This is a genomic window from uncultured Martelella sp. (assembly GCF_963677965.2).
In the GTDB taxonomy this organism is placed as follows: domain Bacteria; phylum Pseudomonadota; class Alphaproteobacteria; order Rhizobiales; family Rhizobiaceae; genus Martelella; species Martelella mangrovi.
Map to the genome: position 1 here is coordinate 287,324 of NZ_OY782683.2, position 57,671 is coordinate 344,994.

The 57,671-nt window shown below is 60.9% G+C and carries 43 protein-coding genes and 1 pseudogene (2 of these 44 running past the window's edge); 16 read left to right on the plus strand and 28 right to left on the minus strand.

What is annotated here, in order from left to right:
- The 6 genes and pseudogenes from ACHZCU_RS22320 to ACHZCU_RS22345 all read right to left on the minus strand — a co-directional run.
- Window positions 1-681, minus strand: partial view of an ABC transporter permease gene (locus ACHZCU_RS22320; protein ID WP_319520506.1) — the 5' portion only. It extends 327 nt beyond the left edge of the window; 681 of the gene's 1,008 nt are visible here — the first part of the coding sequence; it begins with the start codon at window positions 679-681; its stop codon lies beyond the left edge, outside the window.
- Entirely contained in the window at window positions 678-1,487 is an 810-nt protein-coding gene (locus ACHZCU_RS22325; RefSeq protein WP_319520507.1) for an ATP-binding cassette domain-containing protein, read from the minus strand. The genes ACHZCU_RS22320 and ACHZCU_RS22325 overlap by 4 nt, the downstream gene beginning before the upstream one ends.
- Window positions 1,484-2,437: a substrate-binding domain-containing protein gene (locus ACHZCU_RS22330; protein ID WP_394706168.1), complete on the minus strand. Its 954-nt coding sequence runs from the start codon at window positions 2,435-2,437 to the stop codon at window positions 1,484-1,486. Before ACHZCU_RS22330 ends, ACHZCU_RS22325 begins: the two co-directional genes overlap by 4 nt.
- Before the next feature lie 20 nt (window positions 2,438-2,457).
- Window positions 2,458-3,492, minus strand: a complete 1,035-nt coding sequence (locus tag ACHZCU_RS22335; protein ID WP_319520508.1) for a LacI family DNA-binding transcriptional regulator — start codon at window positions 3,490-3,492, stop codon at window positions 2,458-2,460.
- A gap of 149 nt (window positions 3,493-3,641) precedes the next feature.
- Window positions 3,642-3,773, minus strand: a pseudogene (locus ACHZCU_RS22340) (IS5/IS1182 family transposase); the annotation flags it as partial.
- A 95-nt stretch (window positions 3,774-3,868) separates the two neighbouring features.
- The gene (locus ACHZCU_RS22345; protein ID WP_319520509.1) at window positions 3,869-10,753 is read right to left on the minus strand and encodes an autotransporter outer membrane beta-barrel domain-containing protein; all 6,885 of its coding nucleotides are present in this window, start codon (window positions 10,751-10,753) and stop codon (window positions 3,869-3,871) included.
- Window positions 10,754-11,215: 462 nt separating this feature from the next.
- Between ACHZCU_RS22345 and ACHZCU_RS22350 the strand changes: the two genes are divergently transcribed.
- Window positions 11,216-12,337 carry a TIGR03032 family protein gene (locus tag ACHZCU_RS22350; protein WP_394706180.1) on the plus strand — a complete coding sequence of 374 codons (1,122 nt, stop codon included), beginning with the start codon at window positions 11,216-11,218 and terminating at the stop codon, window positions 12,335-12,337.
- Between the two features lie 63 nt (window positions 12,338-12,400).
- Here the strand turns inward: ACHZCU_RS22350 and ACHZCU_RS22355 are convergent, their stop codons facing one another.
- From ACHZCU_RS22355 to ACHZCU_RS22410, 12 genes are all read right to left on the minus strand, one after another.
- Window positions 12,401-13,483 (minus strand): sn-glycerol-3-phosphate ABC transporter ATP-binding protein UgpC, encoded by a 1,083-nt coding sequence (locus tag ACHZCU_RS22355; RefSeq protein WP_319520511.1) that lies wholly within the window; start codon window positions 13,481-13,483, stop codon window positions 12,401-12,403.
- On the minus strand, window positions 13,476-15,740 hold the full coding sequence (locus tag ACHZCU_RS22360; protein WP_319520512.1) for a glycoside hydrolase family 2 TIM barrel-domain containing protein: 2,265 nt from the start codon (window positions 15,738-15,740) through the stop codon (window positions 13,476-13,478). The genes ACHZCU_RS22355 and ACHZCU_RS22360 overlap by 8 nt, the downstream gene beginning before the upstream one ends.
- 10 nt (window positions 15,741-15,750) lie before the next feature.
- A complete protein-coding gene (locus ACHZCU_RS22365; protein WP_319520513.1) occupies window positions 15,751-16,575 on the minus strand; it encodes a carbohydrate ABC transporter permease in 825 nt (274 codons plus the stop codon).
- On the minus strand, window positions 16,572-17,468 hold the full coding sequence (locus ACHZCU_RS22370) for a sugar ABC transporter permease (RefSeq protein ID WP_319520514.1): 897 nt from the start codon (window positions 17,466-17,468) through the stop codon (window positions 16,572-16,574). The genes ACHZCU_RS22365 and ACHZCU_RS22370 overlap by 4 nt, the downstream gene beginning before the upstream one ends.
- Before the next feature lie 128 nt (window positions 17,469-17,596).
- Window positions 17,597-18,868, minus strand: a complete 1,272-nt coding sequence (locus ACHZCU_RS22375; RefSeq protein WP_319520515.1) for a sugar ABC transporter substrate-binding protein — start codon at window positions 18,866-18,868, stop codon at window positions 17,597-17,599.
- Window positions 18,869-18,988: 120 nt separating this feature from the next.
- On the minus strand, window positions 18,989-20,056 hold the full coding sequence (locus ACHZCU_RS22380) for a LacI family DNA-binding transcriptional regulator (protein ID WP_319520516.1): 1,068 nt from the start codon (window positions 20,054-20,056) through the stop codon (window positions 18,989-18,991).
- Window positions 20,057-20,488: 432 nt separating this feature from the next.
- Window positions 20,489-22,660 carry an alpha-glucuronidase family glycosyl hydrolase gene (locus ACHZCU_RS22385; RefSeq protein ID WP_319520517.1) on the minus strand — a complete coding sequence of 724 codons (2,172 nt, stop codon included), beginning with the start codon at window positions 22,658-22,660 and terminating at the stop codon, window positions 20,489-20,491.
- A gap of 155 nt (window positions 22,661-22,815) precedes the next feature.
- Window positions 22,816-24,483 carry a glycoside hydrolase family 43 protein gene (locus ACHZCU_RS22390; protein WP_394706169.1) on the minus strand — a complete coding sequence of 556 codons (1,668 nt, stop codon included), beginning with the start codon at window positions 24,481-24,483 and terminating at the stop codon, window positions 22,816-22,818.
- A 32-nt stretch (window positions 24,484-24,515) separates the two neighbouring features.
- Window positions 24,516-25,598 carry a sn-glycerol-3-phosphate ABC transporter ATP-binding protein UgpC gene (locus ACHZCU_RS22395; protein ID WP_319520518.1) on the minus strand — a complete coding sequence of 361 codons (1,083 nt, stop codon included), beginning with the start codon at window positions 25,596-25,598 and terminating at the stop codon, window positions 24,516-24,518.
- Between the two features lie 14 nt (window positions 25,599-25,612).
- Window positions 25,613-26,701, minus strand: a complete 1,089-nt coding sequence (locus ACHZCU_RS22400) for a carbohydrate ABC transporter permease (protein WP_394706170.1) — start codon at window positions 26,699-26,701, stop codon at window positions 25,613-25,615.
- Window positions 26,698-27,660, minus strand: coding sequence for a sugar ABC transporter permease (locus tag ACHZCU_RS22405; RefSeq protein WP_319520746.1), 963 nt, complete (start codon window positions 27,658-27,660; stop codon window positions 26,698-26,700). The genes ACHZCU_RS22400 and ACHZCU_RS22405 overlap by 4 nt, the downstream gene beginning before the upstream one ends.
- A 113-nt stretch (window positions 27,661-27,773) precedes the next feature.
- Window positions 27,774-29,036, minus strand: a complete 1,263-nt coding sequence (locus ACHZCU_RS22410; RefSeq protein WP_319520520.1) for an ABC transporter substrate-binding protein — start codon at window positions 29,034-29,036, stop codon at window positions 27,774-27,776.
- Window positions 29,037-29,534: 498 nt separating this feature from the next.
- Between ACHZCU_RS22410 and ACHZCU_RS22415 the strand changes: the two genes are divergently transcribed.
- The gene (locus ACHZCU_RS22415) at window positions 29,535-30,227 is read left to right on the plus strand and encodes a GntR family transcriptional regulator (RefSeq protein ID WP_319520521.1); all 693 of its coding nucleotides are present in this window, start codon (window positions 29,535-29,537) and stop codon (window positions 30,225-30,227) included.
- A gap of 348 nt (window positions 30,228-30,575) precedes the next feature.
- On the opposite strand, the gene ACHZCU_RS22420 is transcribed toward ACHZCU_RS22415, so the two are convergent.
- Together ACHZCU_RS22420 and ACHZCU_RS22425 are read right to left on the minus strand one after the other, a co-directional pair.
- The gene (locus ACHZCU_RS22420) at window positions 30,576-30,920 is read right to left on the minus strand and encodes a hypothetical protein (protein ID WP_319520522.1); all 345 of its coding nucleotides are present in this window, start codon (window positions 30,918-30,920) and stop codon (window positions 30,576-30,578) included.
- Window positions 30,921-31,007: 87 nt separating this feature from the next.
- A complete protein-coding gene (locus tag ACHZCU_RS22425) occupies window positions 31,008-31,631 on the minus strand; it encodes a TetR/AcrR family transcriptional regulator (protein WP_319520523.1) in 624 nt (207 codons plus the stop codon).
- A gap of 260 nt (window positions 31,632-31,891) precedes the next feature.
- On the opposite strand from ACHZCU_RS22425, the gene ACHZCU_RS22430 reads away from it, so the two are divergent.
- A complete protein-coding gene (locus ACHZCU_RS22430) occupies window positions 31,892-32,656 on the plus strand; it encodes an SDR family NAD(P)-dependent oxidoreductase (protein WP_319520524.1) in 765 nt (254 codons plus the stop codon).
- A gap of 82 nt (window positions 32,657-32,738) precedes the next feature.
- Here ACHZCU_RS22430 and ACHZCU_RS22435 read toward each other — a convergent pair whose 3' ends face one another.
- The 7 genes from ACHZCU_RS22435 to ACHZCU_RS22465 form a co-directional block, all read right to left on the minus strand.
- The gene (locus tag ACHZCU_RS22435; RefSeq protein ID WP_319520525.1) at window positions 32,739-33,242 is read right to left on the minus strand and encodes an acetone carboxylase subunit gamma; all 504 of its coding nucleotides are present in this window, start codon (window positions 33,240-33,242) and stop codon (window positions 32,739-32,741) included.
- A gap of 61 nt (window positions 33,243-33,303) precedes the next feature.
- Window positions 33,304-35,613 (minus strand): hydantoinase B/oxoprolinase family protein, encoded by a 2,310-nt coding sequence (locus tag ACHZCU_RS22440; RefSeq protein WP_319520526.1) that lies wholly within the window; start codon window positions 35,611-35,613, stop codon window positions 33,304-33,306.
- 22 nt (window positions 35,614-35,635) lie between these two features.
- The gene (locus ACHZCU_RS22445) at window positions 35,636-37,780 is read right to left on the minus strand and encodes a hydantoinase/oxoprolinase family protein (RefSeq protein ID WP_319520747.1); all 2,145 of its coding nucleotides are present in this window, start codon (window positions 37,778-37,780) and stop codon (window positions 35,636-35,638) included.
- A 137-nt stretch (window positions 37,781-37,917) separates the two neighbouring features.
- On the minus strand, window positions 37,918-39,711 hold the full coding sequence (locus ACHZCU_RS22450; protein ID WP_319520527.1) for a sigma 54-interacting transcriptional regulator: 1,794 nt from the start codon (window positions 39,709-39,711) through the stop codon (window positions 37,918-37,920).
- A gap of 472 nt (window positions 39,712-40,183) precedes the next feature.
- Window positions 40,184-42,247, minus strand: a complete 2,064-nt coding sequence (gene ptsP, locus ACHZCU_RS22455) for a phosphoenolpyruvate--protein phosphotransferase (protein WP_319520528.1) — start codon at window positions 42,245-42,247, stop codon at window positions 40,184-40,186.
- 87 nt (window positions 42,248-42,334) lie between these two features.
- Window positions 42,335-42,742 carry a PTS glucose/sucrose transporter subunit IIB gene (locus ACHZCU_RS22460; RefSeq protein ID WP_319520529.1) on the minus strand — a complete coding sequence of 136 codons (408 nt, stop codon included), beginning with the start codon at window positions 42,740-42,742 and terminating at the stop codon, window positions 42,335-42,337.
- Window positions 42,743-42,792: 50 nt separating this feature from the next.
- Entirely contained in the window at window positions 42,793-43,782 is a 990-nt protein-coding gene (locus tag ACHZCU_RS22465; RefSeq protein WP_319520530.1) for a PRD domain-containing protein, read from the minus strand.
- Window positions 43,783-44,484: 702 nt separating this feature from the next.
- On the opposite strand from ACHZCU_RS22465, the gene ACHZCU_RS22470 reads away from it, so the two are divergent.
- From ACHZCU_RS22470 to ACHZCU_RS22500, 7 genes are all read left to right on the plus strand, one after another.
- Window positions 44,485-46,434, plus strand: a complete 1,950-nt coding sequence (locus ACHZCU_RS22470) for a beta-glucoside-specific PTS transporter subunit IIABC (protein WP_319520531.1) — start codon at window positions 44,485-44,487, stop codon at window positions 46,432-46,434.
- A gap of 12 nt (window positions 46,435-46,446) precedes the next feature.
- Complete coding sequence (locus ACHZCU_RS22475) at window positions 46,447-47,862, plus strand: glycoside hydrolase family 1 protein (protein WP_319520532.1); 1,416 nt, start codon at window positions 46,447-46,449, stop codon at window positions 47,860-47,862.
- A 211-nt stretch (window positions 47,863-48,073) separates the two neighbouring features.
- Window positions 48,074-49,114, plus strand: coding sequence for a Gfo/Idh/MocA family oxidoreductase (locus ACHZCU_RS22480; RefSeq protein WP_319520533.1), 1,041 nt, complete (start codon window positions 48,074-48,076; stop codon window positions 49,112-49,114).
- Window positions 49,111-50,109 carry a Gfo/Idh/MocA family oxidoreductase gene (locus tag ACHZCU_RS22485; protein ID WP_319520534.1) on the plus strand — a complete coding sequence of 333 codons (999 nt, stop codon included), beginning with the start codon at window positions 49,111-49,113 and terminating at the stop codon, window positions 50,107-50,109. Before ACHZCU_RS22480 ends, ACHZCU_RS22485 begins: the two co-directional genes overlap by 4 nt.
- A 1-nt stretch (window position 50,110) precedes the next feature.
- The gene (locus ACHZCU_RS22490) at window positions 50,111-51,124 is read left to right on the plus strand and encodes a Gfo/Idh/MocA family oxidoreductase (RefSeq protein ID WP_319520535.1); all 1,014 of its coding nucleotides are present in this window, start codon (window positions 50,111-50,113) and stop codon (window positions 51,122-51,124) included.
- Window positions 51,121-51,933, plus strand: a complete 813-nt coding sequence (locus ACHZCU_RS22495) for an HAD family hydrolase (RefSeq protein ID WP_319520536.1) — start codon at window positions 51,121-51,123, stop codon at window positions 51,931-51,933. Before ACHZCU_RS22490 ends, ACHZCU_RS22495 begins: the two co-directional genes overlap by 4 nt.
- 37 nt (window positions 51,934-51,970) lie before the next feature.
- Window positions 51,971-52,996: a Gfo/Idh/MocA family oxidoreductase gene (locus ACHZCU_RS22500; RefSeq protein ID WP_319520537.1), complete on the plus strand. Its 1,026-nt coding sequence runs from the start codon at window positions 51,971-51,973 to the stop codon at window positions 52,994-52,996.
- Between the two features lie 28 nt (window positions 52,997-53,024).
- Here ACHZCU_RS22500 and ACHZCU_RS22505 read toward each other — a convergent pair whose 3' ends face one another.
- A complete protein-coding gene (locus tag ACHZCU_RS22505) occupies window positions 53,025-53,768 on the minus strand; it encodes a GntR family transcriptional regulator (protein ID WP_319520538.1) in 744 nt (247 codons plus the stop codon).
- A 237-nt stretch (window positions 53,769-54,005) separates the two neighbouring features.
- Between ACHZCU_RS22505 and ACHZCU_RS22510 the strand changes: the two genes are divergently transcribed.
- The 6 genes in view from ACHZCU_RS22510 to ACHZCU_RS22535 are tightly spaced (at most 2 nt apart) and all read left to right on the plus strand, a layout consistent with a single transcriptional unit that may run on beyond the window.
- Window positions 54,006-54,899, plus strand: coding sequence for a carbohydrate kinase family protein (locus tag ACHZCU_RS22510; protein ID WP_319520539.1), 894 nt, complete (start codon window positions 54,006-54,008; stop codon window positions 54,897-54,899).
- Window positions 54,896-55,738: a BtpA/SgcQ family protein gene (locus ACHZCU_RS22515; RefSeq protein ID WP_319520540.1), complete on the plus strand. Its 843-nt coding sequence runs from the start codon at window positions 54,896-54,898 to the stop codon at window positions 55,736-55,738. Before ACHZCU_RS22510 ends, ACHZCU_RS22515 begins: the two co-directional genes overlap by 4 nt.
- A 2-nt stretch (window positions 55,739-55,740) precedes the next feature.
- Window positions 55,741-56,529: a hypothetical protein gene (locus ACHZCU_RS22520; RefSeq protein WP_319520541.1), complete on the plus strand. Its 789-nt coding sequence runs from the start codon at window positions 55,741-55,743 to the stop codon at window positions 56,527-56,529.
- On the plus strand, window positions 56,522-56,854 hold the full coding sequence (locus tag ACHZCU_RS22525; protein ID WP_319520542.1) for a hypothetical protein: 333 nt from the start codon (window positions 56,522-56,524) through the stop codon (window positions 56,852-56,854). The genes ACHZCU_RS22520 and ACHZCU_RS22525 overlap by 8 nt, the downstream gene beginning before the upstream one ends.
- A complete protein-coding gene (locus ACHZCU_RS22530) occupies window positions 56,851-57,609 on the plus strand; it encodes an ATP-binding cassette domain-containing protein (protein ID WP_319520543.1) in 759 nt (252 codons plus the stop codon). Before ACHZCU_RS22525 ends, ACHZCU_RS22530 begins: the two co-directional genes overlap by 4 nt.
- Window positions 57,609-57,671 carry the 5' end (the start) of an ABC transporter permease gene (locus ACHZCU_RS22535; RefSeq protein ID WP_319520544.1) on the plus strand. 972 nt of this gene lie beyond the right edge of the window, so the window shows 63 of its 1,035 coding nt (coding positions 1-63); the start codon lies at window positions 57,609-57,611; its stop codon lies beyond the right edge, outside the window. The genes ACHZCU_RS22530 and ACHZCU_RS22535 overlap by 1 nt, the downstream gene beginning before the upstream one ends.

Here is a 57,671-nt window from a genome sequence, read left to right on the forward strand (position 1 = left end):
GAGGACATAAACCGACATCAGCACGAATTTGGCCGGCATGCCGACGCGGCGGGCGGCTTCCAGATTGGAACCGACGGCAACGACCTGGCGGCCGTAACGGGTCTTGGCGATGACGACATAGCCGAGGATGGCGACGACCACCGCCACAATGGCGGGGAAGGGGATGCCGAAGAGCTCACCACGGCCGAGGAACAGGAAGCCATCGACGCCACGGATCGGGATCGAATAGCCCTTGGTCAGGTAAAGCGCGATGCCGCGGAAGATCGACAGGCCGGCGAGCGTAACGATAAAGGCGGGAATGCCCTGATAGGACACGAACCAGCCCTGAAACAGACCGATCAGTGCGCCAAGCGCCAGCATCGCGACGATGGCCAGCGGCCACGGCATGCCGGCGGCAATGATCATGGCGACCACGGCGTTGATCACGGCGATGATCGATCCGGCGGAAAGGTCGATACCACCGGTGACGATGACGAAGGTCATCGCAACGGCGACGACCAGAATAGGGGCTGCCTGACGCACGACGTTGAGCAGATTGCCGGCGGTCAGAAACGTATCGGTCGTGGCCGAAAAGAACACGACACAGACGATGAAAAAGAAGGCGATGGAGAGAACCTGCGCATTTTCGCCGAGGAAATCGGCGAGCGGCGAGCCCTTTGCGCGTTCAGTGTAGGCGCTCAATGTTTTTCTCCCCCGACGATAAGCTGAACGAGGTCTTCAAGGCTGGTGTCTCCGATCATGCGTTCGGCCACCTTGGTGCCTTCATACATGACGGCAATGCGGTCGCAGACGCGGAACAGGTCCTGCAGCCGGTGGGTAATCAGCACGACGGAAACGCCCTTGGCCTTGACCCGGTTGATGAGGTGCAGAACGGCTTCGACTTCGGCCACGGCAAGCGCGGAGGTCGGCTCGTCCATGATCAGCACTTTCGGCTGGAAGGATGCCGCGCGCGCAATGGCAATCGCCTGCCGCTGACCGCCGGAGAGTTTTTCCACCTTGGCGGAAAGCCGGGGAATGCGGATTTCCAGCGCCTCAAGCATGCGGGCGGCTTCCTCGGCCATTTTCTTGCGGTCGAGAAACAGGCCGCTGGAGATTTCGCGCCCCAGGAACAGATTGCCGACGACGTCGATATGGTCGCACAGGCTCAGATCCTGGAACACCATCTCGATATTGCGGTTTCGCGCATCGGCGGGACCGGTCAGCTCCACCGCTTCGCCGCCAATCCTGATTGTGCCGCCATCGGGAATATAGGTGCCCGAGATGATCTTGGTGAGCGTCGATTTGCCCGCCGCATTGTCGCCGACCAGTCCGAGGCATTCACCGGGATATAGATCGAGATCGACACCGCGCAAGGCCTGATGCGAGCCAAAGGTTTTCGTGATGCCGTGGAGAGAGACGGCGGGTTCTCTTGCGGGCTGTTCGGGCGAGCGAAGGGGAATATCCCCTTCGCCGCCGTCAGCACCGGTCTGGTGAAGATCGGATGTCATTTAAAGATAGCGCGGTATGGTTCAACATTGGTTTCGTCGACGATGGTGACGGGAACCGAGATCGAGGCCTCGACGCTGTCGCCATTGGAAATGTCGTTGAGTGCTTCGACGGCAGCCGCGCCCATCAGGGACGGGTCCTGCTGGATGACGGCAACGAGGAAACCGTCATCGATGGCGTTGATCGCCTGCGCCGTCAGGTCCCAGCCGAAGATCTTGATGTCGTCCTGCTTGCCCTGGCTTTCGACAGCGGCAATTGCGCCCATCAGGGCCGGTTCGCCGGTTGCGTAGATCGCGGTGAGGTCGGGGTTGGCGGTGATCAGGTTTTCAGCCGCCGTCAGGGCGTTGTCCTGAATATTCTGGCCGTCGACAACACCGACGACCTCGATGCCGTCAACGCCGGCAATCTTGTCTTCAAAGCCCTGTTCACGCACGTTCTGAATATAGGAATTCAGCGCGCCGACGACGCCGACCTTTGCCGTGCCGTCCATATTGGCGTTGACGTAGTCGAGGAAGTAAGCGCCGATATCGCCGCCGGCCTTGGCATTGTCGACACCGATCTGCGCCTTCTGCGGGCCGTCCGGCAGGATGGCGTCGATGGCGACAACCGGAATGCCGGCGTCGTCGGCCTGCTCGACGGCGGGCATGATGCCATTGACATCGATGGCGACGACAGCAAGGCCGTCAACGCCTTCCTGGATATAGGTTTCGACCGCGTTGTTCTGCATCGCCGGGTCGTTGTTGGCGTTGTAGATCTGCAGTTCGACGCCGAGTTCGGCCGCCTTTTCCTCGGCGCCACGATTGATGTCGTTGAAGAACAGGGCCTGCTGGTTGATCTGGACAAGCGCGAAGGTCTTGTCGGCGGCATTGGCAGCGGTGGAAAGCGCGCCGGCCATCACGCTGGCGGCAAGCGCCGTCGAAAGCAGAGTCCTGCGGGAAAATCTCGGTAACATCAGTTCATCCTCTGGTTTGGTTATGAACGTCGCTTTTTTTCGATCGCCGGCGGCGCGACGGAACTCCGCACGACGATTTCAACGGGCAGCAATTCTTGCCTCTCAAGGGGGGCGGACTGCTGCCAATCGGTTTGAAGGAGAAGCGAAAGCGAACGCGCCCCGATGGCGCGGACCGGCTGACGCACGGCGGTCAAGGGCGGCGTGAACAGATGCAGCGGCCCGACATCATCGAAGCCCACGACAGACACGCGGTCGGGAATGCTCACGCCTTCGGAATAAAGCACCTCGATCAGGCCGATGGCGATTTCGTCCGAGCTTGCGAAAATGGCAGTGGCCGGCAGCTTTTCGTCCAGAAAACGACGCGCGGCGTGGCGGCCGGCTGAAACCGTGTACTCGCCGCGATAGCGCTTGATTTCAGCCTCTTCGCCGAACCGTTCTCGCAGCCCCTGCTCAAGCCCCGCATAACGGCGCGTGGTGGAAATCATCTCGTCCGGACCGCCGACAAACACCACCTTCTTGTGGCCGAACTCGGCGAGATGTTTTCCGGCAAGGTAGCCGCCCTGGTGATTGTCGCAGAAAAGCTTGGGCACCATGGCGCCCGGCACATCTTCATCGACGATGACGACCTTGCCGGTGCGGTTGATCAGGCCCGCAAGCTCTCCGTCATCCGGGTGGTTGGTGACGAAGATCAGCCCGTCGACATGGTGGTGCTCGATCAGGCCGAGATATTTCATCTCGCGCCCCGGCCGGTTGAGCGTCGCGTTGAGCGAGACGGCAAGGCCCAGCTTGTCCGCCTCCTCCTCGATCGCCGCCACCAGCATGGCAAAGAACGGGTTGGCGATGTCGGGGATGACCAGCCCGATCATGTCGGACCGGCCGCGGCTGAGACGCCGCGCATGCGGGTTCGGCACGTAACCGAGGTCGCGAATGGCGTTCTCGATGCGGGTACGGGTCTCATCCGGCAGCACCAGCGAGCCATTCAGCAGACGCGAAATCGTCGCCACGGAAACCCCCGCAGCCTTCGCCACATCTTTCAGGCTTGGTGCCTTCGCCATCTCATTCGCCCTCACGCAACCGTTTCCCGGCCGTCTTTCAGAATCTGTAAAGCGATTTACTAAACCGCTTTACAAAAAGATTACAAAGTTCCCTTTTTGTCAATGCAGTTTTTTCGGAAGGGCTGAGGGGGCAGTCTCTTGGTGCTTAATCAGATGCGCATTGAGAAGAGCTTTATGGCGGCGAGACAGTTGTCTGCGCGCTTGTCATAGCGTGTTGCGATACCGCGCGTTTCCTGGAGGCGGTTGAAGAACGGCTTTACCAGATTTCGATAGCGATACAGAAACGGACTGAAAGCAAAGTTCTTCCTGTGCCGCGGCCGCCAGCTACGGATATAGACAGCAGACAACAGAATTTATCCGCTTTGCCATGCCCCCATCAGAACCTGTAGCCGAAGCGCAGTGAGCCGACATGGGATTGGTATGCGTCGGCGAATGATCCTTCATACTGAATTCGGAACTGCGTGCCCTGCCGCTTGGCGAGATCGAGGCCGAGGGTGACGTGGCCGACGGTGTCGGCAATCGGTGTGAAGGTCGAGAAACTGTCCATTGAGGATATGCCTGCAAGCCGTGCGGTCGTTTCCCATTCGTCGTTCGACAGGAACGAGACGCTGACATCGCCATAAAGCCGCGCCGGCCTGTCTTCGAGGAAGGGCAGACGCGCGCCGAACTCGATCCCCGGTGTGACCCCGAACACGGTGTCGGAATTGCCGTCGACCTTCAGATTGAGCGCGCCGGCGCCGGTTTCGTCATACCCGTATTGCTGCATGTTGACGACATCGAAATCAACCCTCGGCCGCATGTAGTATTCATCGCTGAGGGCGAACTCGTATGAAGCGCGCGCACGTGCGAAATACATGGCCGAATCCGGCGATCCCTTGGCTGTCGCGTTCAACGTGTCGAGATTGATGAAGCGGGTGGAATCTCCCCAGTTATAACCGGCTCCGCCGACGATACCGAACAGCCACGGGCCGACTTCCTTCTTCAGCGAGACGGCGCCGGTCAGGGATTGCTGCTCGAGTTTTTCGGTTCCGGCGTCATTGCGGAACCGGTCATTCTCGAAGGTCATCCCGCTTCCCAAAAACCAGCCGTCGCCGAGCGCTTTCTGGCCACCGACCTGCAGGCCGCCGCCCGATTTCCTGTAGCCCATGGCGTCGCCGACCATGTCTTGCTCGGCGCTGCTTCCATAAAGACGGCCCCAGCTGCACGAACCTTCGTCCATCATCACGCCAGTTACTGCAAAGGCCGGGCAGGACAGAACGTTGTTGGCCGCCGCTATCGCCGCGGAGGGCGATTCAGCCAGGGGGGCCGATGTCGCCCCGGAGGTGAGCACCAGCAACATGTCGGAGAAGGTCTCCGGTGTCGATTGATGAAACGCACCGAACACCTGGCCAAGCGAAACCTCGTCGTCGCCAAATGCGACCTCTGTTGCGCTTCCGTCCGCGAGCGTATCCCAGACCTGCTGCATCGCCGTCGTCACCTCGGTGGCATTGCGGCCGAGTGAGACCCCGGTATCGGCGAAATTGGCGTTTGCGACGGAAAAGCCCGCCCAGCCATCGGATGACGTGCTGACATCGGTAAAGTCGAATATCAGCGACGAAAGCACGCTGATGTCGGAGCTATCCGTTCCCTTCACCTGCAGAAATTCGGCCCGGGTATTCGGCAACAGGGCGATGCCGTTGACATCGACCCCCCAGGTGCCGCCAAAATCGCCCGAGACCAGGAGGGCATCCGCCATGCCGTTTTCCATGTCGACATCGAGCCCGGTGATCAAGCCACCCTTGCTTGCGTCCGCTGTGCGCCAGCTGTTTTTCGTCGCCCGGCTATAATATTCGAAATCCGAGAAAGTCGGCGCAATCCCGGCGGTTGCAGCATCATACACACTGCCGGCGGCGGATGTGCCGATACCGACCAGATCGCCCGAAAACACGGTTCTTTGGATCGCCCCTTCGCCGCCGATATCGATCGCGCCGGCGTTGAGCACGGTATCGAGCCCGGCAATGGCACCTGTGGTGAACGTGCCGGTTCCGGTGTTGAGCATCAGGCTGCTGCCGGCGGGAACGGCGGTCGAAAGACTGACAACACCATCGGCGCTCGCGGATGCCGTCGAGGCGAAATCTTTCGCATAGGTCTGCTTGCCGGCTTTCGATGTCACGACATTGCCGGTGATGGTTCCGTCATTCTTGAGATAGAAACTTCCGCTGCCGGCGGACGCGCCGTGGATGGCGCCGCCGTTTTCATCCGAATTGGTGGACCCGCTGATCGAACCCGATGCGCCGACCGTGACGGTGATGCTTCTGTTGAGCGTCTGCGCCCAGATGCCCCAGGCATGCTCGTCCGCGACCTTGACCGAGCCGTCGACAGTGACGTCCACAAACCCTGAAAGCGAGGCGCTGTTTCGATAGAGTGACCCGGCATAAACCTTGCCGTTCTTCTGCCAGATGCCGCCCGAACCCGCGAGCGCCTGAGCGATGATACCGTGGGCATAGGCACCGGTGGTGGAGATCGAGGAATTCGAGTCCACGCTGATATTGACGCCCTGCGATGCGCCGGCCGAACTAGTGTTGTAGGCGTATGTGGTGTCGCTCGAGGAGACGTAATAGGTACTGATCTTGCCCGAGGAGAGATCGGCAGCAAAGCCGCCGCCACCGCCGATCGCCTGGGCAACGATGCCGACAGCGCCGTCGCCGGAGGTCTGGATCGAACTGCTTTCGAGCGAGACATTCGCAGCGTCGGTTACTCCGGAATACTGGTTCTGCGCAAAAGTTACCGAAGAGATGCTGGGGCTGGACGCGGCGATGAAGCCGCCGCCGCCGGCAATCGACTGGGCGACGATGCCGATTGCGCGTTTGCCGCTGGTGGTGATCGCGCCCTTGCTCGTGACCGTGACTGTGCCGCTGTCGAGGGAACCGATACTGCTCCCCACCGCCTCGGCGCCCAACACGATGTCCAGCACATCCGAGACCGTGTCGTCGTTTGCAGCGGTGTCCGTGCCGAACGCGGTGATCGCGATACCGCCGCCACCGCCGGCCGACTGCGCCATGATGCCGTTCGAATTGTCGCCTGTGGTGACGATCTTCTCGCCGCTCAGAAGCTCGACCGTGACATCGCCGCCGGTATTGGTGGAATTGTCCGCTGTCGTGTAGGAGCCGATCGTCACAGTGGACGATGATGGTGCATAGCCGCTGAAGGTGGCAATGCCGCCGCCGCCGCCAACCGACTGGGCAATCACGCCCATGGACGAAAAACCGCTCGTGTAGGTGTCTGCGGCATAGATGTTGACCTTGCCGCCATTGCCGGTTGTGCCTGCCGTATCACGGGCGCCAAGCGAAAGGTCGACGTCGACGCTGAGATCGAGATCCTTGATGACGGTACTCAACGTTGCGGCATTCTGGTTGGAGGACACCGCAACCGAGCCGCCGCCCGCGCCGATCGACTGCGCCACGACGCCATGGGAAACGTTGCCGTCGGTCTTGGTGGTGCCAAAGGAAAAGTCGGTCTGCCCCTGATCCGGCAGGCCGACGATCACCGTACCACCATCGCCGCCGTCACCGCCGACCGTGCCGAGCGTGGCGGAAAGCTTGGTGTCGATGTCGGCACTCGCCTTGAGCGCCAGCTTGGCGCTTTCCCATTTCTTGAGTTCCTTCTCGATCTCGAAGGAATGCGATATGGAGCTGGTGCCCGAACCGCCGGTACCACCGCCACCGCCGATCGATTGCACCAGAAGGCCATCGGAGGCGTCGCCGGTCGTGACGATCTTTCCGGCGTTCCAGGCATAGGCCGCGCCGCCATTGCCGCCCGCGCCGCCCGTGCCGCCGAAACCAAGGGACAGGGCGTTTGAAGCGTCAATATCGCCGCTGCCGCCGCCACCCGTACCGCCCCCGCCGCCGATCGACTGGACAACGAGTGCGTTCGAATTGCTACCGGACGTGCTGATCGAGCCGGAGGATGACAGGCCGCCCTTGGCCAGGCCGCCATCGCCCGCCGTCGCGCCGCTGCCGCCGAGCGTAAAGCCGGCGCTGAATTTTGTATCGCCGAAGGTGCTGAGCGAATTGCTTTCTCCGGTTCCGCCGGAGCCGCCACCACCGCCGATCGACTGCATCAGCATGCCATAGGCGAAATCGCCGGTGGTCGTAATCGAGCCGAGGTTGTGGGCATAAGCCTCCCCGCCTTTTCCGCCATCGCCGCCCGACCCGCCGACGGAGACGTCGATCGCAAGCGATACTGCCTCTCCTTCGAGATCCACCGTACCATCGCTGAGTTTGTCTGCGAGCGCCTGCAGCGATGTGGTTCCGGAAGAGGCGGTAGAATCGCCGCCGGAGCCACCGCCGCCGCCGATTGATTGCACAACCAGCGCCGATGCGCCGTCGCCAGCCGTGCTGACCGACGCGCCGTCTTCAACCCGGGCCTCGGCCGTGCCGCCATCACCACCGGATCCGCCGGTCCCGCCATGCGATATGGAAACCGCAAGGGAATAGCTTCCGCCTTCCTCATTATCGGGTATGCCGGCGGCGATCGCCTTTGCCGTCGAACCGCCGCCATCGCCGCCGCCGCCGCCGATCGACTGCGCCAGCACGCCGACAGAATCGGCACCTGTCGTCTTGACCGTTTCACCGATATGTCCATCGACGCTGCCGCCCTTGCCGCCATCCCCGCCACCGCCGCCGGTGGCAATGGAGAGTGAGAAGTCTGGACCGCCCGACGTGGCTTTCGCCGCGCCGCCCGACCCGCCGCCACCGCCGATCGACTGCAGCAGAATGGCCGTGGCATGATAACCGGTCGTGGAAATGGTGCTGCTGTCTTCCCGCGTCAGCGTCACGGTTCCGCCATCGCCGCCGCCGCCGCCCTGACCGCCAATGGCCACGGATACCAGGATCCCGGTGGACGACGCCTTGCCGCCCGTGCCCCCGCCGCCGCCGATCGACTGGGCGATGATCGCACTGGCATAGTCACCGGTGGTGCCGATGGTGCCGGGACTGGTTACGGTGATTGTTCCGCCGTCGCCGCCATTGCCGCCCTTGCCCCCAATCGCGGACAGGAAACCGTAACCGTTCTGGCCGATACCGCCGCCGCCGCCGACAGACTGCGCGACGATGCCGTGCGCCTCCGCCCCGGATGTCGTGATCACGCCTGAATTGGTGACATAGACCCCGCCGCCGGCAGAGCCGTCCGTTCCGTCATCGCCGGAACCGCCGAGAATGCCCGTTGCACCGGAGCCGATTGCAATACCGCCGCCGCCGCCGATTGACTGGGCCAGGATGCCGATACCGCCGGTCAGTGCCGTGTCTCCGACACTGAGCACGTCGGTGCTCGTGGTGCCGCCATGCGTGGTGATGTTGGCGTTGTTGGTCACCGTCACCGTCGAGCCGCCGGCTTTGCTCGAACCGGAGCCGACCGTCTGGGAGGCGGCTGTCTTGAGGAAACCGTTGCTGTCTGTCGCAAGCTTTGCCGTTGCATTGAGGACGCCGCCGCCGCCGCCGATCGACTGGGCGATGATGCCATGCGAGGAGGTGCCATAGGTAGCGATGTTGCCTTTGTTGGTCACCGTGACGCTGTCGCTGCCGGTCGATGCATCGTTGACATCGCCCCAGACGATGTCTCCGTCACCATCATAGCTGTAAATGCCGTAACCGAAGGCCGCCGCCGCCGACTGCGCGACAATGCCGTGCGAATAGGCGCCCTTGGTCGTGATCGTAAAATCACTGGTCACGGAAACCGTGCCGGCGGACCCCGCATTGCCGTAGGTGGAATCGTCTATGGTGGACTTGCCCGCGCCGCCAAGCGACTGGGCGACGATACCGCTGGCGTTGTCACCGCTGGTGACGATCTTCCCGCCGCCGGAAAGTCCGACCGTCACGCTGCCGCCATCGCCGCCCTTGTAGCTCGACAGATAGGTGTAGAACGCGCCGACGTCGGCCGGGCTGGCACCGCCGGCGCTTTGTGCCAGAACAGCAGGGGAATCGTCGCCCGAGGTGGTGATCAGCGCGCTTGTGGTTGCCGTTACTGTAATCGCAACGTCGCCGCCATTGCCGCCGCTGTAATAATTGTAATATTCGCTCCCGGCTGCATAGACATTGATGCCCTGGCCACCGATGCTGACGGCCGCCAGCGCCGCGCCGGTCGCGCGCGTGACCGTCTCCGAATTGATCTTGCCCGAAGACACCGTGGAAATGGTGCCGGAAAAGGCGTTGGAGGCGGAGCCGACATCAAGGTCGACGCTGCCGCCGTCACCACCCCCGCCACCCTCGAATTGTGTGGTCTCCATATCGTAGGAGATCTGGTAGGCGTAATTATAGAAGCGGCTTTTCGCGCGCGGCGAATTGCCGCCGTAAGACGCTGCAAGCACGGCCGGACCCGAAGTGGTGGCCGCGACATCGCCATAAACCTTGACGGAGACAGTGCCGCCTTTCCCGGCGGCAGACTTGAAAGGATAACCCGGTACAGGACCGCTCGACGTTCCGCCCTGGCTGATGGCCACGATACCCGATGTTGCTCCGGACACATCGCCGGAAGAAACGATCGTCACCGCTCCGCCAACACCGCCCTTATAAGCCCGAAGTCCGTCGCCCGCCCGCGAAAGCGCATAAATGCCGCCGCCGACTGTGCTGGTGATGGTGCCGGTATTCGTGATCGTGATGTTGCCGCCATCACCGCCACTGCCGATCACACCGCCATTCTCGGTCGCGTACCAGGTACCGCTGCCGAGCGACACGACCGAAATGCCGTTCGTCTGTGTCTCGCTCTGATGGTAGAGATATTTGCTATCGGTGCTCGTCGAGATCAGGCTCGAGGTTGCAGCACTGGCGGTCACATCGATATCGGCGCTGTTGGTCAGCGAGATATTCAGGCCCGGCTGACCGTGCGGGCTACGGTGGAAGTATGCGTAATAGTAGTTCTGGTTTTTCTTATAGTAACCGAACTTATAGGTCTGAAGGTTCTGATAGGCGGCATAGGCCCCGCCATACGCATATTGCGGCGACGTTAGCGTGGAGCTCGACGAAATCGTGCAGGTGAACGTCGTTGACGCGACCGCATCGGTATTGTTGACGACGGAACTCGTGGAGGAGGGGTCGCAGCTTGCCGCAGCATAGGCCCGCGTATAGCCGCGGGAATAAAACGGGACCGGCAATCCGGCCAGTGTTCCGGCAAGAGCCGTCGACTGGAACAACAGCGAGGTGGTGACCCATCTGATCCGCGATTTCCGCAATGCTGCTGCATGACCCTGGCCGCCTTTCGGCAAGGCTTTCTTGTTCTTCTTGACCAATTTTCGTCCCCTGCTCATGCCCCCGGCCATGCAATGGCAAAGTCTACTTGTCCGAGGTCAATTTTACCGACTATAGCGTCACGCGCGCGCGGCCATCAGACTATTTCTGGTGATTGCGTTTTTTTCAGCATTTTATCGGAGTACTACTTGTATATAGCGCAACTGTGCCCGCCTATTGCCAATGTGATGGAGGCGCTGTGCGGTGGCATTGATGGATGAAGAGGCACGCGATGCGCCGGGGGAGGCGTCGCAAAAACCGGAGGATTTCGGTGTGGGCGTTTCCCAAACGCGTGCCTGCGAAAATCAATCGAACGACCGATCACGAACCTGCCGGCTTCCGAATTGGGAGAAGGACGTGCAGAGAACATTTCAAGTGCCGAGCGACAAAGAGCGAATGACATGACTGAAGAAGGCCCGAATGATGCCGCCGGACGTTCCGGCAAACCCGTCGCCAGCCGGGAGATGCCTGCGCCGGCCGATGCACCTGCCGCGTCCGCTGACGCCGCGGAGCTTCAGACCAGCATCACCTGTTCGCGCGGATTTTCGCAATGGCTTGCCCTGCATGGCTGCTCGCTCGCCTTTACCTCCTACCAGACAGGTCAGCTCTTTCTGGTCGGCGTGCTTCCGAATGGCGCCTTGTCGATCCACCAGCGCAATTTCGTGCGCGCGATGGGGCTTATCGGCGATGCGCAACGGCTGCTTCTGGCGGGCCTCGCCCAGATCTGGCGGTTCGAAAACGTGCTCGGCCCGGACGAACGCGCCAATGAGAATTTCGATAAACTCTACGTGCCGCGCCGGGGGCAGACGGTTTCGGATCTCGACGTTCATGAACTCGGCATCGACACGGCCGGCCGGCTGCTGTTCGTCAACACGAAGTACTCATGTCTGGCCACCGACAGTGTCGCCCATTCCTTCAAGCCGGTCTGGCGCCCGTCCTTCATCTCGAAACTCGCGCCGGAAGACCGCTGCCACCTGAACGGTCTGGCCATGGAAAACGGCGTTCCCCGCTTTGTCACCGCGGTCTCGACCACCGATATCGTCGATGGCTGGCGCAACGAGCGGCGCGACGGCGGGGTCGTGGTCGATGTCGAGACCGACGAAATTGTCGCCGAGGGGCTTTCGATGCCGCATTCGCCCAGGCTTCATAACGGTGCGCTCTGGTTTCTCGATTCCGGCAATGGCTATCTCACGCGGCTCGACCTTGAAAGCAGGATGCGAGAGCGCGTCACCTTCTGCCCCGGTTTCCTGCGCGGGCTGTCCTTCCACGATGGCCACGCTATCGTTGGCCTGTCGCTGGCGCGCCGCGAAGGCGTGTTCTCGGGCCTCAACCTGCAGGACGAACTCGACAAGCGCCGGGCGGACGCCTGGTGCGGCCTGCAGGTCATCAACACGGCAAATGGCGATATCGTCGAATGGCTACGGCTGGAAGGCGGCATCAAGGAGCTTTTCGACGTGCGTGTGCTGCCCGGCGTGCGCTGCCCGATGGCGCTGCCGACCTTCGGCCCGGAGCTCGCAAGCTTCATCACCATCGAAGCCCCCGACAAACCGCTTGCCGAGCGCGGCTGGCACCGGCCCGCACAATAGAAACGGACGCTCCTCGCCCTGCAGCATCCTACCGGCCGGCTTTGGGCCTTTTGCGAACTATCATCACACCGCCAGCCGGTTTCCGGCCTCGTCGAAAAGGTGAATGTCGTTTCTGTCGAAGGTCACCTGAATGGTCGTTCCGGACTTCAGCATGTGCTGGCCGGAGAGCACTGCCAGTATGTCTTCACCGTGACTGGCTGTGGCATAGACAACGGTTTCCGCGCCGAGTGCCTCAACCAGCTTGATGGTGATTTCAATGCTTGCGGCGTCTGTTTCCGCCAGACGAATGTTTTGCGGGCGGACGCCGACCGTGACCTTGGTTCCGGTGCTGACGGAAGCGGGCAAGGCAATGCCCGGCAGTGTCTCGCCGAGCAGGTTGAGGGCCGGAGTGCCATCATCACCGGCAATGACGGTGGCGGGCAGGAAGTTCATTGACGGCGAGCCGATGAAACCGGCCACGAATGTATTCGCCGGTTCGTTGTAGAGTTCGAGCGGCGTTCCGATCTGCTCCACCTTTCCCTGCCGCAGCACCACGATGCGGTCTGCCAGCGTCATCGCCTCGACCTGATCGTGAGTCACATAGATCATCGTCGTTTTCAGCCGGTCATGCAGGGCCGAAAGCTCGGCGCGCATGTGCACCCTCAGTTCCGCATCGAGGTTTGAAAGCGGTTCATCGAACAGGAACACATCCGGGTGGCGCACGATCGCGCGGCCGATGGCGACGCGCTGACGCTGACCGCCGGAAAGCGCCTTGGGCTTGCGGTCCAGCAGCGCGTCAAGCTCGAGCATCCGCGCCGCCTCGTCGACGCGGCTTTCGATTTCGCGCTTGTCCATGCCGGCAAAACGCAGGGCAAACCCCATGTTTTCCTTTACCGTCATATGCGGGTAGAGCGCATAGGTCTGAAACACCATGGCGATGCCGCGCTTGGCCGGGTCCTCGTCGGTCATGTCTGTACCGCCGATGGCAAGCTTGCCGGCGGAAACATCTTCAAGCCCTGCAATCATGCGCAGGAGCGTTGATTTTCCGCAGCCGGACGGACCGACAAAGACGACGAACTCGCCGGATGCGACATTCAGATCCACACCCTTGATGACTTCGATATTGCCGAACGTCTTGCGAATGCCGGAAAGCGAAACATCAGCCATCGGTCCGTGCTCCCTCAACAGAAAATGTAACGCTCTGGTCCTCAAAACCATGGGCGCGAACCCGAAGCGTCAGGTCTGCGGCCTCGTCCCCCGCCTCGATATAGAGACCGGCCGTGCCGCCCCTGAAGCTCAGGCAATCCGGTCCGACGATACGGCCCGGTCCGTCAAGAAAGAGATGCACCGGCTCATCGAAGAAGGGCAGAATGTTGCCGCCCTGGTCGCGGACCCGCAGGATCACGCGAACGCAGTCCTTCTCGCCGGCGTAGAGCCTTGTCGCATCAGGATCGATTTCCAGCGTCGTCGGAACAGGCCCGGCAGGCAGCTTCATGGTCGTAACGGCTTTGCCATCGAGATAACCGGTCACGGTCCCGTCACGCCAGATACGGCCCCATTCGCCGAATTCCTCTTGCGAGACAGAGCGCAGATCGACAACCACCGGCGGGTGGGCCAGATGCGGATAGGTCGCGCTGTCCGGCTCGATGCGCTTCGGCGCGTCATCGCCAAAGCTCAGTTCCACATAGTCGCAGTTCGTCAGGATGATCAGCGGCAGCACGCCGCCGATATTGCGCTCGCCGCGCGCCCAGAAGGTGACCGGCTGCATGACGACGCCGTTTTTCGGGTCGCCTTGCGAGGCATAGGCATAGGCCGCGAATTTGGGTTCCCGGTACATGTCCATCACGCCGTGGTAGCAGATGCGGTCGCCGGAGCCGAAATCCTCATGCGTGTTGTAGTCGAACATGCACCAGCCGGTTCCGCCGGCAATCGCCGGATCGCCGGCAATGGCGTTGAGCATCTGCAGATGCCGGGTCACATGTTCGGCCTGCCGCTGTTCCTGATCGAACCGCTTCGTCGGGTACATATGGCCGCAATATTCGGTGATCATGTAGGGCACATCGTGCGAAAGCCCGGTGACGCGCTTCTGTTCGCGGCGGAATTCGCGTCCGGCATTGCGGCCGGGCTGTTCTTCATCGCCAAGGATGAAATCGTTCATGGTGTAGACGTCTTCCAGCAGCTCGCTGTCTTCGATACAGCGCACGCCGCCGGTCGGGCGCGTCGCGTCAAGTTCATGCGCCAGCCGGTTGGTCTCGGTGTAGAAATCATGGTCATCGGCAGATTCGTTGATCCGCACGCCCCAGATGATGATCGACGGATGGTTCCAGTCGCGGGTGATCATCCGCCGGACATTCTCGATCGATTCCTGCTTCCAGATGTCCGGGCCCATATGCTGCCAGCCGGGAATTTCCTCGAAAACAAGCAGCCCGATTTCATCGCAGCGATTGAGGAAATAGGTCGACTGCGGATAGTGCGAGGTGCGCACGATGTTGCAGGCAAGCTCGTGTTTCAGAATATCGGCGTCTTTTTCCTGGCCGCGCCTGCCCATGGCATAGCCGAGATGCGGCCAGCTCTGATGGCGGTTGAGGCCGCGCAGTTTGAGCGGCCGGCCGTTGAGGCGAAAGCCATCGGTTTGAAACGAAACCGTACGGAAGCCGAAGCGGGTCTCGCATGTATCCGTGCCCGCATCCGTTTCCAGCGTCAGCGCAAGCGTGTAGAGCGCGGGATCGTCGATCTCCCAGAGCCTGATGTCCTCCAGGTCCTGCAGCTCGATCAGTGCTTCGGGGCCGGTGACCGTGACTTTCGCCACGGCAAGCACATCGCCCTCGGCATCGGTCAGCTTTGCATGCAGCACGCCGTTTTGCGCCTTCGCCATGTCACCGGTCAGAAACACCCGCGCCGATACGGATTTTTTCTCCGAAAGCGCATCCGGCGTCTCGACCTTGACGTTGTCGATCGCGACCGGCGTGGTGACTTTCAGCCAGACGTCGCGGTAAAGGCCTGCATAGCAGAGATAGTCGATCTGCCCGCCGAAGGGCGGAATTTCCGGGTTTTCCGAACCGTCAATGTGTACGGTCAGCAGGTTTTCGTCGCGGCCCAGATGCGCGGTCATATCGATCTCGAATGGCGTATAGCCATCCCTGTGATGGGCGATCTGTTCACCGTTCAGATAGACTTTTGCGTCGGCCATCGCGGCATCGAAGACCAGCGAAACCCGCTTGCCCTCAAACGCGGGCTGCCAGGCAAGTACTTTCTGATAGGTGAACGCCTTCTGATAACGCCGCTCATCGAAATAGTTATAGGGCAGTTCGACTGCCGTATGCGGCAAGCGCACGGTTTCACCGGTTTGCAGGGCCTGAAGCGCGCTGGCATCGAAGCCCTCACGGAAAGTCCAGCCTGCATTGAAATTTTCGATCTGGCGCATTGTCGTCATCCTATTTGACCGAGCCAAGCATGCCCTGGACGAACTGGCGCTGCATGGCGAAGAAAATGAAAAGTGTGGGAAGCGTGGCAAGAATGGTGCCGATCATCACCGTGCCGTAATCCGGATAATAGGCGGATGCGAGCGACGACACCACGAGCGTGATCGTCTTGGTCTCGTTCGACTGCAGAATGATCAGCGGCCACAGGTAATTGTTCCAGTTGAGCATGAAGACGATGACGAAGGCTGCCGCATAGGTCGAGCGCATCACCGGAACATAGATGAACAGGAAAATCTGCCATTCCTTCAGGCCGTCGACCTTGGCCGCGTCTCTCAGCTCCGATGGAAAGGCTTTCGATGCCTGCCGGAAATAAAAGATCACGAACGCCCAGGCGATCGTCGGCAGAATAACGGCAAGGTGGGTGTCGATCAGCCCTGCCTTGCCCATCAGCATGAACAGCGGGATCATGATCGCCGCAAACGGCACCATCAGCGTCAGCAGGACAGCCGCATAGATGCGCTCGCGCATTTTCGAGCGGAATATCTCGAAGCCATAGCCCGCCAGCGAGGACACGAACAGGGTCAGAAGTGTGCCGGCAACGGCGATCTTGACCGAGTTCCACATGATCAGCGGCACGTCCACCTGCGTGACGAAGGTGCTGATATTGTCGAGAAGGGCGGCGCCGAAAGACACCTTGCCGGTCACGATGTCTGCCGTGGTGTTGGTTGCGCCGATCACCATCCAGATGAACGGAAACACGGAGATGAAGGCGGCCAGACCGAGTGCCGCATAGATGAGCGTTGCGGCGGTGTAGCGTTTGACAAGGCGCAGGGTCATTTGCGTTCCCTCGCGGCATAGAACTGCAGGAAGGACAGAACGGCGACAATCAGCACGATGACGTAGGAAACCGTTGCCGCATAGCCGAAGTTCGGCATGAAGCGGAAGGTCAGATTGTAGATGTAAAGCGAAAGCGTCAGCGTTGCATTTGCCGGGCCGCCCTTGCCCTCGGTCAGGTTATAGACCTCATCGAAAAGCTGCAGCGTGCCGATGGTCGACGTGATCGTGGTGAACAGGATCACCGGTTTCAGCATCGGAATGGTGATATGCAGAAACCGCCGGAATGCCGGAACGCCGTCAATGCGGGCGGCCTCGTAGATCGATTTGTCGACATTCTGCAAGGCGGCGAGGTAGAAGATCATGTTGTAGCCGGTCCAGCGCCAGGTGATGGCGAGGATGATCAGCACCTTTGCCCAGAACGGATCCGTGAACCAGTGGATCGGCCCGTCGGTGAGCCCGATCATGGTCAGCGTCCGGTTCACGATGCCGTCGACGGCGAACATGCTCTTGAACAGGATGGCATAGGCAACAAGCGAAGAAACGCAGGGCAGGAAGATCGCCGTGCGGAACAGGCCGCGAAATTTCAGGCGCGGATTGTTCAGGGCATTGGCGAGGATCAGCGCCAGCATGATCATGATCGGCACCTGCACGATGAGGAAGGTCATCGTGTTGGTCAGCGCCTGCCAGAAAACCGGATCATGCCAGAGCCGGTCGATGTTCCTAAAGCCGGCAAACTTCATCATCATGCCGCGACCGGAATAAAACGACAGGATCAGCGACCGGATGATCGGGTAGAACATGAAGGTGGCAATCAGGATGAGCGCCGGGCCGACAAACAGCCAGCCGTTAACATCGTAAAAGCGCTTCAGATTGCCGGGTCTTGCTTTTGCCATGGTGAAATCCCGCCAGGGCGCAGCACATGTGGCTACGCCGGAAGATCATGACAGCGGCCGGGCCGCTGTCATTGCACATCAGGGGTGGCGGAGGAAGGTCTGAGCCTTCTCCGCCGCCTGCAGTATTGTTACTGAATCTGGAATTCGGCCTGCTGCTGAATGGCCTGCAGCACCTCGTCGACCGGCTTTCCGTCCACCAGCGACTGAAGGTTGGTCGTCACCGCCGTATCCAGCTCATTGGTGAAGATGCCGTATTCGACCGGCGGGATCTGGTTCAGCCAGTCAGAGAATTTCTGCCAGACCTTCTCGTCGTTGAAGAAAGGATCGGCCTGCTGATAGGCCGCGCCTTCGCGCGCCGCCAGAAGCGAACCGACCGCACCGCGCTCGGTCAGGATCTTCTGATAGAAATCGACATCCTTGGCATAGACCTCGTTCAGGAAGTCGATGGCCTCGTCCTTCACATCCGACGACGACAGGACATACCAGCTGGAGCCACCGAGATTGGAGGCATGGGTGGCGCCGTCAACGCCTTCAAGTGACGGGATCGGCGCAACGCCCCATTTGCCCGCCTGATCTTCTTGCGCCTTGATCGTGCCGGTGATCCACACACCGGTGATCACCGAGGCGACATTGCCGGAAGTGAAGGCATTGACATAATCAGACCACCCGGTCGCCGGATAGATCAGTCCGGCATTGGCGATGTCGGCCTGTGTCTGAAGCGCCTGCTTGAGCGCTGCATTGTCCTCGATATTGAGGCTGCCGTCTTCGTTGAAATACCATTCGCCGGCCGACTGCATCATGATGCGGGTCATGCCGCCATCATTGAGGTCGAGCGTGGTCATCTTGTGGCCGGTCTTTTCCTCGACCTGCTTGCCGATCTCGATGAAACGGTCCCAGGTGATGTCCTGCATGTCTTCCGGGCTGAAGCCGGCCTCATCCAGATAGTCGCGGCGGTAATACAGGCCGGTCACGCCACTGTCGAACGGCATGCCGTAAACCTTGTCGTCGACCGTCATCAGCTTGACCTTGTAGGGTGCAAAACCGGAGTAATCGACAACGTCGCTCATCGGCGCAAAGGCGCCGGGGAAGGACTGAAGGTATTTCTGCGCGCCGTAATCCTCGATCAGGACAATGTCCGGCAGCGCCTGTGTGGTGCCGGAGGCAAGTGCGGTCTGCAGCTTCTGCTCGACGTCGAGCTTGGCGAAATCGACAACGTTGAACGTCGTATCGGGATGTTCGGCAGTGTAAAGCGCACCGGCCTCTTCCATGATCGCGACGTTGAAATTCGGGTCCCAGCACCAGACGGTGATTTCGCCGGCAAAGGCGGTGGTTGCGGTCATGACGCAGGCGCCGGACAAGGCAACGGCCTTCACCCGGTTCAGCACGGAATGCTTATCCATGGTTTCCTCCCAATCGGATTATTGCTCCAGGCGGCTCTCTCCATGCCGCTTTTTTGAAGGTAACGATAAAACGGAAGCGTAAGCAAGAAAATTTTTAGTAAATTTTTTAGACAGCGGCCGTCAGCATGTCTTCGGATGTCGACAACTGTCACGCCAGATCATGGTCGTCGGTATCGTGACCCGCTTGGCATAATCTTCACGTCCGTTGATCCGTTCGATCAGAAGATCGACGGCGGTTTCACCGATGGCTTCACCCGGAATTTTCATGGTCGACAGTGCGGGGTTCAGAAACTGGGCGACTGGAATGTCGTTATAGGATGCGATCGCAATATCGTCCGGTATCGACAATCCCGCTTCCAGCGCCGCGCGCGCCGTGCCGATGGCAATATTGTCATTGGCCGTCAGGATGACATCCGGTCTGATGTCGTGTGAAAGCAGCGCTCTGGCCTGCTCGTAACCCACTTCAAGCTTCAGATTCTGACCGTTGTTGCAGTCATCGTTGAGCGCAATCAGCGCAGGGTTGAACGTGCCATTGGCCTTTTGCCAGTCGACATAGGTGCGGCAGCGTATTTCGCTGTAGGGCTGGCTCGGCTCATCGATCCGGTCATGGGCGCCAATGAACGCGATGCGCTGGTATCCCGCCTGTTGCAGGCCATCCAGAATGGTCCGCGTTGCCGTCCCCAGATCACTGAAAACGCAGTCAAAGTCTTCACGCCTCGGCACAAAGTCGGCGAAGACCGTATGGGCGCTGTGGCTTGCAATGAAGTCGATATCAGCAGAGCGATGCTTGCCGATCACGATCACGCCCGCCATGCTCTCCAGAAGGGCGGCGCTGGCGGCCAGGTCGGCATGAAACACCTTGACGATTTCCGTATCGAACAGGCGGCAACGCCGCTCGATCCCAAGCCGGACGCCGATATAGTATGGGTCGATCAGTTCCTCGTCTGCTTCCAGAAAATGCACCGTCGCCAGTTGCGGCAGGGCGGGCATGCGGGCAGCCGAACGCAGCGGGCCGAGCTTGTGGCGGTTCCGGTTACGCGGCGTTTCGTAATTGAGCGCCTCGGCGGTTTCAATGATGGCTTTTCGCTTCGGTTCCGAAATCGAAAGCGAAGGGTCATAATTCAGCACCCGCGAAACCGTGCCGGATGAAACGCCTACCGCTCTGGCAATTTCGCGTATCGTTACCACGTCTTATCCTCCTCGGCCTTCAACCCGCCTTACCGGCAACAGCCTGTCTCGATCCCGAACGCCGGCTGGCTGCCTGATCGACGGAGCAGCACTCACTCCCGGGACTGCTCTCCCTTACCTGACGCAAACACAGACGTCTTTACCAGAGTCTTATGGCAGTTGTGTCCGGATTAGTAAATTTTTACTAATCAGTGTGGGCAGATTGCCGCAGTTTGCGGATATGGGAGCGGTCGCAGCAGGTGAGCCGGAATGCCTTGCAGCAGAGCCGAGCGGCACATGCAAGACGGTCGGACTTGGACTGTCTGCGCCGCTATTCCGAGGAACTCGACAAGGTTCGCATGGATATGAGCGGCGGCAGCCGCGGCTTTGTCGGGGCGCCGGGAGCGCTGCGAAAATAGGGCGCTCCCGTGCGTCGAATGCCGGGCTCGGAAGCTATGCCGGATTTCCCGGCGCGTGGCAGTGATGGATTTCGCGATAATGGGCAAGTGGGTGTGCGGGTGGCTTGTGGCCTTCCGGCAGCGGACGTTGTGCAACGGCACTGAAATAGGCCAGGCAGGCGTCGCGCCACCATTGCGCTTCGCGATGCTGGATCTCAAGGAATGTGCGGATCTGGGCAAAACGCTGACCATCGACATGGGCGCGCTGTTGGTCCCAGGTGCCGATCATGCGCGCTGTTTCCGCAACGCCTGCGTCATAACGCTCGGCAAGTCCCTGCCACAGCGTCTTGCCTGAGGACAGCGGAAAATCCCAGGAAACGTGGTGGAACCAGAGCAGGTAGCGCTCGTCAAGGGCATGGGGATCGGCAAACAGCGCCTGAACTGCGGGGCTATATTGCGCGATTGCGTTGCTGCCGTCGGCAAGGCGATTAAAGCCGATACCGTCTTTATCGGCGCGGTTATAATAGGTCGGGTTCCATTCCGGTCGGTCCAGCTCGCTGACCCAGGGGCCGGGACCATAGTGATGGCCGGTCGCCACCTGATGATGCAGGCCGAAAGGCATCATGTAGTTGACCAGCGTTTCCGGTGAACGCATCATCATGTCGACAATAGTGCTGACAAAGCCGGGCTCACAGGTGAAGGTCATTTTCACCCAGTCTTCGGCAACGCCGGAGGCTGTCGCATCCGGGTCCCACGCCATACGTCCGAAGACATACCAGTTGGCCTGATTGAAGGTGCCGCCGGTCCAGTCCCGGTCAGTGCCGATATTGGCCACCGCCGCGATCCCGGTGACCGGGTGGGGGAAGGTTTTGCCCTTGACGATTTCGCTGACGGTCGAACCCGGCCCGCGCGCATAGGTGTCGAATTTCAGCACCTCTTCGAAGACAGGGCCGAGATAGGCGAGATGGGTTGCCTGGCCGAGATATTCCTTGGTGATCTGGAACTCCATCACCAGCGGTGTTTTTGTGATCTGGCCGAAGATCGGCGAAAACGGCTCGCGCGGCTGGAAATCGATCGGGCCGTTTTTGACCTGCAGGAGAACGTTGTTCCGGAACGTCCCGTCGAGCGGCTTGAATTCATTGAGCGCTTCCGTCGCCCGGTCGGTTCCGGCATCGGACGCGTAGACGAAGGCGCGCCAGATCAGGATACCGCCATGGGGCGCAAGCGCGTCGGCAAGCATATTGGCGCCGTCGGCATGGCTGCGGTCATAGTCTCCGGGGCCCGGCTGGCCTTCGGAATTGGCCTTGACCAGAAAGCCGCCGAAATCCGGGATCCAGCGATAGACCTCGCTTGCCTTGTCCTTCCACCACGCCTGCACCGCCGGATCGGCAGGGTCCGATGTGGCCGTTTCGCCCAAAGCCAAAGGGGATGCGAAATTCACCGAGAGGAAAACCTTCAGGCCATACGGACGGAAAACATCCGCCAGCCTGGCGGCTTTTGCCAGATAGGCATCCGTCAGAATTTCCGGGGCGGCATTCACATTGTTCAACACCGTGCCGTTGATGCCGATAGACGCATTGGCGCGCGCATAGTCGATATAGCGCCGGTTGACGTAATCGGGCAGCGTCCACCAGTCCCAGATTGAAAACCCGGCATAACCGCGTTCGACAGAGCCATCGAGATTGTCCCAATGATTGAGCAGTCTCAGTTCGACCTTGGGTGCGGAACTGATATCGATCCGCACCGGATCACCGCCTGTCTGGATATGACGCAGAAACGCGAAACAGCCATAAAGCACGCCAATATCGGTGTTGGCGGCAATAGCGGTAACGCGCTTGCCCTCATGGATCAGGCTGCGAACGCGATAGCCTTCCTTGCCGAGGTCCGACAATGACAGGTCGAGGTCCGCGATCACAGGCAGGCTGTCGGGCGTTCCGACAAGGACTGCACCGTCGCTGATCCCGCCGTCCTCGCGAACCGGGACACATTTGACCAGCATTGCGAAAAGCGCCCGCTCCAGTTCGTCACGGGCAACGGTCAGGGTCGGACTTTCGGCGCCGAACACGAAAGCGCGGACACAGTCCTCCACGTCTTTCAGACGCGTTTGCGCAAGCGGCAGATAGCGAAGCCAGAGATCATAGCCGTCTTCATCGACAGCGGCTGCGGCGCAGTGCTGGTTGTTCCTGTCAGCTTCCAGTTTGAGCAGGCGCGATAGCAAGGTGTTCATCAGTTTGTACCGTTGGAACCGGATGACGCGGGCGGAATATCGGCCGCTTTCGGCGTCAGCCCTGTTTCAGGGAGCAAGGCCGTCCTGTCCCCGGCGCTTTGCACCGAAGTCAGGCGGGTTTGCTGTGTTCATAAAGCGCGGTGCGGAGGCTCCGCCTATCCGAGCGTTTCGTAGTCGAACCAGTCGAAATCGGCGGCGTGCCCCTGTCCGCTGATGTCGTAGGCTGCCATGCCGACAAAGGCGCCGGTAAAGTTGTTGCCCTCGCCGACACCGGCTTCGTCAGACAGGATGGTCGCATCCAGAACCGGGCCAATCGTCTGCCAGGCGCCGTCGGAGACCCGCCAGCTGAACTGTAGTGCTGCTTCATCGACCTCTGCGCGAAGCTCCACCGGACCGTCCGGCAGTTTTTGCGGTTCGCCGGAGAAGACCGCCTTGCCGAACGGGAAATCGCCGAGTGTCGACATGATCCGCAGCGCACGGCTCCCGTCGTCTTCCCGGGTCACGCTGAGGAAGTGATACTGGCACTGATTGTACCAGCAGATCAGCCCTGCAAAACTCTGGAAGTCCCTTGGTTCATAATGCATACGCGTGGCGGCGCGGTAGCGGTGCGCCGTCTGCCGCCGTGCAAGAAGCGCCTGCTCGAACATGTTTCCCGGTGACTGCCGGCCGTATATGCGCAACTGCCCCGGACTGGCATCGAGCGAAAACAGCCGGTCCGGCTCGGGACTGCGAAGCCACTGAAAAGCAGAGGGTAATGGTCCGGGGGCAAAGCTGGTCCGCACGGCCGTCTCTTCTGCCGCGGCGGCAACAATGCCCGCCGGCCGTGGCGTATGAAGCGATGTCGGATGCTGGCCGCCTTCGGCGAGATAAAGCCAGCCATCGTCGCGCCACTCCACTTTCTGGATCGCCGTTTCACGACCAAGCGGCGAGCGGCGTTGCAACACGTTTGACCCCGGCAGGTCGCGGCGGATATCGGATTGGCCCGCAGAACCGGTAACCGTGATCGGCCGGGAACACAGATGCACCATGTAGGTTTCGCCGGCGGGTGTGTCGACGATATCGGCATGGCCGCAACGCTGCAAAGGCGCGTCCGGCGCAAAGGCCGTGGTCAGGACATGCTTTTGCGGGTGAACCTCATAGGGGCCAAGCAGATCGCGGGAGCGCGCCAGTGTGACGGCATGGTCATAGCCCGTGCCGCCCTCGGCCGTCATCAGATAGTACCAGCCATCCCGGAAATAGAGATGCGGCGCTTCGGTCAGCTTGCGGTCGGTTCCCTTGAAGATGTTGTGGACGGGACCGGTCAGTTTTTTTTCAGCGACGCTGTATTCCTGCAGGACAATCCCGGCAAACTGATCGCCATGGCCGGTCTGACGATGATCCCAGAGCATGTTGACCAGATATTTCCTGCCATCGGGAGCATGAAACAGGGAAGGGTCGAAGCCGCTGGAATTCAGATAGACGCGTTCGGACCACGGGCCGGTAATGGACGGCGCGGTTGTCACATAGTTCGGCGCGTCCTTGAAGCTGCCGGAAAGCCGTTTGACATCCGTGTAGACCAGCCAGAACAGACCATCCGCATAGGTCAGGCATGGCGCCCAGATGCCGCAGCTGTCGGGGTTGCCGCGCATGTCGAGCAAATCGGCGCGGGCGAGGGGGCGGCTGACCAGCGTCCAGTTTGCCAGATCGCGGGAATGGTGGATCTGCACGCCGGGATACCATTCGAAGGTCGACGTGGCGATGTAGTAGTCTTCGCCGACCCGGCAGATGGACGGATCGGGATTGAAACCCGGCAGAATGGGGTTGGTGATCATGTTTTCGTTCATGGGAACACGGCCTTGCGGTTGGGCGTCACGGGTCATCGGATGGCCTGTTCGTTGGTATCGAAGAGATGCCAGGCGTGCGCCTTGGGCCGCACGACAAGCACATCGCCACGTTGCGTCTTGAACTGGCCGGGCTTGTGCAGCAGGATTTCCGTGCCGTCGGCGAGGGTGCCGTGCAGATAGGTATCGCGGCCATGCTGTTCCGCGACGGAAACGGAAAACTGCCAGCCCTCGCTGTTGTCATCGACGACTTCAAGATCCTCCGGGCGAATACCGAGACTGACGGACTGGCCATCCTGCACCGGCAATCCCTTGCTCGCCAGTGAAATCTTTCCGAGCTTTTCGGATGCAAAGACCAGTTCACTGTCGCCCTTCAGGGCGATCTGACCCTCCAGAAAGTTCATCCGGGGCGAGCCGATAAAGCCGGCGACGAACTTGTTGTCGGGGTGGTTGTAAAGCTCCAGCGGGGCGCCGACCTGCTCGATATTGCCCTTGCGCAGCACCACGATCTTGTCTGCCATGGTCATGGCTTCGATCTGGTCGTGGGTCACGTAGATCATCGTGTTGCCGAGCCGTTCATGCAGGGCGTTGATCTCGAACCGCATGACCACGCGCAACTCGGCATCGAGGTTGGAGAGCGGCTCGTCGAACAGAAAGATTTTCGGCTCACGCACGATCGAGCGGCCGATGGCCACGCGCTGCCGCTGGCCGCCGGAAAGCTGTGTCGGACGGCGGTTCAGCAATTCGTCGATCTGCAGCAATACGGAGGCCGCCTGGATGCGCTTTTCAATTTCGGCTTTCGCCATGCCGATGTTTTCCAGCCCGAAGCTGAGGTTCTGGCGGACCGTCATATGCGGATAGAGCGCATAGGACTGGAACACCATCGACACGCCACGATCGGCCGCCGGCGTGCGGACCACGCTTTTTTCATCGATCAGAATGTCGCCGGTGGTCGCCGTTTCCAGACCGGCGATCATGCGCAACAGGGTGGACTTGCCGCACCCCGACGGGCCGACGAAAACAACGAACTCGCCGTCTTCGATATCGAGATTGACATTGGGAATAACCTCGACGGAACCGAAGGTCTTGTTGAGATTTCTGAGTTTGAGATTAGCCATGGGAGGTAACCTTCTTATTTGACGCCCGACGAAGCGATGCCGGCGGTGATGTAACGCTGCAGGAACAGGAAGGCACAGGCCAGCGGAAGTGCCGTGAGCGTCGTCATTGCAAGCAGCAGATGCCAGACAATGCCGTTTTCGGTCTGGAAGCCGGCAAGGGCGAGCTGCAATGTGTGAACTTCAGGACGGTTGAGAACGATCAGGGGCAGCAGGAAGTCGTTCCAGCGGCTCATCACGGAGAACACAGCCACAACAGCCAGAGCCGGCGTTGCAAGCGGCAACACGATCCGCCAGTAAATCTGCCATTCCGAAGCATGGTCCATGCGGGCCGCTTCCAGAAGCTCGTCGGGAATGGTCAGCATGTACTGGCGCAGCAGGAACACGCCCGTCGGCGTTGCCACCGTCGGCAGAATGACACCCCAGAGATTATTGACCAGCCCGAGTTCCGACACGATCAGATAGGTCGGCACAAGGATCACGGTCGGTGGCACCATCAAGGTTGCGATAATGGCCACCAGCGCGACCGTCGAGCCGGTGAACTTGTATTTCGAAAGCGCAAACGCCGCCATGGAGTTCATGATCAGGGTAATGATCGTCGCCACGACCGTGATAAAGGCGGAGTTGTAGATATTCAGCCAGATATTGCCGCCGGAAGTTTCGAGCAGTTCGCTGTAATTCTCGAAGGCAAGATGAAACTGCCTGACCGGCGTGGCGTCATTGACGTCCACGGTTACCCGGCCTGCTTCCGGATTTGCCGGGTCAACCATCTGCGCCCGGATGCCGATGCGCCTCAGCTGCGCCATCGGCGTGACCGAACCATCCTCCTGCGTCACATTGAAGAGCGGCAGCGGCTCGTCATATCCATCGACCTCGATGGTCTGAACGGTCTGCGGCAGCAGCGTCGGCGGATATTCGGAAAGGTTGGCGGGGGCCTTGAAGGACGAGATCAGCACCCAGAGCACGGGCAGGAGCATGACCACGACACCGAGCAGCAGGTAGCCATAGGTGACATAATCGCCCCAGGTTGCCTTGATGCCTCCCTGCTTGCGGGTCAGGAACGGAATGATACCGCGACGGTTTTGGGAAGAAGCGTTCATGATCATTTCCTGTCTCCCGACAGCTTCATCTGCACCAGTGTGAAGACGAGGAGAGCCGCGCCGAGAAGCAGCGATGCAGCTGCTGCAAGGCCGTAATTGCGCGGCTGCGCGGCAAAGCCCGTTTCATAGATATACTGAACCAGAAGCATGGTCGCAGAACCGGGGCCGCCCCCTGTCAGCACATAGATTTCATCAAAGGTCTGGACCGAACGGATAACCGCGAGAATGAAGACCACCAGCAGAACCGGCTTGAGCATCGGCACTGTGATGCGTGTGAAAACCCGCCACGGCGAGGCCCTGTCCATTTTTGCGGCTTCATAGACATCCTGCGGTATCGACTGCAGGCCGGCCAGGAGAATGATCATGAAGAAGCCCGAATGCGCCCAGACGGTCACGAAGATTGCCCAGAAAAATGCCCAGTTTGAATCTGCCAGCCATGAGTAGCGCTCAAATCCGAACAGCCCCAGAACCCCGTTCAGAATGCCGTTTCTCTGCAGGATCCACTGCCATGTCAGCGCCACGACGACGGGAGAGAGCATGACCGGGAAGAAGAACACGCCCCTGAAGAAGCCGCGCGCCCTGATCTTGCCATTCAGCGCCACGGCGGTGATCAGCGCCACGCCCATCATGAAGACGACCTGCAGCGGCACAAACATGAGCAGGTTGCCAAGCGCGCGCCAGAACAGGTCACGCGAGCAGCTCGAGGGATCGAGATAGTTCTGGCAATCCAGCAGCGTTGCGTAGTTCGCACCGCCGACAAAATGCCGCTCGCTCAGGAACAGATTGTCACTGCCGGTGACCGAATAATAAATATTGATGAAGACCGGCAGCAGCGAGAAGAACAGAACACTCGCCATGTTCGGCGTCAGAAACACCCAGGGCAGCCTTTTGACGCCGATGACCTTCTGAAGCCATTTCCAGAGAGGGTCGACGGCCCGGGCAGGCAATGACGCCACTGTTCCCAGCACGGTCGAAATCGTACCACTTGCCACAATATCACCTTTAGAGATTGGCGCTGACTGAGCATGACGGACAGCATCCGTCACGCTGTTTCAGTATTGACCTTGGCGGGGACCGATCAGTTTTGCGCTGCCGAGATCGCCAGCCGGACGTCCTGATCAATGCGCTCCAGCGCGGTGTCGATATCCATTTCGTTGTTCAGAACCTGGCTGATGCGCGTCGTCATCGAATTCATCATCGCCCGCTCGAAGGTCCAGCCCTGGAAACGATAGGCGGTCGGCGACATCTTCGGGATCTGGTTGATGAAGGTCGAAAGCCCGTTCTGGACCTTCTCGGAGACACCCGGATATTCAATGCCGGATTCAACCATCGACTGCGCGGTGGGAATATTGACGGCTGCCGCGATCATCGTCCGCAGGTTCTCGTCCCGCGCCGCGAAATTGAGGAACTTGCCGACCAGTTCCGGCTCGTCCGTATGTTTGAAGCCGGCAAGAGCTCCACCGCCGGGCATGGCCGAGCAGGCGGCAACGCCGCATGGCGCGTTGATAACTTCCCAGTCGAAGAAATCGCCGACTTCCTCATCAAGGCGTCGCAGCTGCCAGGAGCCGCCATAGTAGAGAACCGTCGTGGCGTTGACGAAATCGGTGAAATTGTCGCGCATGGTCGCGCCGCCGACGGCGCCCCACAGGTCCATCGGCATGGTGCCGTCGCGGTGCCACTCGACGAATTGCTCGATGGCGTTGCGCAGCCCCTCGTCGATAACCGGCATTCCCTCCTCGTCGACAAGCTCTGCGCCGTAGGAAATCGCCATGGCGGCGAAACGATGCCCGGAGCGATCCATCTCGACGGGGAAATCGGTATAGGTTGCTTCGGCGACTTCGTGCGCTGCCGCACCCCAGTCTGCCCAGGTCGCATCGGCACCCGGAAGCGCGACGCCGGCCTGTTCGAACAATGTCTTGTTCACGAAACCGCCGGTCACCGTGATCGAATCCGGCAGGCCGTAAATGGCGTTCGGGTCGGAACCCTCACCGCGCATCCAGTCAAGTACCATACCAAACTGTTTCTCGAAATAGTCCTGATCGACGTAGGGCGTCAGATCCAGATAATACTCGGACATGCCACCAAAATCGGTCACAACGGAGATGTCGGGGCCGCCACCCGACGCGAGCTGTACCGGCAGGCTTTCGGCGACGGACTGATAGCTGACAACCTCAAGATTGATGGTCGTTCCCGGATTTTCCGCTTCAAATGCCTCGATGACCGGCTCGAGAAAATGGTCCAGCGCCTGAACGGTGATTTCCTGAGCGCTTGCGCCCGTTGCAAGGGCAAGGGTCGCAACAGTGGCTGCGAACGCCGTAAGGCGCCGTTTGTGGCAATTCATTATCTAACCTCCCGAAGATTATAACTGACTGACAAGGTCAAGTGATGGAGAAAAACTACCATACAATTTTCCCATGTCAACGATCATGCTCGCCCGTCCTGGGGTCTCGGAATCGTATGTTTATGGGCGATGATTTCGTCATTTTTTCCTTTCTGATCGCGACATCGGAGTATTATTTTTGGAATTCAGGCACATAATTTGTTATTATGCGCTAGTTTTTTGAATATTATAATTTTTTAAATTGATATTTAAATTTGTTATGATGAGATTTGTATTTTAAAATATGTAATGTTTGGATTTTGTATTTAATTTCGATTGTGAGGAGGGTGAGTGTCCGTTTTCAGGCAGAGTCCGCCAACGTCAAAAAAACAACGGTTTGGACTAACGTAACGGCTAAAATCCCCAGAATTGGCTTATTTAGTATGGTAAATTTGAGTCTGGTAGTGGTATGGTTGCCCGTCGGCATTGGAATGGTAATGTTAGGGGATGGCGGAAGACATGACGGAAGCAAACCTTGATTTTCTGGGGCCTGTGGATTTCACCCAGCCCATCGTTCCGCAGGTGCACCGAAAGCTGCGCAACGCCATCATCCGCAACTATCTTGTGCCGGGGCGCCGGGTCTCGGAAGCCGGCGTTGCCGAGGCTCTCAAGGTTTCCCGTCAGCCGGTGCGCGAAACCTTTATCAGGCTGGCGGACCAGGGCATGCTCGATATCCGTCCGAAGAGCGGCAGCAGCGTACCGCAGATTTCGATTTCGAAAGTCGTCCAGATTCAGGCGATTAGGGAAGCGCTTGAGGCTGATATCGCGCGCGCGGCGGCGCGGTTGATGGCAAAACGCCAGATCGACGAACTATACCGCCAACTGGAAGACCAGTCCGCCGAGGAGGCGCGCATACCTTCCAGGTTCATGGAGCTGGATGATCTTTTTCACAAGACGCTGGCCCAGGGCGCGGACCTGCCTTTTGCCTGGAGTGTTATCGAGATGCAGAAGGCGCAGCTTGACCGCGTTCGCTTTCTGGCTCTCAACGAGATGATGTCGAATGCGCTGAAAGAACAGCATGCGTCCATTGTCGAAGCGATCGCCGCCCACAATCCGGATCGCGCCGAAATGGAAATGCGGGCGCATTTGCGGAATGTCCTGCGCGACCTGCCCGTCATCGCCCGCAGAAACAGCAGCTACTTTACCGACTGACCCAGTGCCGCTGCCTGCGACGGGATATCGGCCCTGCTGTTTGGGGCAGGGCGTCAGTCGGAACCGAGGCTGAGCTTGAAAGGCTGAAGGTGCAAGTTGCAGCGGAGGAATGGCAGCCTGAGCGCTGATTTTGAACAAGGTCTGTTGAAGGAAGGCTTTCGGCCTTGAGCCGGAATCCAATAAGGGCCAAGTCCTTGCGCGCAAAGACTCTTTCTGGAGGCGCACAACAAGCGGCCCTGGATACCGGCTCAAGGCCGGTATGACGAAAGAAGCTGGGGCGACTTTGTCAGCAGTCTGAGGAAGGCTTTCGGCCTTCCATGTGCTTTCAACCGGCGTGGCAGCCCGTTGTCAGTAGTTCAGGTCGAAGCTGGGGCAATAGGGCGCGAGCGCTTCGCGGTAATTGCGGCTCGCCGTCTGAAAGGCGCCTGTCGCCATGGGGTGCTGCGGATCTCCCGTCTCGAATTCCTGCGCTTCTTCTGCCACGGCGATCAGATCATCGACGGTCGGCGTCACGTTTGCGGGAAGGGTCGGCTGCACGTCTGCCAATGCGGCAGTGGCCTCGTCGAGCGGTGCCTTGCCAATCATGGAGATTTCCAGCTTTGACATCGCCATGATAACGGCCAGGCATTGGTCCTCGCTCATGCCGTTGTTCGCAGAGGACGTGGTGGCGCCGGCGAGAAGGGCCGTGGACATAATGGCTATCAAAGCATTTCGCCGCATTGCTAATCTCCCTTGAAATACAATAGCATCGGCGGAATTGGCCATGCTCGTGCCTCGATGTCAACAGCCGCGTCGTTCGCGTTCGATCTCCGTGAGATAGGCGGTCAGAACGCGTGGAACCTCCCGCATGTAGTAGGCCAGTTGCTCCGGCTCGAGCACATAGGCGACATGCAGGGTGCCTGCGGCTATCGCATGCAGCATCGCCGCATGGCGCTCCAGTGCCGCCGTCGACAGGTCCGGCAAACGGGCCGCCAGCATGCGCCTGACCTCCTCGATGAAACCCGCTTCTTCTGCCGGCGTGCGCTTGCCGTGCATCAACGGGAAGAAATCGGGGTGTCGCCTTGCGTAGTCGAGATAGGGCGAAATGAGGCGCTGGATCGCAGCGTCGACTGACAGGTTCCGCCAGGTCTCCTCGGGAACGGCATTCAGTTCGGCCTTGATATGCTCGATGCGTGCATTGTGCCGCGCCGCCAGCGCTTCGAGCACGCCGGCCTGATCCGGAAAGAAATGGTAGAGAGAGCCAATCGAGGTCGATGCCCGACGGGCGATGCCGTGCATCGTCAGCGCGGGCAGGCCGTTTTCCGCGATGATCCCGGCTGCTGCGTCAAGGATGGCCTCAACCCGCGCCTGGCCACGCAGCTGCATCGGCGTGCGCGGGGTTCCGCGCGGAGCATCTTCCGACAATGACTTCCCTTCATGCGCCTGAGACAAGAGGCCCTCCTTTACCACATCACAGATCAGACCGATGGCAAATCGATAAACTAGACACTTTTGTCTAATACTATTAGAAGCAGACGAAGGCGTCTAGTTTGAGTGATGTGGACGTCAGATGCGTTGTCGAGAGCGCGAAAGTCAGACTGAAAGCGGTTCCCGAAGCCGGAGCTCTCCAGGATATGCCTTGCCGACCAACGGCCTTCAGGGACCGGGAAAAACAGGAGAAATTCATGGGAAGACTGGACAACAAGGTCGTGTTCATCACCGGAACCGCCGGTGGTCAGGGACGCGCTGCCGCGCTCTTGTTTGCGAAAGAAGGCGCGCATGTCATTGGTTGCGACCTGAAAGAAAAGGAAGCGGCCGAGACGGTTGAAATGGTCCGCGCGCAGGGCGGAAAGATGGACTCTTCCATCGTCAATCTGACCGATTCCGATGCCGTGACGCGCTGGATCGAGGATGGTATCGCAGCCGCCGGGAGGATCGACGTTCTCTACAATAATGCCGGCAATCCGCGGATGAGCCCGTTTGGAGAAATGTCGTGGGAAGACTGGTCCCACACGCTCCGCATGGAACTCGACACCGTGTTTTACGCAACCCGTGCTGCGTGGAACCACTTTGTCGCGCAAGGCGGCGGGAATATCATCAACACGGCTTCGGTGATCGGCCATCGCGGCTATGGCGCAACCGGCCAGGCCGCTCATGCCGCGGCCAAGGGCGGCGTGCTTGCTCTGACACGGCAACTGGCGGCTGAAGGCGCATCGCACAAGATCCGCGTGAATTCGATTTCTCCCGGTACGGTCATGACGCCGGCCCTCGGCGTTCTCACGCAAGAACAGCTCGTCGAGATGAACGACATGCAGCCGATCGGACGAGCCGGCCAGCCCGACGATATCGCAAATTGCGCGCTCTATCTGGCCTCCGACGAGTCGGAGTGGGTCACAGGGGCCGACTTCATCATCGACGGCGGTATCAGCCAGATCCTCTCGACCTCGTGACAGAAAACGGCGCGCAGCTTTCGCTGCGCGCCGCAGACTGCTGACAAAACGCGTCCCGCGTTATTTCTGGCCGGCTTCCCGGTCAGGCGGCGCGCTCCGGCACCTCAAGCCCCAGCCATTCGGTGTAGAAGGCGTCGATGTCCGGTTCGAAGTCGTGGATCACCGGATACCATGGCGTCGGCGCTTCGACGTCGAGCAGATCGCCCGAGATCGGGCAGTAATATTCCCGGATGACCTGCCAGTCGGAGGAGGGCGCCATCAGTTTGGGATAGATTTCCTCCATGTCGGCTGCGGTTTCGCGCACCCGCATCACGGCATGAAGCTTCCAGTTTTCGCGCCAGTCGCAGAACTCGTGGCCGGCATGGGATTTGACCACCCATTTCTTGTCCGATGGCCGCTGGACGATATAGAGCTTCGGCCCCAGCGGCAGGATGATCCGATCATCCCACGGCACCTGTTCCTGCAGGATTTCGATATATTTGACGAAGCGGTCCCCGTCCTTGGGTGTCGACAGCATCGTCTGCAGCGTGTCGCGGTCAATCTTGCCGTCGACCAGGTCTTTGATCTTTGCCTTGGTGTAAGCCATTGTCTTTCTCCTGAATAAAAAGGGGTGCCGCGAAGACAGGCGGGGGCGGCACCCTGCGGGATCATTCCTCGACGAACTGGACGGTTTTCACATCCGGCAGATCGGAAAGATCCATCGAATATTCGCGGCCATAGGAGGGGATCGGCAGATCCGCTTCCAGCAGCTTCCAATCGTCGGGCAGATCCCAGAACTTGCGGAAGCCCTCTTCCCATTTCGGGCCGAGCTTGAAGCTGGCGGCAAACATCTGCTGGACATGGGTGCCCGCATCCTTGGCCAGAATGCGTTCCCGCTCGCCGGCCATCCAGTCGCGGGTCGGCTTCGCCTTTGCCAGCCGATCCTTGCGGATCTTCGCACGCAGGCTTTCCGTTCCGGCCGCATCGGCGGCAAACAGGCCGTCGGCGCCCTTTGTCAGCACCACGCCATAGACGGTCTCGGCGAAGCGTTCGAGCAGGTATCCGCCGTTGACGTCCTCGGCCACGGCCGCAGCGTCACGGTCGAGCGGATCGCCGAAGCCCGGCCCGCCACGCATATAGTTGAGGTAGAGGTCGTAGTCCTTGAACATCTCCTCGGTGGTGATCGCCTGCTTGTCGCGCTTGATGCCGTCGGGATTGACGAGCGCGTCAAAGGTCGGGTGTTCCGGGTCGGCATCGCCGCCGAAGGGGATCGGGTCGCCATTGGCGATCTTTTCCTTCAGCCCGGTGTCATGGGCTGCAAAGCGATAGCCGGATGCCGCCGGATAGCCGCCCATCAGCCCCCAGTCGGAGCTGATATGGCCGTTGCCCATGAAGAACATCGTCCAGTCCTTGGCGTTCCAGACCATGCGCAGCGATTCAAAGCCGCCGCCGCCGCGATACTTGCCCGCACCGCCGGAGCTGGCCTTGACCTGGCGTCCGAGATAGACCAGCGGTTCCGCCAGTTCCCAGATTTCCATGTCGCCCATATCGCCTTCCGGGTTCCAGATGGCGGCGGCATGGCTGATGCCGTCGGCAACCGCCGATGCGCCGACGCCGTTGGCTGCGCATTCGAACGAGTTCACCGCATGAATTTCGTCATACTGGTTGAACCCGCCGCCCTGCAGCCAGTTCGAGGTGTTGGCATTGCCGGCATTGACCTCTTCGAGATAGCCGCGGCCGAAATAGGAACGCGACAGGCCGCGCCACAGCGCCGTCCATGAACTGACGAGGAAGTGCCAGCTATAGGCAAAGGCCACGCGCCGGTCGTCCGGGTTCATCCATGTGCCCTTCGGCAGGCGGAATTCGGTTCCGTAGGCCGCGCCGTCATTGATCATCTCGGTCGGGATCAGCGTCTGCGTCATCATCACCCAGATGCCCGAGGTAAACGACACCGAATGGGCGTTATAGGTATGCCAGCCCCATCGGCTCGAGCCCTCGAAATCGAGACGCCATGTGCCGTCGGGCCGGATCGTCATTTCCGATGGCGTATGCATGATCGTGTCGACCTTGGCGAAATCCGACGGCACCCGCACATCCTCATGCGCATAGGGCACGTCGACAAAGCCGACCTGACGGTAGACGCCGGGAATGGTCATCGCCTTGATGCGGTTCTGTAGGCCGACCCGGCCATGCTCGACCGCCTCATAGGCGAATTTCCAGTAGGACTCGATGCCTTCCTCGGCGATCACTTCCTCGACCAGTTTGCGGATCATGTGGCAACCGGCAACGCGGGTGCGTTCATCCAGCATCCAGTAGCGCGTGGTGCGCACCGCGCGCTGGCTTTCATGCAGCCAGTCGCGTTTCAGCTCGTCGTTTTCGCCGATCTTGCGGCAGGTGACGGAATAGCCGTCGCCGAAGCGCTGCACCTGTCCGGTGGTCATGGAACCCGGGCCGACAGCGCCGGTATCGATGACGTGGGTGACGCCGCCGACCCAGCCGATCAGCTCGCCCTCATGGAAAATCGGGACGATGGTATGGATATCGCAGGGGTGCACGTTTCCGATCAGGGAATCATTGTTGCAGAAGATATCCTTGTCGTTGATGCCCGGATTACCCTCCCAGTCATTCTCGATCATGTATTTGATCGCCGCACCCATGGTGCCGACATGGATGATGATCCCCGTCGAGGTCAGAATGCTGTCGCCGGCGGCATTATAGAGGGTGAAGCACAGTTCGCCCTCCTGTTCCACGATCGGCGAGGCGGCAATCTTCTTGGCTGTTTCGCGGGCATCGACAACGCCGGCGCGCAGGCGCGAGAACAGCTTGTTGTAGAGGATCGGGCTTTCCTTGTGCAGTTCCCTTTCCTTCAGCCCGGCATAATGGCCGCTGGCCTTGGTCTTGGCCATGATCTCGTCGCGGTGCTGTTTCAGCGTCTGGCCGCCGCGAACGATGCCTTTGATTTTGCTTTGCATATTCATTGTAAATCTCCTCCCTTGGCTGTCACACTTCTTTCAGGTGAAACAGCCGGTGGCCGTCGAGCCAGGTTTCGAAACCGTCCGGAACGACAAAGGTCGTGGCGTCGGATTCGATGATGGCGGGACCGGTGACATGATTGCCGGGCGTCAGGCGCTCCATCTGGTAGAGCTGTGCATCGACCCATTTGCCCTTGCGGTAGAATTTGCGGGTGCCCAGCATGGCCTCCTTCGCCGGCGTCGGGCTGCCTTCTTCTTCCTTGGGGATGTTGGGTTTGGGGATCGGAACCGTGCCGCGCATGATTGCCCCGGTGATGGAGTAACCCAGTTCCGGCGAGCGGGCCGAAGCCGCATAGACCCGGCCGTAGGTGTCGTTGAAGACGTCGACAAGCTTGTCCCAGTCCGCCGCGGTCGTGGCGGTATTGATCGGGCTTTCGATCTCCAGATCGTTGAGCTGACCGCGATACTGCATCCTGAAACCGGGCTGCAGCTGCACCTGATCGCGCGAATAGCCGTTCAGCTCGAACTCCTCGAGCACGCGTTCGGCCAGCTCGTGCCAGGCATCGTTAAGCGTTCTGGCTTCGATTTCCTTGGCCTCGTCGTGGGCATTCTCGGCGATGTTGACGTCGAGCGACTTGTCGTAGCGGTATTCGAAATCCGCCGCGGCACAGCCGAAGGCCGAAAAACCCGCTGCCCAGGCCGGAACGATCACATCCTCGAAGCCCAGCCCTTCAGTGTAACCATAGGTGTGGACCGGGCCCGCACCGCCATAGCTGAAGCAGGTGAAGGAGGACGGCGAATAGCCCTTGCCCGAAATCATCGAGCGCAGGTAGTCGCGAAGATCGCTGTCCAGAAGTTCGATGACGCCGGCGGCTGCTTCTTCGACGCTCAGGCCGAGCGGATCGGCAATCTGCTCCTTCATTGCGTCATAGGCGCGCTGCCGGTCGAGCTTGACCTGGCCGCCGAGGAAATTGTCCGGGTTCAGATAGCCGAGAATGACGTGGCAGTCGGAAATCGTCACCGTGTCGATGCCCGACTCCGCCCAGCAGACGCCGACGCGGTAACCCGCCGAATCCGGCCCCAGCTTGATCGCCTTGGTATAGGGGTCGAGCCGGATGAAGGAGCCGGCGCCGGCACCAACCGAATCCAGCCCCACCAGCGGCAGCGACAGCACAAGGCGGGCCATGTCCGGGTCGTTCTGGATGGTCAGTTCGCCCTGGGTGATCAGCGCGACATCGAAGGAGGTTCCGCCGATATCGGAGCAGGCGATGTTCTTGTAGCCCAGCACCTCGCCGAGATATTTGGCGCCGATCACGCCGCCGATGGGACCGGAAACGATGGTGCGCGCCAGTTCCTTGGCCTTCCACGAAATCGTACCGCCATGGGTGGCCATCACCCGGAAATCGAATCTGGAGCCGTTATCCTTGAATTCCGTCGAAATCCTGCGGAGCGTCTGGCGCGACGGCTCGGCGGCGAAAGCCTCGAGGATCGTGGTATTGGTGCGGTGGGTTTCCTTGCGCACCGGATAATAATCGGTCGAGGCGAAAACCGGGATGGTCTTGCCCGCCTTTTCAATCTCCTCGGCCACGATATCGCGGACCCGGCGCTCATGTCCGGGGTTCTTGTAGCTGTGCAGCAGCGAAATCACGATGCCTTCGACATCCTGCGCGATAAGTTCCTTCGCCGCCTGACGCGCGGTTTCCTCACGCAGCGGAATAACCACATCGCCAAACATATCGACGCGCTCCATCACGCCGCGCGTCAGCTGACGCGGCACCAGCGGCTCGTCGTAATAATGAGTGTTGAGATGGATGCGGTCTTCATAGGCCATGCCCAGATAGGCCTGGCAGCCGCGGCCCATGCGGTGAAAATCCTCCATGCCCGCATTGACGATCAGGCCGGTCTTCAGGCCCTTGCGCTGGACCACGCGGTTCAGCATCGCCGTGCCGGAATAGACCCCGGTCTGGATCGAGCCGAGCGCATCCTCAAGCGACAGGCCCCAGTGCTCCAGCCCTTCACGGCTGGATTCGAGCAGGCCGCGCGCTTCGTTGTCGGGCGTCGACTGCGCCTTGCCGACAACGAAATCCCCGTCGGCATCGACGAAGAACGTATCGGTCATCGTTCCGCCCGCATCGATGCCAAGCACCTGCACGGAACGGCTGTTTTTCTCCATTATCGTCACGAAAAACTCCTCCCATTTGTTACGGCCATCCCGAGACGGGAAGGCCACAAACAGGAGGATGCATCTTTTGCCAAAACAGAAAGTGTCCGGTTTTCAGCCATCCGGACAGACAGGTTTCGGACGCCCGGTCAGGTCTTTCGCCGGGTCTCGATGCCGTAGCTGTCAAGCTTGAGGTAAAGCGTGGAGCGGGCAATGCCGAGACGTTTCGCCACCCGCGAAAGATTGCCGTCTTCGGCCTCGAGGGCGTCGAGAATGCCGGCCCGCTCGACATCGCGCAGGGTGTCGCTTCCGTTGCGCCGCGCCGGCTGCCGGAACTCGCGCGGCAATATGCGCTCGTCGATCAGCCCTGTGGGCGACAATGCATCAAGGGCGGCGACGAGATTGCGCATCTCAAGCAGGTTGCCCGGCCATGCATAATTTTTCAGAACACCCACCGCGCCCGGCGAAAACCGCAGTTCCCGCCGTCCGGTTTCGGCGGCGTGGCTCTGGACGAGCTGGCGCAGGAGCGGCGCGATTTCCCCGGCGCGCTCCCGCAGCGGCGTGATCTCAAGCCGCGCGCCCGCGATCCGGTAATAGAGATCGCCGCGGAAATTGTTCCCGCGCATCTCCTCATAGAGCGAGCGTGCCGAAAGCGCGATGATCCGGCCGCCCTGTTCCATGAACTGCTCGACCAGAGTGAGCAGCAGTTTCTGTATGGATGCCGGAACGGCGCCGGGACTGTTGAGACACAGCGTGCCTTTTCCGATGCATTGGTGATCCGAAGCGAAGCAATTGCGCAGGGTTTCCTCGGTCAATTGCGCGCAGTCGAGCATTTCGAACGGTTCGTCAGACTGTTTGCTGGCGTTGTGAATGGCTCTCGCCAGAAAGGACTTTCCGGTCCCGGTTTCGCCTTCGATCAGGATCGAAATTCCGGTTTCGGCAAGCCGCCGGGCTTGAGCGCAAAGCGCGGCCGAGGCTTCTCCCGCACTGGCGATCTGCTCCAGCTCCGTTGCAGTCGATCTGTTCGTCTGGGCGCGCAACCGCGACCGTTTGAGGGCGATCAGGATGCCGATCGGTTCATCCCGGTCGCTGATCACCTCGAAATCGGTGCTCTTCAGGCAATCGGCCAGAACCTCGCCGATCTGCTCGGCAGGCTGGTCGATCAGTGCCGGAAGCCGTTTTCGCAATTGCTCGAGATCGATGTCGTCATCGTAAAACCGGGCAAAATTCTCTGTCGAAAAAACATTGGCGCCGCTGCGATCCATGATCAGCATCGGCCCGCTGCCGCGGCGCAAACGCCGGATATGGGACTGTTCCAGAAGGATTTCCCGTTCATGGCCGAGCATATGAGTCAGCTCGGTTTCCATCTGCAGTGCCAGAGCGGAGGAAAGCGCGACGGCATTGGGCTGCTGAATGCCGCCGGGCCAGGAGATATCGACCACGCCGAGGATACGGCCGGTGCCCGGGTCGGTAATCGGCGTTGCGGCACAGTTCCAGCGCTGGATGGCCTCGCAGAAATGCTCCGCATCCTGAATGAGCGTGGGCGCTCCCAGATGCAGCGCCGTGCCGATGGCATTGGTGCCGATCGCTTCCTCGATCCAGTGGCCGCCGGTATGCAGATGATTTTCCTCGGCCTGAGACAGCGTATGAGGATCGCCGACGGTGTCGATCACCACGCCGGCATCGTCGCTGAGCAGCAGGATGTCGCGCGTTCCGATCAACAGGTTGCCGGCGCGGTTCAGTGCGCTGCGCGCGGCGCGGCCGAGCCGGCGCGCCTGAACCCGGCGGCCTTCCAGCTCATCATCGTTGACGACGGGCGCGCGCGTGCGTCCGGCAACTGAATGCTTGGCCGAACGTTGCCAGCTGGCCAGAATGTCATGGTTCAGGCCGGTGGGCACACGCCCCACGGCCATGAAGTCTTCCCATTCTTTTTTTCTTACCATGCGCTCCATCTTCTCCTCCCGAAAAGACAGGTCGCCAGAGATCTTCACCGGCGGGGTCGCGTGCTCCGATCTTGGCTCCTTCACAAGACAACGAGAACGGATTGCGCGAATGTATCAATTGACAGACTACTTTATTGTCCGATTTTCGGACAGCTTTTTGTCTTTTTTCAATTTTTGACCCGGCGCGGCCATCTAACCCCGACGTTTTAGATTATTGACAAACCTCACAAGTAATCACGGTTTTGCCTCCTTCTCCGCCGTCATTCCGGCCTTGAGCCGGAATCCAGTAAGCGCAAGTCCTTGCGCGCAAAGACTCTTTTTGAAAGTGCAGAGCAAGCGGCCCTGGATACCGGCTCAAGGCCGGGATGACGAAAAAACTTAGGAATAGCTTTGTCAGCAGCCAAAAACGGCGGGCTTCCCTGGAAACCCGCCGTTCAGATTGATCCGGATGCTGTTTGTCAGGCGATTGGCGTTACGCGGTGGCGGGGACCGCATCCAGCGTGCGGACCTGCGCGGCGCTGTCGGCTTTCAGGGCCTTTTCGGCCAGTGCCCGGCATTGTTCCAGCGTCAGCGTTTCCAGAAGTCCCTTGATTTCGGGGATCATGGCCGGGGCGACGGAGAGTTCGGTGACGCCGAGGCCAACCAGGATTGGGGCGGCGACCGGGTCGGAGGCCGCGCCGCCGCAGACGGCGACCGTGCGCCGATACGGGCCTGCGCCTTCCGCCGTCATGCGGATCAAGCCGAGAACGCCGGGATGCAGGGCGTCGACATCCTTGGCGACGGCTGGATTGCCGCGGTCCATGGCCAGCGTGTACTGGGTCAGGTCGTTGGTGCCGATCGAGAAGAAATCGCAGACCCGCGCCAGCTGCGCCGCGGTGACGGCGGCGGCCGGGGTTTCGATCATCGCACCGACCTCGATCGGGGCTTCGCGTCCGAGCTTGCGGCTTTCCTCTTCGACCAGTGCGCGCACTGCCTCGACTTCCGAAACCGAAGCGACCATCGGCACCATGATCCGGGCCACCCCATAGGGTTTCACGCGCAGGATCGCGCGGATCTGGGCATGCAGAAGCTCCGGTTTGGCAAGCCCCACGCGGATGCCGCGCAGGCCCAGAAACGGATTGTCCTCCGCAGGCAGCGGCAGATAGGACATCGGCTTGTCGCCGCCGGCATCGAACAGGCGGATGATCAGCGGCTTGCCACCGAGTTCATCGGCGATGGTCTGATATTCGGCAAGCTGTTCTTCTTCGCTGGGTGCGGTCGCGCGGTCGAGAAACAGGAATTCGGTGCGCAGAAGGCCGCAGCCTTCGGCCCCTTCCGAAACGGCCAGCGTGCCTTCGCCGGAATGGCCGAGATTGGCGAAAACCTCGATCCGGGCGCCATCGGCGAGATAGCAGTCGCGCTTTGCCGCCGCGCGCAGGGTTTCGCGTTTTTCGGCCTGTGCGGCAACCTTGTTCCGGGCTTCGGCAAAGGCCGCATCGTCGGGGTAAACCGTCAGACTTCCGGCCTTGGCGTCGATGATCACCGGCGCACCGTCGGGAATGCGGTCGGCATCGCTGCCGATTGCGACGATGGTGGGAATGCCGAGACCGGCGGCAAGGATTGCAGCATGGGAGGTCGGGCCGCCGTCGCGCATCAGGATGGCCGCGATATGTCCGGCGGAAAGGCCGAGCATTTCGGAGGGGAGGATTTCATCGGCAAGGACGATACTGCCGGCCGGCAGGGCCGCAAGTCCGGGTGCTGCACCCTTGCCCGACAGTTCGGCGATCACCTGTCCGGCGATATCGCGCATGTCGGCTGCCCGTTCGGCCATGCGCGCATCGGCCATGGTGGCGAGCGTTTCCGCCTGTTCCCTGCAGGCCTCGTTCCACGCCCATTCGGCGCTGCGTCCGGCGGCAATGCCGGCTTCCGCCGCCTCGATCAGCGCCGGGTCGTCAACGATATCGCGGTGCGCGGCTGCAACCGGGTTGAGGGGGGAGCCGTCGGCGGAATTGGTCAGGCGGGCGATTACGGCAGCGCGTGCGGATGCCAGCCGTGCGCGTTCGGTTTCTGCGCCGTCACCATCCTTCCGCAGGTCTGCGGTTGCGGAGACGCGGCGCGTCACAGGGCCGGCGGCAAAGCCGCCAACGGCGGAACGGCCGGTCACAACCGCATCGGCGCCGGGTGCAAAGGCAGGCAGGGCGTCGCCCGGCGGCTTGCTTTCAGCCGGCTTGTCTTCCTTCTTTTCCGGCAGTTCCGCTTCCGGCGCGGGGGCATCGGCAATCGGATCGCCAAGGCCGGAAAGCACCAGGTCCATCAGGGTGTCGCCGGTTGCCTCCGCGCCATCGCCTTCGATGTGGATCGCCAGATTGTCGCCGAAATGCGTTCCCAGCCCCATCAGCGCCACCACGCTCTTGGCGTTGACGGTCTTGCCGTTGCAGGAGATGGTGACCGCGCCCTTGTGGGCCTTGGCCGCGTTGGCCAGCATTGCGGCGGGGCGCGCGTGCAATCCGTGTGCGATCTTCAGGGGTACGAGAAGTTCCGTAGCATTGTTGTCCATCTTTATGTCGTCCATTGCTGCATTCAGGGGGCGATCTGCACAATCGCCAGTTCGAAATCACGCGGTTTCAGCCGCTGTCTTGCCGGCCTATTCACGATCCGCCTCAGCGCCCGGTTTCAGGAAACCGCGAATGAGGGCGAGCGTGCGTTTTTTGAAACCGGGCTGACCGATTGCGGCGGCGTCGCGCGCCGGCGGCGGGGTCTGTGGCGCGGGGGCTTCAGGCGCAGGGGCGGGCTCTTGCATGCCGGAGAGTGCGGCCAGCACCGCATCATGAACGTCCGGAACCTGCGGCCCGATCACCAGTTGAAACTGGCCGGCACTTTCGACGACCGACAGGACCAGATCGATATCCAGAAGGGCCGGACGGTCGGCCTTGCTGTCATCCTTCAGATTAAACCTGAGGCGCGTGGCGCAGTGCGTGACGGATTCGACATTGGCCGGACCGCCGATGAGGGCCACGATCTCCCGTGATGATTTGCCGATAGTATCGTTCATGGTTCCGTCCTTTTCCGCGCGCGCCTGTGGCTGGCTGGGCGTGGCTTTCCTTACTCTTTCGGAATGTCGGGATTGCTGAAGGCGCGCCGTGTCATGCGCTGGATATGCAGGGCGATGTAAACCGTCTCGTCTTCGCTGATGGTCCAGTCCATCTTTTCCGTGAGATAGTGTCCGATCCGCTCGGCGCATTCATAGACGCGCGGATCCTCTGCCTTGAATGTCTGGGCCAGCTGGGCAATCAGCGGCGTATAGGTTTCGCCGCTCAGATGGCTGAGAAACAGGTGGCGCAGATGGGTGGCAAAGCGCGCGCTGCCGAGTGAATCGTCGGCGCTGATCTTGATGCCGAATTCGTCCTCGATCATTGCGAGGATATCCCGGATCAGCCGCGCGGTGCGCACGGCGGAACTGAGCTGCCGCGCACCGACCTGCGCATTGACGAAATGCAGCGCCAGCGGCACCACTTCGATATCGGGCAGGCGGACGCCGGTCTGCCGTTCGATCTCGTCGAGCGCCATCATCCCCAGCCGGGCCTCGCGCACATAGAGAAGATGCACTTCCCATTCCAGCGGATTTTCGAACGACTGATGGGAAAGCTGGCGTTTGATCGCCATCGAGATGTGATCGGCCAGTGCGACGACGACATGCCGGTCGAGCTTCAGCCCGACCTTTTCGCCCATGCTCAGGATGGTCTCGGCAATGGCGATGTGGCCGGGCGGGATTTCAGCTATGAGCTGGGCGAAGTTTTCGGGCGTATAGGACGGCTCTGGCACGAAGCGGCGCTGGACGGCCGTCGGGTCGAGTTGATCGCCCGGCCGCACCTGAAATGCCAGGCCGCGTCCCTGCACGACGACCTCGCGACCGGTTTCGTCACGCACCAGCGCAACATTGTTGTTGAATATTTTCAGCACGAGCATCGGCGTCTCCCTCCCGCTCCCGCGCCGGTGTTCCACCACCAGCGCCTTGTTCGTCGGCCCGAAACGGGCATCGCGCTGCCATCTGCCGGTTGGCGCGGAGCGGAGCCTTTCAGGGCGATCTTGCATGTTCTCTCCCGGTTCAACACGCTCATCAGGGCAAAAAAAAACCTGAGACGGCCACAGTAAGCCGAACCCAGGTTTTGCCCGCCCGAAGCGGTTACAATCCATGACCTTCAAATAGGCTCTTATTTTTGTGTTTGCAAGACGTACCTCGCCGCGGAAGGTCGCAGGAAACCGTCGTCTGGTCACAGCCGCAGCACTGCCGGAGCCGATGCCCGGATCATTACCGAACGGTCTGGTGCCTGCCGTTTTTACGGGCCGTTAGCGGCGTTGCGGTGATCCCGCAACACGCCACCGTCCTGCAGCGGACCTTCGTCTGGATATGCGACAATCTGGCGCAGAACGCGCTGTTAGTATGCCTTTTCCGGCGTTGCCATTTCTTCGCCATATTCGGGGTTCTCCGCCCTGATTCAACGGGAGACTTGCCGTCTTTCGTCTCATATCGGCGTGTGCGCAAACGTGGCCTGCAACCGATAGCGCAAGCTGCACAGATCGCCGCTTTGCCCCGATTCACCGTCTTGACTTCCGTACCTCACGGCGCTTAGCGTAAGGGCCACGGTCACGGCGACCGCGATAAAACAGAATGTAATCCGTACGTTTTTACGTCGCGGAGCAGGATCTGAGATTTGACACTGAAACCGGAAGGTCAGGTGTCGCTCAGGTCCTTTTTTTTTGCCTTTTTGCGCCTCAATGGAGGAGGTTTACGCAATGACACAGAAATACGCGCCGCTGGCGCATGAGATTATCGAACTGGTCGGGGGGCCGCAGAACGTCCAGTCCGTCTACCATTGCCAGACGCGTTTGCGTTTTGCCCTGCGCGATGAAGCGGCTGTCAAAAACGCCGAGCTCAATGCGCTCGACGGTGTTGCCGCGACCGCGTCTTCGGGCGGCACATTCCAGGTCGTGATCGGCACCCATGTGAAGGACGTCTTCGAGGAAGTCGACCGGGAAATGAACGATGCGGGCGTCGAGGCGCAGGCCCCGGACATGACCGTGACGCCGAAGCACAGGAACTTTCTGAGCGTCGTGATCGACTTCGTTTCGGGCACGTTCCAGCCGATTATTCCGGCACTGTCCGGCGCCGGTATGATCATGGCCCTTCTGGCCGTGCTCGTCGTCTTCGATGTGATCACGACGGATTCGCAGACCTACCGGGTTCTGGCCTTCTTCTCCAACGCCGTTTTTTATTTCCTGCCGGTGTTCGTTGCGATTTCGGCTGCCGACAAGCTGAAGACCAGCCGCATCATGGCCGGTGTCGTTGCCGCGATGATGCTGCATCCGAACTGGAATGCGATGGTCGCCGCCGGCGAGCCAGTCAATCTCTTCGGCTTCATTCCGCTGACGCTGACGACCTATGGCTCGACGGTGATCCCGATCCTGCTGATTGTCTTCGTGCAGTCCTATGTCGAGCGCTGGCTCGACCGGATCACGCCGAATGCCGCCAAGCTGGTGGTCGTGCCGATGATGACCTTCCTGATCATGGGCACGCTGGCCATGGCGCTGCTGGGCCCGATCGGTTCTTTCCTCGGTGGCTATCTGGCGATCTTCTTCTCGTTCCTGACCGAAAACGCGCCCTGGGCACCGCCGGTCATCATCGGTTCGCTGCTGCCGATCATGGTCATGTTCGGCATTCACAACGCCATTGCCCCGCTGGGTTTCGCGCAGCTGGCAGCCTTCGGTCATGAAAGCATTTTCGGCCCCGGCGCGCTGTGCTCGAACATCGCCACCGGCGTTGCCATGCTCACCGTCATGCTGATCACCAAGGATGCCAAGACCCGCCAGCTGGCAACGGCAACCGGCTTCACCGCCCTGATGGGACCGACGGAACCGGCGCTTTACGGTGTGTCACTGCCCAAGCGCTATCCGCTGATCGCAACCCTTATCGGCGGTGGTGTCGGTGGTCTCTACGCCGGCCTGACGGCAACCCGTCGTTTCGCGGTCGGCTCCTCGGGGCTTCCGGCGGTTGTGCTCTACATCGGCGACAACACCACCCGCTATCTGGTCAACATCCTGATCGCGCTGGCGATTACTACGGTGGTCACGGCGGTCATGACCTATCTGCTGTCGTTCTACTTCGAAAAGCGCCAGACCCCGGCCGCAGCCGCAGCAGGCGCTGCTCCGGCCAGCCCCGCCGCCGCATCTGCGCCGGCCGCCAGCCTCGGCGCGGCTGCCACGCCTGCCGCTGCGACCGCAACACCGGCTGCCACCGCAGCCGTTGCCGCCCCCTGCAACGGCGCAGTCATCGCATTGAGCGATGTACCGGACGCGGCCTTCTCATCGGGCGCCATGGGGCCCGGTGTCGGCGTCGAGCCGGCTGACGGCACCATCGTTGCACCGGTTTCCGGCGTCGTGGAATCGGCGGTCGATACCGGGCACGCCTTCGGCATCGTCACCGAAGACGGAACCGAGGTGCTGGTCCATGTCGGCGTCGATACGGTGCAGATGAAGGGCGAAGGCTTTGCCGGCGCCGTTCCGCAAGGCACCCGCGTCGTCGCCGGTCAGACGCTGGTCACCGCCGACCTCGCCGCCATCAAGGCAGCAGGGCATCCGGCGACGGTCATCGTCGTGGTCACCAATGCCGATGCCGGCGCTGAGATTTCCGTTGCCGATGCCGGTCCCGTCTCGGCCGGCGCCGACATCATCACGATCAAGCATTGACGGGAGACACGCATGCAACACAGTAAAAAGACGCCGTTCCCTGACGATTTTCTCTGGGGCGCCTCGACCTCGGCCTACCAGACGGAAGGCGCGTGGAACGAGGACGGCAAGGGCCCCTCAATCATCGACACTTATATGCACCGGGCCGAAGGCGTCGCCGACTACAAGGTCGCCTCGGACCACTACCACCACTATGCGGAAGACGTGGCGCTGTTTGCCGAACTCGGCCTGAAGGCCTATCGCTTCTCCATCGCCTGGAGCCGGGTCATTCCGGACGGCGACGGGGCGGTGAACCCGGAAGGGGTGGCCTTCTACCACCGCCTGATCGATGCCCTGCATGAACGCGGCATCGAACCGGTCGTCACCATGTACCACTTCGATCTGCCCGCCGCCCTTGATGACAAGGGCGGCTGGTCGGACCGCAACACGGTTGAGGCCTTCGTCCGCTATGCCCGGGTTCTGTTCGATGAATTCGGCGACAAGGTCCGTTACTGGATCACCATCAACGAACAGAACATGATGATCCTGCACGGCAAGGCGATCGGCACCGCCGGTCGCAGCGGCGTGGCCTCCGAGGACGTCATCTACCAGCAGAATCACAACATGTTCGTGGCGCAGGCCAAGGTGATGACGCTGTGCCACGACATCCTGCCGGAAGCGAAGATCGGCCCCGCGCCGAACATCGTTTCGGTCTATCCGGCAAGCTGCGCGCCGGAAGACGTGATCGCGGCGGATGACTGGGATGCGGTGCGCAATCTGATGTATCTGGATATCGCGGTCAAAGGCATCTACCACCCGCTGGCCTGGACCTACCTGAAGGAAAAGGGCTGGGCCCCGACCTTCGAGGATGGCGATGCGGAAGCCCTTGCCGCCGCCCATCCGGATTTCATCGCCTTCAACTATTATTCGACCCAGACCGTCGGGGCCTCACGCGGCGATGCCAGCGACCTGCAGCATCGCGGCGCGGACCAGCAGATCGTGCGCGGCGAGGTCGGGCTTTACCGCGCGGTGAAAAACGAGCACCTGCCGACCAACGCCTTCGGTTGGGAGATCGACCCCATCGGCATGCGCACCACCATGCGCCGGCTGTGGGACCGGTATCACCTGCCGCTGATCATCACCGAAAACGGCCTTGGCGCGTTCGACGAGGTGGTCGACGGCAAGATCCATGACGATTATCGCATCGACTATCTGCGTCGGCATATCGAGCAGATCCAGATGGCGCTCGGCGATGGCGTGGACATTTTCGGCTATTGCCCGTGGTCGGCCATCGACCTGATCTCGACCCATCAGGGCGCGGCGAAGCGTTATGGCTTCATCTATATCAACCGCGACGAACAGGACCTGCGCGACCTTGCGCGGATCAAAAAGGACAGTTTCCACTGGTATCACGATGTGATCGGCTCCAATGGCACCGATCTCGGCTAAGGCCGCCGCACGGAAACGAAACTGACTGAAGCCTGCGAATGCGCGACCGGCCCGACCGCCGCGCATTCGTGCATCCCGCCGGGGATGCAAACCGCATGACCAAAACTGCAATATCCGGCATCGCGCGCCGAAAATTGTCCGAACCCTCGAAGACGGGGACGACCGGCGAAATCCAGTGCTGCGCATGTCCGGCCCGAAGGAGAAGCAAACCATGCTGACGATCGCCTATATCGGAAACGGCAAGAGCGCCAACCGCTACCATCTGCCGTTCGTGAAAACCCGCGACAATCTGCGGGTGAAAACGATCTATTCGCCTTCAGGGTCGGATACGCCATGGGCGCCCATCGACGGCGTCAATTATGTCGATAATCTCGATGCCATCTGGAACGATCCGGAAATCCAGCTCGTCGTTGTCTGCACGCCATCGGCAACCCATGTCGAGATCGCCCGCCAGATCCTTGAGCATGGCAAGAATGCGCTGGTCGAAAAGCCCTTCGCACCGAGTGCGGCGGAAGCGCGCGAACTGTTCGCGCTGGCGAAGAAAAAGGGGCTGTTCCTGCAAAGCTACCAGAACCGGCGTTATGATTCCGACTTCCTCACCGTGCAGAAGGTGATCGAAAGCGGCCGCCTCGGCGATCTCCTGGAAGTCGAGATGCATTATGACTATTACCGCCCCGAAGTGCCGACGAAACAGGTGCCGGTCTTCACCCCCAAGCGCACCTATCTGTTCGCCCACGGCGTCCACACCATCGACCAGGTGCTGAGCTATTTCGGCAGCCCGAAGGAAGTCCGCAGCGATGTGCGGCAGCTGCTCGGCCCCGGCCGGATGAACGACTATTTCGACATTGACCTGTTCTATGACGGCCCGCTCAAGGTATCGGTGAAATCGAGCTATTTCCGGGTCAAGGACCGCCCGAGCTTCGTCGTCTACGGCACGAAGGGCATGTTCGTGAAGGCAACCAAGGACCGTCAGGAAGACCATCTGAAGATGTTCTACATGCCCGGTGAGCCGGGTTTCGGGGTCGACCAGCCGGAGCATTACGGCACGCTGACCTATTACGACGATGACGGTCTCTATCACGAGGAAAAGGTGATTTCCGAGGTCGGCGATTATGGCCGCATGTATGACGGCATTTACGATGCAATCATCAACGGCGCACCGCAGGTGGTGACGCCGGAACAGACCATCGAGCTGATTTCCATCCTCGAAGAGGGCCTGCGCCCGATGCTCGAACGGGAGGGGCAGGCATGAAACTCGCCATCCTCGGATCGGGTATGATCGTCAGGGATTTCCTTTCGATCGCCGACGAAATCCCGGGCCTCGTCCTTGCCGCGATTTTCGGGCAGGAGAGCACTCGCCCCGAGCTGGAACGGCTTCAGGCGGAACACGGGATCGGCAAGGTCTATGTCGATTATGACGCATGTCTGGCCGACCCGGAGATCGATACGGTCTATGTCGGCCTGCCCAACGGTCTGCATTTCGAGTTCGCCCGGCGCGCCCTTGAGGCCGGCAAGCATGTGATCTGCGAAAAGCCGTTCACGCTGAACCTCGATGAGCTCCGGCAACTGCGCGCCATTGCGGAAAAAAACAGCCTCATTCTGGTCGAAGCGATCACCACGCTTTACCTCGCCAATTACGCGGCGATCAGGGAGCGTGTTGCGGCCCTCGGCAGGATCAGGCTGATCCAGTGCGAATATTCCCAGTTTTCCTCGCGCTATCCCGCGTTTCAGGCGGGCGAGGTGCTGCCCGCCTTCGACCCGGCCAGGGGCGGGGGCGCGCTGATGGATATCGGCATCTATACGCTGCATTTCGTCGCCGGCCTGTTTGGTCGTCCGAAATCGATCACCTATACCGCCAATGTCGAACGCGGTGTGGATACGTCCGGCATCGCCGTGCTTGCCTATGACGATTTCAGCGCCGTATGCATCTGCGCCAAGGATTCCGGCGGCCCGATCCGCACCAAGATCCAGGGCGAGGACGGCGCCATCGTGATGACGGGCACGCCGAATTCCGCCCGTGGCGGCTTTACCCTGGCGCTGCGCGGCGAAGATCCTGAGACGATTGATGCGCAGGCGCATCCGCATCGCATGATCGGCGAATTCCGGGCTTTCGCGGCGATGATCCGCGACCGCGACCTTGCCGCCCGCGACCGCTCACTCGATCACTCCGAACTGGTACTCGAACTTGCGGGCACGGCGCTGGAAAGTGCCGGCATCCGGCTTGGCCCGGCTCCGGCGGGAGCGTGACATGGAAACGATCGGAATAGGCCTCATCGGTGCTGGAACCATGGCGGATTTTTTCGCCCGAACCATCGGCGAAATCGACGGTGTGTCGATACGCGCCGTCTGCCCGGCAGGTGACGAGGATGCGGCCGCTTTTGCAGCCCGCTTCGACGTGCCTGCCGTTTACGATGACTATGAAGCATTGGGCGCCGATGACAATATCGATGCCGTCTATGTTGTCAGCCTCAATACGCAGCACGCCGAACACGCAATCGCGATGTTGCGGGCGGGCAAGCATGTGCTCGTCGAAAAGCCGTTGGCCGCCAATGCCCGTCAGGCATCGGCCATGGCAGAAGCGGCGCGTGCGGCGGACCGGCTTTTGCTGGAGCTTTATCCAGCCCCGTTCGAGCCCAATATCGCCGCCTTGCGCGAGGCTCTGCCGCGCATCGGCCAGATGCGCCGCGCTGTGCTGGTGAAAAACCAGTATTCCTCGGCCTATGATGCCTTCAAGGCCGGTAATTTGCCGGCGGCATTCGATCCGGCATTCGGCGGCGGCTCGATTCTCGACCTCGGCTTTTATCCGGTGTCGCTGGCGGTTCATCTGTTCGGCGCACCGCAAAGCGTCACCGCGCGCGGGCTGATGCTGTCGTCCGGCGTTGATGGTCAGGGTTCGATCATCCTCGGCTATGACGGTTTCGAGGTCGATTGCCTGCATTCGAAGATCGCGGGCACGGCGCTTGTCTCGGAACTGGCAAGCGAGAGCGAGGCGCTCACACTCGACGATATCGCCACCCCGCGCCGTCTCGAGTTTCTGAAACGCGGCGTATCCCGGCGGATGGAGCCGGTCGAGGATCTGACGCGCGAACGCGCGGGGAACCATTTGGCTTACGGGATCGATGCGTTTATCACACTTCTGCGCGCTGGCGCGCATGAGTCGGAGGTGCATCCCTTGGAAAATACCGTCATCACCCATAAAATTCTGGATGAAGCCCGCCGTCAGGTCGGCGTCCGTTTCCCGTCCGACGAGGTTGCGGGATGATCATCTTTCTCGATGTTGACGGAACCTATGCCGATCATGGTGTTGTGCCCGAAGCCAATGCGGCGGCGGTGCGCGCGGCGCGCAGCCGCGGCCACCGCGTGCTTTTGTGCACGGGTCGTCCCGCCTGCATGCTGCCGCCGTCGATTTCCGGCGCCGGCTTCGATGGCGTTGTTGCCAGCGCCGGCGCCTATGTGGAAGTCGGCGGAAAGGTTCTGCGCGACCGGCGTTTCCCGCAGGATCTGGCGGAAAAGGCCGTTTCCGTGCTCGATGCGTACAGGGTCGCCTACCTTCTCGAAGCGCCGGAAAATCTCAGCGGGCCTGCGGATATCGCCGAACGGCTGGCGACCGTCTTCGGCCGGCTGAAGGACCGTTCCGGCGCACCGCGCTCCACGCCGGCCGTGCTGGGAGAGGTGCTGAGCGAACCGCACGCCCTGACAACGCCGTTCAGCAAGATCACGGTTTTCGAATCCTCCGTTCCCGTTCCGCGGCTTGGCGAAATGATTGGAGCGGAAGTTGCCACATTGCCGAGTTCCATGCCGGATATGGGGTCGTCGGCCGGCGAAATTTTTCTCGCTGACGAGCACAAGGAACGGGGCGCGCGTCTCGCCGCCGACGCATTCGGCGCCGAAGTGCAGGATATCGTGGCCGTCGGAGACGGTTACAACGACCTTGAAATGCTGTCATGGGCCGGAACCGGCGTCGCAATCGAAGGCGCGCCGCCTGCCGTCCTGGCCGTTGCCGACATGACCACGCCGGGCCCCCAACATGGCGGTCTGGCAACGCTTTTTGCCCGGCTTGGCCTGACGTAAACGGTTTCGGGAAACGCGTATTCGGGAGACGGCGGACATGACGGTAAAAACACGATGGGCCATTCTCGGCACGGGTGCAATCTGCCGCGATTTCACTGCGGCTCTGGCCGTTTCCGAATTCGGCGTGCTGCATGCCATCGGCAGTTCCAACCCGTCGCGGGCCGCCCGGTTTGCGGAGACACACGGCGCAGCGCATAGCGGCACTTACGCCGATATTCTCGCCCGCGATGATGTTGACGCCGTTTACGTCGGCACGGTTCACACGACCCATGTCGAACTGACGCTGGCGGCCCTTCGGGCGGGCAAGGCCGTGCTCTGCGAAAAGCCGATGGCGCTTTCGGCTGCCGAAACGCAAACGGTCATTGATGCTGCCCGCAAAGCCGGGCTGCCCTTCGTCGAAGCCTATAAATTCCGTTTCGGCCCATTTTTCAAAACATTGACCGCGCTGCTTGCCGAAGGCGAAATCGGCGACGTTCGCGCGCTCGATGCGTCTTTCGGTTTCAGGGCGGGCAGCCGGACGGGCCGGCTTTTCGACCCGGCGCTTGCCGGAGGGGCATTATACGATGTCGGTGGCTATCCGCTGGCCTTTGCGACCGGCATTGCATCGGCCGTGGGTATTGCGCTTGATGCCGCGAGGGTGGACAGCGCCGGCGCCCGCATGACCCACGGCGTCGACGGCACCATTCATGCCCGGCTGCGCACCGGGGATTTCACCGCCACGGTGCATGCATCAATCATCGCGCCGCGCACCCGCACCGTCCGCATTCGCGGCTCGAAAGGCACAATCGTTCTGCCGAACGGTTGGGGCAGCAGAGCGGCAAGCGCTTCTGTCATTGAGCTTCGTCGTTATGGCCGCCTGCAACACACCATCGAAACCCCGACCGTCAACCCGATGGCCGCCGAGGCCGACAGCCTTTCCCGCGCACTGGCCGAAGGACGGTGCGAGGCTGCGGAAATGCCCTGGGCGGATTCGCTCGTGACCAACACGCTTCTGGAACGCTGGGGCAATCATGCGCTCGGCCGGCGCGAGGGCCGGTGGACTCAGCAGCAATCGCCTGCCTGATCTGCAAGGTCAGGGGAAACCGGGAAGATTACAGTTCCACCCGAAACCTGTAGCGGTCTGCCCGGTAGGTGATCACTGCGAATTCGATCGGGAGCCCGTTTTCCGAACGGGCGATACGGCGTGCGATCAGGACCGGATCACCGCCGGAAAGCCCCAGCGTGCCGGCCAGTTCGCCACCGGCAAGGCTCGCCTCGATGAACTCGACGCCGCCGGCGATCTCGATCCCGCATTCCTGTGCAATCCAGTCATAGAGCGAGCCTTGCGCGAGGAAGGCCGCGTCCGGCGGTTCAATGTCCGAAAAGATGTCGGGACGGATAAAGGAAAGCGAGTGGCCGATCAGCCGGCCATTGCCTTTCAGAAGGCGTTCGACGTGATAGGGCCGGTCGCTTGTCGCCAGCTCCAGCCCGTGCGCGGCTTCCGGCGTGGCGGTGGTCATGCCGCAGCGGAGAACCTCGTAAGACGGCGTCATCCCGCGGCTGCGCATATCCTCGGCAAAACTGCGGATCTGATGAAGCGGCTGGTCGAGCCGCCGGTCGGAAACGATGGTGCCGAGACCGGGGTGACGCGAGACAAGCCCGTCCTGAACGAGCTTCTGCATGGCCGCGCGGGTGGTTGTCCGGCTGACGCCGAAGGCCTTGTTGATCTCCGCCTCTGTCGGGATGCTCTGACCGGCCTTGAATTCACCGCCTTCAATGGCGTCGCGCAATATCTCCGCAATCTGCTGCCATCGTGATGCACCATTGGCCGTGATTTCGCGCTCAGTCCATTTCATAGGGCACCATTTGTATCATTTCCTCATTACATTCGCAGTTTTTGCACGGCATCGCAACAGCAACATATGAACGGAAAACAGTCGGAAACGATGGTTTGTCGCCTTGACTTCCGTCCTTTCGGTGGAATTTTGCACATATTTTGTACCAAGATAATTTTTGTTCAAAAAATAATCTAAGACTGTTGACGGAAAATGTCATTACATTGATAGTAATCATCATTACAAATGAGGTGTTCAATGAGTGGCATTGTCTTCGTCGGCGACATTAGCTGGGATGAGACCTTCCGGGTTTCGCATTTCCCGCTGCCGGATGAAAAAGTGATTGCGGACGGTGTCACCGACGGTTTCGGCGGCGTGGCCGCAAACAGTGCCGTTGCCGCTGCACGCGCCGGAGCAGGCGTCGTCTTCATGGGGCGCACGGGGACCGATGCGATATCGTCGCGGTTCGAAGAACACATGCGGAAGAATGGCATCCGCCCCGTGCTGGCGCGCCGTGAGGGCATGCTGTGCCGCGTTGTCTCGATCATCGAACCGCATGGCGAAAAGCGGCTTGCCCTTTATCCCGGCGTCTCGATCTATCCGGCGCCGGACGATCTTCAACTGCTCGATTTCGCCGATGTTTCCCATCTTCATACCGCTATTTACGGACCGGGCGGCCGGCCGCTGATCGAGATGGCGCGCAAGGCGGGCATCGGCTGGTCGCTCGATCTCGAGCCGGCGACCTTTCCCGACGGAATCCAGCAGCTGGCCTATGCCATCGACGGCGCATCCGTTCTGTTCGTCAACGACCGGGCCGCATCCCTGATCGGCGACGATCCGGTTCTACGCCTGCTGGCGATGGGGGCGCAGGCCGTCATCCGCACGCACGGCAGCGAGGGCGCCGAATATCACGCGGCGGACACCAGCATTTCCGTTTCCGCGCCGCAAGGGATGCCGGTGCGCGACACGACAGGGGCGGGCGATTGCCTGGCGGGTTGGTTCCTTGCCGGCCGCGCGCGCGGCCTTTCCCCGGCTGCAGCACTGGAAGACGCGGTCTTCGCGGCAACCATGTCATGCAGCGGCGAGGGCGCGCAGACCGCTTACCCGTCTCTCGAAGAATTCAATGAACAAAAGGAAAAAAGGGCAAAATGACAGCTCCCGTAGTAATGCCGCCGAAGGAGAATACGCTTGAGCGGTTGTTTGGCGTCAGAAAACCGATCATCGGCGTTATCCATCTGGCAGCGCTTCCCGGCGCGCCGCGGTATGAAGGCATGCCGGTGCGCGAAATCTATGCCGCGGCCGTGCGCGATGCCAAAACGCTCGCCGAAGGCGGTGTCGACGGCATCATGATCGAAAATGCCGGCGACATGCCGTTCGCCCGCCCGGAGGATATCGGTTTTGAGACGGTCTCCTGCCTGACGGCGGCCTGCGAGGCGGTCCGGGCGGCCGTCGACACGCCAATCGGGCTGACCTGCGTTGCCAATGGCGCAATCCCCGGCCTTGCCGTGGCCAAGGCGGTGGAGGCCAAATGGGTGCGCGTCAACCAATGGGCCAATGCCTATGTCGCCAATGAGGGCTTTCTGAACGGCGCCGCCTCGGCCGCGCTGCGCTACCGCGCCAATATAGGCGCCAAGGATGTCGCGATCCTCGCCGATGTTCACGTCAAGTTCGGCGCGCATGCCATCACCGCCGACCGGACGATCACCGAACAGGCTACCGATGCCGAATGGTTCGATGCCGATGTGCTGATTGCCACCGGCCAGCGGACCGGCTCGCCGACCCAGCCGGACGAAGTCGAGCAGGTTCGCGCCGGCACCCATCTTCCGGTCATCGTCGGTTCCGGCCTTTCGCCCGAACAGGTGCCCTCGCTGATGTCGGTTGCCGATGGCGCCATTGTCGGCCAGTGGCTGAAGAAGGATGGCGTCTGGTGGAACCCGGTCGATCCGGCCCGTGTCGAACGGCTGATGACGGCCGTTTTGAAAGCGCGCTGATCATGAGCGCACTGACCGGAGACACGGATGTCTTCACCTCCGAAAAAGCGGCGGCGGCCCGCGCCTGCGTGCTGTTTACCGCCACCCGGCAGGACGATCTGCCCGGCATCTACACACGCGCTCATGCCACCGCGATCGAAACCGTTCTGCGCGAACTTGCCGAAGAAGGCTGGATCCTGTCGCAGCGGCGCGTCTTCGATCCCGAGGCTGAAAATCGACCGATGGGGATCGATACCGGTTTCACCCATGCACACGATTTCGCCGGCGTGTTCGAGGCCCCGAGCCTCGACGCGGCACTGAATGGCACGGTCCGCCTCGAAAAAGCCGGATGGTCGCGCGCCTTCAAAACCGAATGGATGATCGGCCTGCGCGAATTTGCACCGGTTTTCGGCAAGGGCGCGCATGGCGACCATCAATGGGCGTTTCTGGCGCTCTGGGAATGGAACGACCAGTGGTGCGAGGCCAGCGTCGATGAACGCAATGCCTACGATCTGGAATGCGACGAAGCCTTCAAGGGCGATCTCGATCACGAGATCAATATCTCCGGGCGCATGCGTCTCGATATCGGCCATCACTGGCATCACCTCGGCTACTGGGAAATCGCCGGGCCGGATATCGCCGACAGCGCCATTCGCGGCCACGAGCGGGTGGCCGATTTCAAATTCACCACATCCCGGCACATCGTCGGGCGCATTCGCCCTTTGAGCGAACTGATCAAACCTGTTCATGACAAGGGCGACGACAACGGCGACGAGAAGGGCCACGACAAGGAAAAGAGGCACAATGGCTGACCTTGCATCAAACAGCGATACCGACTGCATCTGGCTGCACTATGCGCGCCCCCGGCCGCACTGGTATCTGACGGAAGAGGCCGAGAAACAGGAACTGACGCGCCGCTGGCAGGATATCCGCGTGGAAGCGGGCGCAAACGGCGGAATCTTTCAGGGACGGTTTCATATCCGCGGCCAGCACGATTTCGAAACCGTCGACGTCTGGCGTTTTCCCGGCAGCCAGGCCGCCTATGACCACTGGCAGGCGCTCGTCGAGGCCCGCTACAGCGAATTCTTCGCGTTCTCGAACAATATCGGTCTGGCGATGGGTGGAGAGGCGGAATGACGTCTCCGCTGCTTGAGGCCAAGGGGATACGCCGCACGTTCGGGCATGTTCAGGCGCTGCGCGGCGTCGATTTCGAGGTCCGGCCGAACGAGATTGTCGCCCTGATCGGCGACAATGGCGCCGGCAAGTCGACCCTGGTGAAAATCCTCTCCGGCGCAGACCGGCCGGATGGCGGCGAACTGAAGATCGACGGCAGGCCGGTTCATTTTTCATCGCCGCGCGAAGCGCAGGAAGCCGGCATTGCCACGGTTTATCAGGATCTGGCGCTGGCGCCCGACCTGCCACCGGCGGAAAACCTGTTTTTGGGCCGCGAGCTGCTGCGGCCGGGCCTTGCCGGCAAATTCGGCCTGCTCGACCGGCCTGCCATGCGCAGGCGGGCGGCAACCGTCTTCGATGAGCTCGGCGTCAAACTCAAATCGCAAAGCGTGGCCGTGGAGACGCTGTCGGGCGGCCAGCGCCAGTCGGTGGCGATCGCCCGCGCGGCCATGTGGGCGGAAAAGATCGTCTTTCTCGATGAGCCGACTGCCGCACTCGGCGTGGTGCAGACCGAACGGGTTTTGCAACTGGCCAAGCGCGTTCGCGACAGCGGCACCTCCGTTGTCCTGATCAGCCATAACATGCCGCAGGTTCTCGAAGTTGCCGACCGCGTCCACGTTCTCAGGCTTGGCCAGTCGGTGGCCAGTCTCAGGGCGGCCGACGTCACGGTGGACGACCTCGTGAAGGCCATGACCAGCGGAAAAGCGGAGCAGCATTGATGAGCAGCAGTGAAGAATTCAACATGCCGCAATCCGGCGACGGACGGCTGCTGCGCCTTCTG

Bases quoted from the DNA above. Each gene is read 5' to 3' on its own strand.
- ACHZCU_RS22325 (WP_319520507.1), bottom strand. From the start codon at position 1,487: ATGACATCCGATCTTCACCAGACCGGTGCTGACGGCGGCGAAGGGGAT.
- ACHZCU_RS22330 (WP_394706168.1), bottom strand. From the start codon at position 2,437: ATGTTACCGAGATTTTCCCGCAGGACTCTGCTTTCGACGGCGCTTGCC.
- ACHZCU_RS22335 (WP_319520508.1), bottom strand. From the start codon at position 3,492: ATGGCGAAGGCACCAAGCCTGAAAGATGTGGCGAAGGCTGCGGGGGTT.
- ACHZCU_RS22350 (WP_394706180.1), top strand. From the start codon at position 11,216: ATGCCTGCGCCGGCCGATGCACCTGCCGCGTCCGCTGACGCCGCGGAG.
- ACHZCU_RS22355 (WP_319520511.1), bottom strand. From the start codon at position 13,483: ATGGCTGATGTTTCGCTTTCCGGCATTCGCAAGACGTTCGGCAATATC.
- ACHZCU_RS22360 (WP_319520512.1), bottom strand. From the start codon at position 15,740: ATGCGCCAGATCGAAAATTTCAATGCAGGCTGGACTTTCCGTGAGGGC.
- ACHZCU_RS22365 (WP_319520513.1), bottom strand. From the start codon at position 16,575: ATGACCCTGCGCCTTGTCAAACGCTACACCGCCGCAACGCTCATCTAT.
- ACHZCU_RS22370 (WP_319520514.1), bottom strand. From the start codon at position 17,468: ATGGCAAAAGCAAGACCCGGCAATCTGAAGCGCTTTTACGATGTTAAC.
- ACHZCU_RS22375 (WP_319520515.1), bottom strand. From the start codon at position 18,868: ATGGATAAGCATTCCGTGCTGAACCGGGTGAAGGCCGTTGCCTTGTCC.
- ACHZCU_RS22385 (WP_319520517.1), bottom strand. From the start codon at position 22,660: ATGAACACCTTGCTATCGCGCCTGCTCAAACTGGAAGCTGACAGGAAC.
- ACHZCU_RS22390 (WP_394706169.1), bottom strand. From the start codon at position 24,483: ATGAACGAAAACATGATCACCAACCCCATTCTGCCGGGTTTCAATCCC.
- ACHZCU_RS22395 (WP_319520518.1), bottom strand. From the start codon at position 25,598: ATGGCTAATCTCAAACTCAGAAATCTCAACAAGACCTTCGGTTCCGTC.
- ACHZCU_RS22400 (WP_394706170.1), bottom strand. From the start codon at position 26,701: ATGATCATGAACGCTTCTTCCCAAAACCGTCGCGGTATCATTCCGTTC.
- ACHZCU_RS22410 (WP_319520520.1), bottom strand. From the start codon at position 29,036: ATGAATTGCCACAAACGGCGCCTTACGGCGTTCGCAGCCACTGTTGCG.
- ACHZCU_RS22415 (WP_319520521.1), top strand. From the start codon at position 29,535: ATGACGGAAGCAAACCTTGATTTTCTGGGGCCTGTGGATTTCACCCAG.
- ACHZCU_RS22420 (WP_319520522.1), bottom strand. From the start codon at position 30,920: ATGTCCACGGCCCTTCTCGCCGGCGCCACCACGTCCTCTGCGAACAAC.
- ACHZCU_RS22430 (WP_319520524.1), top strand. From the start codon at position 31,892: ATGGGAAGACTGGACAACAAGGTCGTGTTCATCACCGGAACCGCCGGT.
- ACHZCU_RS22435 (WP_319520525.1), bottom strand. From the start codon at position 33,242: ATGGCTTACACCAAGGCAAAGATCAAAGACCTGGTCGACGGCAAGATT.
- ACHZCU_RS22440 (WP_319520526.1), bottom strand. From the start codon at position 35,613: ATGAATATGCAAAGCAAAATCAAAGGCATCGTTCGCGGCGGCCAGACG.
- ACHZCU_RS22445 (WP_319520747.1), bottom strand. From the start codon at position 37,780: ATGGAGAAAAACAGCCGTTCCGTGCAGGTGCTTGGCATCGATGCGGGC.
- ACHZCU_RS22450 (WP_319520527.1), bottom strand. From the start codon at position 39,711: ATGGTAAGAAAAAAAGAATGGGAAGACTTCATGGCCGTGGGGCGTGTG.
- ptsP (WP_319520528.1), bottom strand. From the start codon at position 42,247: ATGGACAACAATGCTACGGAACTTCTCGTACCCCTGAAGATCGCACAC.
- ACHZCU_RS22460 (WP_319520529.1), bottom strand. From the start codon at position 42,742: ATGAACGATACTATCGGCAAATCATCACGGGAGATCGTGGCCCTCATC.
- ACHZCU_RS22465 (WP_319520530.1), bottom strand. From the start codon at position 43,782: ATGCAAGATCGCCCTGAAAGGCTCCGCTCCGCGCCAACCGGCAGATGG.
- ACHZCU_RS22470 (WP_319520531.1), top strand. From the start codon at position 44,485: ATGACACAGAAATACGCGCCGCTGGCGCATGAGATTATCGAACTGGTC.
- ACHZCU_RS22475 (WP_319520532.1), top strand. From the start codon at position 46,447: ATGCAACACAGTAAAAAGACGCCGTTCCCTGACGATTTTCTCTGGGGC.
- ACHZCU_RS22480 (WP_319520533.1), top strand. From the start codon at position 48,074: ATGCTGACGATCGCCTATATCGGAAACGGCAAGAGCGCCAACCGCTAC.
- ACHZCU_RS22485 (WP_319520534.1), top strand. From the start codon at position 49,111: ATGAAACTCGCCATCCTCGGATCGGGTATGATCGTCAGGGATTTCCTT.
- ACHZCU_RS22490 (WP_319520535.1), top strand. From the start codon at position 50,111: ATGGAAACGATCGGAATAGGCCTCATCGGTGCTGGAACCATGGCGGAT.
- ACHZCU_RS22495 (WP_319520536.1), top strand. From the start codon at position 51,121: ATGATCATCTTTCTCGATGTTGACGGAACCTATGCCGATCATGGTGTT.
- ACHZCU_RS22500 (WP_319520537.1), top strand. From the start codon at position 51,971: ATGACGGTAAAAACACGATGGGCCATTCTCGGCACGGGTGCAATCTGC.
- ACHZCU_RS22505 (WP_319520538.1), bottom strand. From the start codon at position 53,768: ATGAAATGGACTGAGCGCGAAATCACGGCCAATGGTGCATCACGATGG.
- ACHZCU_RS22510 (WP_319520539.1), top strand. From the start codon at position 54,006: ATGAGTGGCATTGTCTTCGTCGGCGACATTAGCTGGGATGAGACCTTC.
- ACHZCU_RS22515 (WP_319520540.1), top strand. From the start codon at position 54,896: ATGACAGCTCCCGTAGTAATGCCGCCGAAGGAGAATACGCTTGAGCGG.
- ACHZCU_RS22520 (WP_319520541.1), top strand. From the start codon at position 55,741: ATGAGCGCACTGACCGGAGACACGGATGTCTTCACCTCCGAAAAAGCG.
- ACHZCU_RS22525 (WP_319520542.1), top strand. From the start codon at position 56,522: ATGGCTGACCTTGCATCAAACAGCGATACCGACTGCATCTGGCTGCAC.
- ACHZCU_RS22530 (WP_319520543.1), top strand. From the start codon at position 56,851: ATGACGTCTCCGCTGCTTGAGGCCAAGGGGATACGCCGCACGTTCGGG.